Below are 57,472 nucleotides of genomic sequence, written 5' to 3' on the forward strand. Positions count from 1 at the left end.
CAGGCCAACCGCGCCTTCATGCGCCGCGCCGTCCGGTACGCCGTGGGCACCGGCATCGACCAGTTCCTGGACATCGGCTCCGGCATCCCCACCTTCGGCAACGTCCACGAGGTCGCCCAGACCGCGCACCCCGGCGCCCGCGTGGTGTACGTCGACCACGACCCGGTGGCCGTGGCGCACAGCGAGGCCGTGCTCACGGGCAACGAGGACGCGGACGTGGTCGCCGCGGACCTCCGCAAGCCCCAGGAGATCCTGTCGAGCCCTCAGGTGGAGCGTCTCATCGACCTGAATCGGCCAGTCGCCCTGCTCCTCGTTGCCATACTGCACTTCGTGGAAGACGCGGACGACCCGTACGAAGCAGTGGCACAGCTGCGCGACGCACTCGCGCCCGGCAGCCTGCTTGTTCTCACCCATGCCTCGTACGAGGGAATCCCGCTGTCGGCCGAGCGGGCCGAGGGCGCGGTGGACGTATACAAGGACATTCGCAACCCGCTCATCATGCGCTCGCGCGCCGAGATCGCAAGGTTCTTCGAGGGGTACGACATGGTGGAACCCGGACTGGTGCCGATGCCGCACTGGCGGCCGGAGTCGGCACCGGAGGACGAGGATCCGTATGCCTTCTCCGGATTCGCCGGCGTGGGGATCGCGGCGTGAGCGCGGAGCCGGACGGGCCGGAGGACAGACTGCGCCGGTTCGCGACGATCTGGAGCCGGGCGGTGTTCCCGGTGACCTCGACGTCCCTGACCCGGCCGGAGTTCGAGGAGCAGCTCCTGCCGCTCGCCCGCAGGCTCAGCGAGGTGCTGCTTGCGCACGGCTTCGACGCCGACGAGGCCCGACAGGTGGGCGCGGCGCTGATCGACGCGCACTGCACCGACCCGGAGGCGCTCACCCGCACCCTCGACTGCGTCGACGCGTACCTGGCGCTGTACTGCGGCGAGGACGGCCCCCAGGAGGAGCTGCGGATGCGCTCCTCGCGGATCCAGCACGCGATGGCCGCCGGGTTCGCCCAGGCACTGCGGGAGCGCACGCTGGCCGAGCAGGAGGCCATCGCCCAGGCCGCGTTGCGCGCCCAGGGGGTGGTCGCGCAGGCGCTGCACGCGAGCGAGGCCCGCTTCCGGGCCGTCTTCGAGGGCGCGGCGATAGGGATCGGCATCGCCGACCTGGAGGGCAACGTCCTCCAGGTGAACGGCGCGCTGCTGCGCATGTTCGGCGGCTCCGAGCAGACCCTGCGCAGCCGCAACGTCCTGGAGTGGGCGCACCCCGAGGACGCGCCCCAGACCTGGCGGCTCTACGAGGAGCTGGTGCGCGGCGACCGCGAGCACTACCACGTGGAGAAGGCGTTCAACCGCTCCGACGGCACGGTCCTGTGGACCAACCTGACCGTCTCCCTGCTCCGGGACGCCGACGGCGAGCCGCAGTACCAGCTGGCCCTCATGGAGGACACCACCGAGCGGCGGCTCCTCAACCTCCGGCTGCGCTACGAGGCCACCCACGACGCGCTCACCGGCCTGCCCAACCGGACGCTGTTCTTCGAGCGCCTGGAGAAGGCCCTGTCGGCGGGCGAGGACCAGCGGTTCGGGCTGTGCTACCTCGACCTGGACGGCTTCAAGACCGTCAACGACAGCCTCGGCCACTCGGCCGGCGACCGGCTCCTGGTGGAGGTCGCCGACCGGCTGCAGTCCTGCGCGACCGCGCCCGGCGAGATGGTCGCCCGGCTCGGCGGCGACGAGTTCGTGGCGCTGACCACCGGCCCGGCCACCCAGCGCGAGGTCGACGACCTGGCCGACCGGATCATGAACGCGCTCGTCACCCCGATCAGCATCGACGGCCGCGACCTCATGGTCCGCGGCTCCATCGGCATCGTCGAGGGCCCGGCCGGCGAGCGCACCCCGGCCGAGGTGCTGCGCAGCGCCGACATCACGATGTACCGGGCCAAGTCGGCGGGCGGCAACCGCTCCGAGCTGGCCGACCCGGAGGCCGACGCCCGCGCCATCACCCGGCACGGCCTCACCACCGCGCTGCCCGCGGCCCTGGACCGGGGCGAGTTCTTCATCGAGTACCAGCCGCTGGTCCACCTCGGCGACGGCAGCGTCCGCGGCGCCGAGGCCCTGGTCCGCTGGCTGCACCCGCAGCACGGCGTGCTCGGCCCCGACCGGTTCATCCCGCTCGCCGAACACACCGGTCTCATCGTCCCGTTGGGCCGCTGGGTCCTGGAGGAGTCGATCCGCCAGGCCCGCGAGTGGCGAGAACGCTACGGCGAGCAGGCCGGCGCCGGCCCGCTGCGCATCAACGTGAACCTCTCCCCGTGCCAGCTCACCCACCCCGGCCTGGTCCAGGACACGGTGGAGATCCTGGAGCGCTCCGGAGTGGCCCCCGACGCCCTGTGCCTGGAGGTCACCGAGTCGGCCCTGATCGGCGCCGACGACGACCTCCTCAAACCGTTGCGGCGCCTCGCCGAGATGGGCGTCGACATCGCCCTGGACGACTTCGGCACCGGTTACTCCAACCTCGCCAACCTCCGCCGGCTCCCGGTGAGCATCCTCAAACTGGACCGCTCCTTCACCCAGAGCATGCAGCAGTTCCCGGCGGACCCGGTCGACCTCAAGATCGTCGAGGGGATCGTCTCGCTGGCCCACAGCCTCGACCTCGCGGTCACGGTGGAGGGCGTGGAGACCGGCGCCCAGGCCGAGCAGCTCCGCATACTGGGCTGCGACACGGCCCAGGGCTGGTACTACGCCCGCCCTGGCCCGCCGGAGAGGCTGCACGACCTCGCATTGGTGGATGCGACGGGTTGAGCGCCCCAAAGGGGCGCTGGGGTCCCCCCGGCCGAAGGCTGGGGGAGGAACTGCGCGACCAGCCACGCACAACCCCCGCGCCCCGCACGGCGATCCACCACAACGGCGCGGCCGGGCACAGTCACCTCTCCAACAGCATCCTCTGCAACTCCCGAGCAGCCCGAGGCGGCGCCACATCACTCCGGTGCGCCAACGCGATCGTCCGATGCAACCCCGGCCGAGCCAACGGAGTGACCCTCAACCCCCGCCCCGACCGAGCCGCCACCATCCGAGGCACCACGGCCACCCCCAGCCCCGCCCGCACAAACCCCAGCACCGCGTCCATCTCACCCCCCTCGACAGCAAAACTCGGCTCGAACCCGGCGGAGCGACACGCGGCGACGGTCAGCTCCCGCAGGTCGTACCCGTGCCGGAACATCACCAGCCGCTCCCCCTCCAGGTCGGCGATGTGCACCCCGCCCCGCCCCCGCCCGGGCACCGTCGCCTCGGGAGACGACACCACCACCAGGTCCTCCCGCAGCAGCTCCACGGTCGTGAGCGCGGGCGACGCCGGCGGCAGCGGCAGCACGATCAGCGCCAGGTCCAGCGCCCCGCGCGCCAGCTCCCGCACGAGATCGTGCGAGCCGCTCTCCTCGATCAGCAGCTGGATCCCGGGGTACCGGTCGTGGAAGGCCCGCAGCACGTCCGGCAGCAGCCCGGTGCACAGACTGGGCGTCGCCCCCAGCCGCACCCGCCCGCTGCGCAGCTGCACCAGTTCCTGCACCTCGTGCCGGGCGGTGTCGGCGTCCGCGAGGATCCGCCGGGCCAGCGGCAGCAGCGCCTCGCCCGCGTCGGTCAGCGTGATGTTCCCGCGCGCCCGCAGGAACAGATCCGCCCCGAGCTCCCGCTCCAGCGCCTTGATCTGCTGGGACAGCGAGGGCTGGGCGACATGGACCAGCTCGGCGGCCCGGGTGAAGTGCCGGGTCTCGGCCACGGCGACAAAGTACTGAAGCTGCTGGAACTGCATGGTGACACGATAGCTTCCGGCTATGGAATCCAGCCGGACCATGTCTTGGACCGATCGGGTCACGGGGCCCTACCGTCCTGGACATGGCTCTGGCAACGCGGACGGACCGACGGCCGTCCATGGCGCGCACGATGTGGGACAGCTCCGTCGGCAAGAAGACGGTGATGGCCGTCAGCGGCCTGATCATGCTGCTCTACCTGGTCGTGCACATGATCGGGAACCTGAAGATCTACTTCGGGGCCGGCGAGTTCAACCACTACGCCCACTGGCTGCGCACCATCGGCGAACCCTTCATGCACTACGAGTGGACGCTCTGGCTCATCCGGATCGTCCTGGTCGTCGCCGTGGTCGCCCACGCCACGTCCGCCTACCAGCTCAGCCGCCGTGACATCAAGGCACGCCCCAGCAAGTACGTGCACAAGAAGGCCCGGGCGTCCTACGCGACCCGCACCATGCGCTGGGGCGGGATCATCCTCGCCCTGTTCATCGTCTGGCACATCCTCGACCTGACCACCGGCACCGTGCACTCCGGCGGCTTCCAGGAGGGCCACCCGTACCAGAACGTCGTGGACACCTTCTCCACCTGGTACGGCAACGTCATCTACATCGTCGCGATGCTCGCGCTCGGCCTGCACGTGCGGCACGGCTTCTGGAGCGCCGCCCAGACCCTCGGCGTCGGCAGCCGCACCCGCGACCGCGCCCTCAAGACCGTCGCGAACGTTCTCGCGCTGCTGCTCACGGCCGGTTTCATCGCCGTCCCCGTGGGCGTCATGACCGGAGTGGTGAGCTGACATGACCGACTACGCGAACTACACGACCGGCGAGGCCGTCACCGACGGCAAAGCCCCCTCAGGACCCGTCGCGGAACGCTGGGACAAGCGCCGTTTCGAGGCCAAGCTGGTCAACCCCGCCAACCGGCGCAAGCACACCGTGATCGTCGTCGGCACCGGCCTGGCCGGCGGTTCCGCCGGGGCCACCCTCGCCGAACAGGGCTACCACGTCGTCCAGTTCTGCTACCAGGACTCCCCGCGCCGCGCCCACTCCATCGCCGCCCAGGGCGGGATCAACGCGGCGAAGAACTACCGCAACGACGGCGACTCCATCCACCGGCTCTTCTACGACACCGTCAAGGGCGGCGACTTCCGGGCCCGCGAGTCCAACGTCCACCGCCTCGCCCAGATCTCCGTCGAGATCATCGACCAGTGCGTGGCGCAGGGCGTGCCGTTCGCCCGTGAGTACGGCGGACTGCTCGACACCCGATCGTTCGGCGGCGTGCAGGTCTCCCGGACCTTCTACGCCCGCGGCCAGACGGGGCAGCAGCTGCTGCTCGGCGCCTACCAGGCACTGAGCCGGCAGATCGCCGCCGGGAACGTGGAGATGCACCCGCGCACCGAGATGCTCGACGTGATCGTCGTCGACGGGCGGGCGCGGGGGATCGTGGCCCGGGATCTGATCACGGGTCGTATCGACACGTACTTCGCCGACGCCGTCGTACTGGCGAGCGGTGGTTACGGCAACGTCTTCTACCTGTCGACGAACGCCATGAACTCCAACGCCACCGCCGTGTGGCGGGCGCACCGGCGCGGCGCCTATTTCGCCAACCCGTGCTTCACCCAGATCCACCCCACCTGCATCCCGCGCACCGGCGACCACCAGTCCAAGCTCACCCTGATGAGCGAGTCGCTGCGCAACGACGGCCGGATCTGGGTGCCCAAGGCCAAGGGCGACACCCGGCCCGCGAACCAGATCCCCGAGGACGAGCGCGACTACTACCTGGAGCGCATCTACCCGTCCTTCGGCAACCTGGTCCCGCGTGACATCGCCTCCCGCGCCGCGAAGAACGTCTGCGACGAGGGACGGGGCGTCGGCCCGGGCGGGCAGGGTGTCTATCTGGACTTCGCCGACGCGATCGAGCGGATGGGGCGCAAGGCCGTCGAGGCCAAGTACGGCAACCTCTTCGACATGTACCAGCGGATCACGGACGAGGATCCGTACGAGGTGCCGATGCGGATCTATCCCGCCGTGCACTACACGATGGGCGGACTGTGGGTCGACTACGACCTCCAGACCACCGTCCCCGGCCTGTTCGCGGTCGGCGAGGCCAACTTCTCCGACCACGGGGCGAACCGGCTGGGCGCGAGCGCGCTGATGCAGGGCCTGGCCGACGGCTACTTCGTCCTGCCGGCCACCATCAACGACTACCTCGCCCGCAACCCCCACCAGGAGGCGGTGACGGCCGAACACCCCGTCGTCCAGGAGGTGCTGGCCGAGACCGAGGACCGGCTGAACCTGCTGCTGTCCGTCGACGGCGACCGTACGCCGGACTCCTTCCACCGCGAACTCGGCGAGCTGATGTGGGAGTTCTGCGGCATGGCCCGCACGGACGCGGGACTGCGCAAGGCACTGGAGCGCATCCCGCAGATCCGTGAGGAGTTCTGGCGTCGGATCAAGGTGCCGGGGACCGGCGAGGAGTTCAACCAGTCCCTGGAGAAGGCGAACCGGATCGTCGACTACCTGGAGCTCGCCGAGCTGATGTGCCTCGACGCGCTGCACCGCGCCGAGTCCTGCGGCGGCCACTTCCGGGAGGAGTCCCAGACGCCCGACGGCGAGGCCGCCCGCCGGGACGACGAGTACGCCTACGCGGCGGCCTGGGAGTTCACCGGTACCGGGGACGCCCCGGTGCTGCACAAGGAAGACCTGGTCTTCGAGTACGTCCACCCCACCCAGCGGAGCTACGCATGAAGCTCACCCTGCGCGTCTGGCGGCAGAAGAACGCCGACGCCGACGGAGCGATGTCCACGTACGAGGTGGACGGCATCTCCACCGACATGTCGTTCCTGGAGATGCTCGACACCCTCAACGAGGAACTCATCCTGCGCGGTGAGGATCCCGTCGCCTTCGACCACGACTGCCGCGAGGGCATCTGCGGCGCGTGCTCCCTGGTGATCAACGGGGACGCGCACGGGCCGGAGCGGACGACGACGTGCCAGCTGCACATGCGGTCCTTCCAGGACGGCGACACGATCGACATCGAGCCGTGGCGGGCGTCCGCGTTCCCGGTGATCAAGGACCTGGTGGTGGACCGGTCGGCGTTCGACCGGATCATCCAGGCGGGTGGGTACGTCACCGCGCCGACCGGGGCGGCGCCGGAGGCCCACGCCACGGCGGTGCCGAAGGCCGACGCCGACTTCGCCTTCGAGCACGCGGAGTGCATCGGGTGCGGGGCGTGTGTCGCGGCCTGTCCCAACGGGGCGGCGATGCTGTTCACGTCCGCCAAGGTGAATCACCTGAACGTGCTGCCGCAGGGGGCGCCCGAGCGGGAGACGCGGGTGCTGGACATGGTGGCGCAGATGGATGAGGAGGGGTTCGGGGGGTGCACGCTGGCGGGGGAGTGCGCGACGGCCTGCCCGAAGGGGATTCCGTTGGTGTCCATTACGAGCATGAACAGGGAGTGGCTGCGGGCTACCCGGAAGGCGGGGAAGCGGTAGCGCCGTTGCGGGGTGCGGCGCCGTCGTGGCCGGTCGCGCAGTTCCCCGCGTGAACGTTCGCCGGAAGGTGCGGACGGGCGGGGTCGGGGTTGGTGCTCTCCGGCCCCGTCTCGCGTTCTTTACGGCCGTTTGATCACGGTAGGGTTACTCTCGGGCGTCTGTGAGTGACCGGAAAGGCTCCGACGCCCGGCATTCAGCAGTCTCACATCCACGGGTCCCGCGCATGTCACGCCGAGTCCAGCCTGCCACGGAAGAAAGCAGGTGCAGATTTCCTCAGCTTCCGCTCGGCGCAGGAGACCTCCATGACCGCCATGCCCGCCTCACCCCCCGCTCTCGCCGCCCCGCCCGGGGACTCCGGCTATCTGGTGCAGCTCGCCCGTGACGAGGACGACGTCCGGGCCGCACAGCGGCTGCGTCACCAGGTGTTCGCCGGAGAGATGGGCGCCCGGCTCGACGGGCCGGAGCCGGGTCTGGACGTGGACGCGTTCGACGCGTACTGCGACCACCTGCTCATCCGCGAGGCCCTCACCGGCGAGGTCGTCGGCACCTACCGGCTCCTGCCGCCGGAGCGCGCCGCGGTCGCCGGCCGCCTCTACTCCGAGGGCGAGTTCGACCTGAGCACGCTCGCACCCATCCGCTCCGGCCTGGTCGAGGTCGGCCGGTCCTGTGTGCACCCCGCCCACCGCGACGGCGCCGTCATCGGTCTGATCTGGGCCGGGATAGCGCGGTACATGGTGGACCGCGGCCACGAGTGGCTGGCGGGCTGCTGCTCCGTCCCGCTCGCCGACGGCGGCGCCCTCGCCGCCGCCACCTGGGACAAGGTCCAGGCCAAGCACCTCGCCCCGGAGGAGTTCCGGGTACGGCCCCTGAATCCCTGGGTGCCCACCGGACCCGCCCCCGAGGGACGCACCGAGCTGCCCGCCCTGCTGCGCGGCTACCTCCGCCTCGGCGCCTGGGTGTGCGGGGAGCCCGCGCACGACCCGGACTTCGGGGTGGCCGACATGTACGTGCTGCTGTCGATGCGCCGGGTCAACGCGCGCTATCTGCGGCACTTCCTCTCGCTCGTCCCGGCCTGATGAGCGTCTGGCTGCCCAGCGCGCCCTGCACCCCGGGCGCCTGCGTGGAGCGCGCGGGGACCCTCACGGCCCTGCCCCGGGCCGTGCTGCGGTTCACCGCGGTGGTGTTCCTGATGCTCGTCGCGATCTCGCTGCTCCCGCTCGGCGGGAGGATTCCGGCCGCGTGGGTGCGGTGGTTCTCCCGGACCCTCGTGCGGGCCGCCGGGGTCCGGATCCGGATCACCGGCAGCGCGCCGGGCACCGGCGGGGTCCTCCTTGTCGCCAACCACATCTCCTGGATGGACATCCCGCTGCTGGCCGCCGTACGGCCCGCGCGGATGCTCGCCAAGAAGGAGATCCGCGCGTGGCCGGTGGCCGGCGCGCTGGTGGCCGGGGCCGGGGCGCTGTTCATCGACCGGGACCGGCTGCGGGCGCTGCCGGACACGGTCGGCCGGATCGCCGGAGCGCTGCGGGAGGGGGCCGCGGTGGTCGCCTTCCCGGAGGGCAGCACCTGGTGCGGCCGCGCCCAGGGCCGGTTCCGCCGGGCCGTGTTCCAGGCCGCGCTGGACGCCGGCGCGCCCGTGCAGCCGGTGCGGCTGCAGTACCGGCTGGCAGCGGGAGAGGCCAGCACCGTGCCCGCCTACGTCGGCGAGGACACGCTGCTGGCCTCCCTGTGGCGAGTGGTGACGACCCGCGGCCTGGTGGCCGAGGTGGACATACGGCCGCTGATACCGGCCGGGAGCCACCCGGACCGTCGTAGCCTCGCCGGCGCCGCCCAGCCGGTGACCCACGAGCCGGCCTGGACGCACGCTGCTCTGGTGAACCCCGGGCGGGGCTCTCAGTGGTCGGTCTCCAAGTGGAGCCTGAGCAGGTCGACGCCGTAGTCGCCGCCGTTGGGCGTGCGGATGATGGTGTGGATGTGCTGCTGGGTCGGCGTACCGCCCGGACCGCCCATCCCACCGCCGCCGCCCGGCCGGCCGGTGGGCATACCGCCGGTCGGCTGCCCGGTGGGCTGCCCCGAGGGCTGGCCGCCGCCGGTGCCGGTCTTCGTGCCGTAGGCGAGCGGCGACTGGGCGTCGTACTCGATGAGGACGACGGGGCTGTGCACCCGGTAGTAGAAGGCCGAGGTGTCCTTGGTCTTGCCGAGCCAGTAGAAGTACGTCTGGTCCAGGTCCTTCTCCACCTCCGTCATCTTCACCCCGGCGTGGCCGTCGTCCATGTATCCGACGTAGACGCGGACCAGGTCGAGGAGCTTGTCCCGCTGGGCCGAGGTGAGTTCGGAGCCGGGCAGGCCCTGGTAGGCGAGCTTCAGGTTGTCGGAGCCCGCGCCCGCCTTCATGTCGGTGCCGGACTTGCTCACCTTGGAGTCGATCACCTTGGCGCGCTGGGCCGAGGTGAGGGAGCGGATCAGGGCCAGACCGGCCTTGGTCTCCGGCTTGAAGAGGGTGATCCTCTCGCCCTCGTAGGTGGCCGAGGTCGGCTCGGAGCCCATGAAGGTCGGGGTCATCACGACCTGGTCGCCGAGCACGAAGTAGTTGATGGCGACGTGGTGGCCCTCGTACTGGAAGCCCCAGGGCTTGCTGGTCGACGGGGTGCCCATGAAGGTGAAGAAGTAGGCGCCCTCGGTGAGGGTGTCCCGGTTGCCGCCGTTGTAGTCGCCCAGGAACTGGTTGAGCTTCATGATGTTGCGGGTCTGGGTGAGACCCTTCGCGGACAGCGCGGTACCGAGCAGGGCGAAGCCCAAGTCCCGCTTCTTGTCCGTGATGTCGCCCATCCGGACGCCCTTGCGCTCGTAGCCGTCGACGTTGCTCCAGGCCGGCCACTCGTCGTCGTCCACGTCGAAGGTGCAGGAGGTGCGCTCCTGCTGGCTGAGGCCGTCCAGGAAGGCCTGCGCGGCTTTGACGACCTTGTCCGTGGAGACGTCGGTGGAGTGGATCGCGTACAGGTCGTCGACGACCTTGCCGTCCGTGGTGAGGCCCACGAAGTCCTTGTACTCGACCTCGCTCTGGCCGGGGCCCATGCCGCCGGCTCCGCCGGGGCCGCCCGAGGGCATGCCGCCGCTCGGGGCGCCGGAGGGCGAACCGGACGCGTTCGAGGAGCCGTCGGAGCAGCCGGTCATGGTCGCCAGCGCGGCGATGCCGCCGGTGAGAAGCGCCTTGTTCATGAACCAGCGGCGGGAGCGCTCGGCTCCGGGGGTGCGGGGGTGGTGTCCGTGCATACCCCCAAACTTCCGAAGCAACCTGAAGCGATCCTGAAGATCGTCAGGGCAGTGAACGGGCCGCCAGATAGGGCGCCGTGACGCTGTCCGCCGCCCGTGCCACCTCGGCCGGCAGGCCCGCCGCCACGATCCGGCCGCCCCGGTCCCCGCCGCCCGGACCCAGGTCGATCACCCAGTCCGCGCCCGCCACCACGGTCATGTCGTGCTCGACGACGACGACCGTGTGCCCGGCGTCCACCAGCCCGTGCAGCTGCCGCATCAGCACCTCGACGTCGGCGGGATGCAGTCCCGTCGTCGGCTCGTCCAGGACGTAGAGGGTGTGGCCGCGCCGGCCGCGCTGCAACTCGCTGGCCAGCTTGATCCGTTGGGCCTCACCGCCGGACAACTCCGTGGCGGGCTGGCCCAGTCGCAGATAGCCGAGGCCCACGTCCAGCAGGGTGCCCAGGCTGCGCGCCGCGGCCGGGGTGTCCGCGAAGAAGGCCGCCGCGCTCTCCACGGTCAGGTCCAGCACCTCGGCGATGTTCCGTCCCCGGTACGGCACGTCGAGCGTCTCCGGGTTGTAGCGGGCCCCGCCGCAGTCCGGGCAGGGCGCGTAGGTGCTGGGCAGGAACAGCAGCTCCACGCTGACGAACCCCTCGCCCTGGCAGGTCTCGCAGCGTCCGCCGGCCACGTTGAAGGAGAAGCGCCCGACGCCGTACCCCCGCTCCCGCGCCTCGCCGGTGGCCGCGAACACCTTCCGGACGACGTCGAACAGGCCGGTGTAGGTGGCCAGGTTGGAGCGCGGCGTGCGGCCGATCGGCTTCTGGTCGACCGACACCAGGCGGCCGACTCCGTCGAGCTCCTCGGTGATCGCGCCGATCAGCGTCGACTTGCCGGACCCGGACACGCCGGTCACGGCGGTGAGCACGCCCAGCGGGAACTCGGCGGTGACCGCGCGCAGGTTGTGCCGGGTGACCGGGCCGATCTTCAACGATCCCTTGGTGGACCGGAGTTCGCGCGGGGGTGCGGGTTCCGGTGCGAACAGGCAGCGGGCCGTCGCCGACTCCGCGACCCCGGCCAGCTCCGCCACCGGTCCGCTGTGCAGCACCTCCCCGCCGTGCTCGCCGGCCCCAGGACCCACGTCCACCAGCCAGTCGGCGCCGCGCACCACGTCCAGGTGGTGCTCCACCACGAACACCGAGTTCCCGGCCGCCTTCAGCCGGTCCAGGACCGTGAGCAGCGCCTCGGTGTCCGCCGGGTGCAGCCCGGCCGACGGCTCGTCCAGGACGTAGACGACACCGAACAGCCCGGAGCGCAACTGGGTGGCCAGGCGCAGGCGTTGCAGCTCGCCCGCAGAGAGGGTGGGCGTGGCCCGGTCGAGGCTGAGATAGCCGAGGCCCAGCTCGACGACCGGTGCGATCCGCGAGGTGAGGTCTTCGATGAGGACCCGCGCGGTCTCCGAGGCGGGGCCGCCGTCGAGCAGTGCGGCCAGCCCGGTCAGCGGCAGCGCGGCCAGCTCGGCGATCGTACGGCCCCCGAAGGTCACCGCGAGGGCCTCCGGACGCAGCCGGCCACCGCCGCACACCGGGCAGGGCGCGCTGGTCAGGAACCGCTCCGCCCTCGCCCTCAGAGCCGGGCTCTTGGAGTCCGAGAAGGTCTTCAGCACATACCGGCGAGCGCTCATGTACGTGCCCTGGTACGGCCGTTGGATGCGGTCGGCGTCCCGGACCGGGTGCACGGTGACCACCGGCTGCTCGTCGGTGAAGAGGATCCACTCGCGCTGCTCGGCGGGGAGCTCGCGCCAGGGGCGGTCGACGTCGTGGCCGAGCGCGTCCAGGATGTCCCGGAGGTTCTTGCCCTGCCAGGCCCCCGGCCAGGCGGCGATCGCGCCGTCGCGGACGGACAGCGACGGGTCGGGGACCAGGGACTCCTCGGTCGCCCGGTGCACCCGGCCCAGACCGTGGCACTCGGGGCAGGCTCCCGCCGCCGTGTTGGGGGAGAACGCGTCGGAGTCGAGCCGCTCGGCCCCCGGCGGGTAGTCGCCCGCCCGCGAGAACAGCATGCGCAGCGAGTTGGACAGGTTGGTGACCGTGCCGACCGAGGAGCGGGAGGTGGGAGCGGAGCGCCGCTGCTGCAGCGACACCGCCGGCGGCAGCCCGCTGATCTCCCCGACCTTGGGCGCCCCGACCTGGTGGATCAGCCTGCGCGCGTACGGCGCGACCGACTCGAAGTAGCGCCGCTGGGCCTCGGCGTAGATCGTGCCGAAGGCCAGCGACGACTTCCCCGAGCCGGACACACCGGTGAAGACGGCCAGCACGTCCCGGGGAATGTCCACATCGACGCCCTTGAGATTGTGCTCACGGGCGCCCCGGACACGGACGTACGGGTCATGGGGGCTGTGCATCGGACGGAACTCCGTGACGGGCGGCTCGCGGGGCAGGGACAAACCCCGCGATCCTAGCCCGCGCCCCGTGATCCGCCGCCGCTACTGCGGAGGGTTGCCCTGGTTGCGGGAGCGGTCGATGTAGTCGTCGGCCTGCTTCTGGGCCATGTCGACCTGGGACTGGTACTTGTTGCCGGTCCGTTGGTCCATGGTGTCGCCGGCCTTCTCGACGCCCTTCTTGGCCTGGTCCTCGTGGCCTTTGAGCATCCCCTTGAGCTTGTCCAGCATGGACATGGCAGCCCTCCTCGTTGGTTGAGGCTTCCGCTCCCAGCGTCACCGCCCCCGGCCCGGTCCGCATCTCGGCGGCGGTCCCCGTGCGGGCCCGGCGTGCCTGTGCGAGCTTGGAAGACGCGGATTCCCGCCGACCGCAGAGCCGACCGCAGCGCAGTCCGCAGAAAGGCCCGGCCCCATGAGCACTCCCGGTTTCGGATTCGGACGCAGTCCCTTCGAGGAGTTCGACGAGCTGATGTCCCGCTTCTTCGGCGGATCCGGACCGGGCACCCCGGCCCGCCGCCCGCAGCGCGTCGACATCGGCAGCCTGCTCTCCGAGCGGGCCCGGGAGCTGGTCGCCGAGGCCCGCGACCTGGCGGCCGTCGAGGGCAGCGAGGAACTGGACGCCCGGCATCTGCTGGCCGCCGCCACCACCCATGACTCCACCCGGCGGCTGCTCACCGAGGCGGGCGCGGACCCCGACCAGCTCCGCGAGCGGCTCGCCGCCGGCCACGGCGGCGGCGAGAAGACCGAGCCCACCGCCCTCACCCCGGCCGCCAAGCGGACCCTGCTCGACGCCTACCAGATCTCCCGCGCCGAGGGCGCCTCCTACATCGGCCCCGAGCACCTGCTGCGCGCGCTCGCCGCGAACCCGGAGTCGGCGGCCGGGCGGGTGCTCGGCGACAGCGGCTGGGAACCGGCCCGGATGCCGGCCGAGGGCGCGCCGGAGCGCAAGAAGCCCAGCACCACGCCGACCGTCGACGAGTACGGCCGTGACCTCACCGAGGACGCCCGGGCCGGCCGCCTGGACCCGGTGATCGGCCGGGACGAGGAGGTCGAGCAGACCATCGAGGTGCTCTCCCGGCGCAGCAAGAACAACCCGGTGCTGATCGGCGACCCCGGCGTCGGCAAGACGGCCATCGTGGAGGGGATCGCCCAGCGGATCGTCGCCGGGGACGTGCCCAGGACCCTGGAGGGCAAGCGGCTGGTCTCCCTGGACCTGGCCGGGATGGTGGCCGGCACCAAGTACCGGGGCGAGTTCGAGGAACGGCTGAAGAAGCTGCTCGACGAGGTCAAGGAACACGGCGACGAACTGGTGCTGTTCCTCGACGAGTTGCACACCGTGGTCGGGGCCGGCGGGGGCGGCGACGGATCGCTGGACGCCGGCAACATCCTCAAACCCGCCCTCGCCCGCGGCGAGTTGCACCTGATCGGCGCGACCACCGTCGGCGAGTACCGCAAGCACATCGAGAAGGACGCGGCCCTGGAGCGCCGGTTCGCGCCCATCCTGGTCGGTGAGCCCACCGTCGACGACACCATCGAGATCCTGCGCGGACTGCGTGACCGCTACGAGGCCCACCACCAGGTCCGGATCACCGACGAGGCGGTAGTGGCGGCCGCCGAGCTGTCCGACCGGTACATCACCTCCCGGTTCCTGCCCGACAAGGCGATCGACCTGATGGACCAGGCGGCGGCGCGGGTCCGGCTGCGGTCCAAGACCCCGCCGGCCGACACCCGGGACGTGGAGGACCGGCTCGCCGCCCTGAACCGGGAGAAGGACCAGGCCGTCGCCGACGAGGAGTACGAGCGCGCCAAGGAGCTCCGCGACCGCATCAAGGCGGCCGAGGGCGAGCTGGAGCAGGCGGGCAAGGCCGAGGAACAGGCGCCGAAGGTGACCGCCGAGGACATCGCCGAGGTCGTCTCCCGCACCACCGGCATCCCGGTCGCCGAGCTCACCGAGGAGGAGCGGGAGCGGCTGATGAAGCTGGAGGAGCACCTCCACGAGCGGGTCGTCGGCCAGGACGAGGCGATCACCGCCGTCGCCCGCGCGGTCCGCCGCGCCCGCGCCGGCATGAGCGACCCCAACCGGCCCGTCGGCAGCTTCCTCTTCCTCGGCCCGACCGGCGTCGGCAAGACCGAACTGGCCCGCGCCCTGGCCGCCGCCCTGTTCGGCGACGAGACCCGGATGATCCGCCTGGACATGAGCGAGTTCCAGGAGCGGCACACCGTCTCCCGGCTGATCGGCGCCCCGCCCGGATACGTCGGCCACGAGGAGGCCGGCCAGCTCACCGAGGCGGTGCGCAGACAGCCGTACGCCGTACTGCTCCTCGACGAGGTGGAGAAGGCGCACCCGGACGTCTTCAACACCCTGCTCCAGCTCCTCGACGACGGCCGCCTCACCGACTCCCAGGGCCGTACCGTCGACTTCAAGAACACGGTCGTCATCATGACGTCGAACATCGGCGCCGACCGGATCCTGGCCGCCGGCACGGAGGACTACGCCAAGGTCCGCGAGGCGGTCATGCCGGCCCTGCAGCAGCACTTCCGCCCCGAGTTCCTCAACCGCATCGACGAGATCATCGTCTTCCGCGGCCTGGACCGCACCCAACTGCGGGAGATCGTCGACCTGTTGCTGGAACACACCCGGCGCCGGCTGCACGCCCAGGACGTGAGCCTCGAAGTCACCGACACGGCCGCCGCGCTGCTCGCCAACCTCGGCCACGAGCCCGACTTCGGCGCCCGCCCACTGCGCCGCACGATCCAGCGCGAGGTCGACGACCGCCTCGCCGACCTCCTGCTCTCCGGCCAGCTCGTCGCGGGCGACCGCGCGGTGGTGGACGCGGCCGACGGCCAGATCGTGATCCGCTCGGACAAGCCCGCGACGGTCTAGCCGGCCTGGGGGCGCATGATCGAGGCCAGCCGCCGGTAGGAGTCCAGCAGGGCCGTCCGGTCGTAGGTGCTGGTGGTGACCAGCACCTCGTCGGCGGCCGTCTCCTTCAGGAGCGTCTCCAGCTCGTCGGCCACCTGGTCCTCGGTGCCGGCGAGGTGGCCGGTGAGGCCGGACTCGTAGAAGCCGCGTTCCTTCGCGGTCATCGGCCGGGTCCCGACGGACTCGGCCGGGGGGAGGGGCGGGAAGGAGCCGTGGGTGCGGGAGTACGCCATCGACCAGGCCTCCGGGACGAGCAGCCGACGGGCCGCCTCGGGGGTGCCGGCGACGGCGATCGTCCCCGAGATCACGACATACGGCTCGGCCGCCCACGGGGAGGGGCGGAAGCGGTCGCGGTAGTGGTCGATGCCGCGCCGCATCTTCTCCCGGTTGCGCAGGTCGCCGATGACCATCGGCAGCCCGGCGCGGGCCGCGATGTCGGCGCCCTCGCCCATCGCCAGCACGAACGGCTGTACGCGCAGTCCCTCCGCCGGACGGGCCCGCACCCCGGTCGGCGAGGTCCCCTCGAACCAGCCGAGGAGCTCGCCGAGCTGTGCCGCGAAGTCCTCGGCGTCGTCCCGGTCGCGGCCCAGGGCCTTGCGCACCCCGCCGGTGAAACCCACCGACCGGCCAAGCCCCATGTCGATCCGCCCCGGGTACAGCGACTCCAGCACGCCGAACTGTTCGGCCACGACGAGGGGCTGGTGGTTCGGCAGCATCACGCCGCCGGTCCCGACCCGGATGGTCCGGGTCGCGGCGGCCACGGCGGCGGCCAGCACGGTCGGCGCGGAACCGGCGACCCCGGGCACACCGTGGTGCTCCGACACCCAGAAGCGGTGATAGCCCAGCGCCTCCACCTCCCGCGCCAGCGCCACGGTGTCCCGCAGCGCCTCGGCGGGCGGGTGGCCCTCCCGGGTGCGGGAGCGGTCGAGGACGGAGAACCGGGTCCGGGCGGTCAGTGCGTTCACAGAGGGTTCAACAGCGGGGCGGCCACAGGATTCCCGCCGGCGCTCAGCGCCCGGGGCGCAGCACTCCGCGCTCGTAGGCCCTGACCAGGTGCTGCGGGACCAGGTGCCGGACGCCGTCGACCGTCACCGGTACGAGCGGCGGGGTGCTCGCCTTCCACCGGGCGCGGCGGTGGCGGGTGTTGCTGCGGGACATCCTGTGCTTGGGGACGGCCATGGAGCTTCTCCTCGGTGCTGGGATGGACGGGCAGGCACCGGGACGCTATATGAAAATGGATCCCATTAGCAATTGGTAGGGTGGCCGGGTGACAGAGAGCAGCAGACGTCCGATCGCCGTGTTCGACATCGACAACACCCTCGCCGACACCGCGCACCGGCAGCGCTTCCTGGAGCGCCAGCCCCGGGACTGGGACGCGTTCTTCGCGGCGGCGCCGCACGACCCGCCGATCGCCGAGGGGGTCGCGCTGGCCGTGGCGAGCGCGCAGGAGTGCGAGATCGTCTACCTCACCGGACGGCCCGAGCGCTGCCGGCGCGACACGGTGGAGTGGCTCGAACAGCACGGGCTGCCCGAGGGGCGCGTGCACATGCGGCGCAACGCGGACCGCAGGCCCGCCCGGCACACCAAGCTGCAGATCCTGCGCCGCCTCGCCGAACGGCGCGAGGTGCGCGTCCTCGTCGATGACGACGAGCTCGTGTGCGACGACGCGGAGCGGGCCGGGTTCACCGTCGTACGGGCCCGCTGGGCCGACCGCTCGGCCGCGCTGGAGCAGGCCCAGGAGGGTGAGGGGCGGACCTGAGAGCCGTCTCGGTCCTCGTCAGTCCTCGTCCTCGATGCGGAAGCCCACCTTCAGGCCCACCTGGTAGTGCTCGATCTGCCCGTTCTCGATCTGGCCCCTGACCTGCGTCACCTCGAACCAGTCCAGGTTGCGCAGGGTCTGGCTCGCGCGGGTGACACCGTTGCGGATGGCCTGGTCGATGCCCTCGTGCGAGGTGCCGACGATCTCGGTGACCCGGTAGGTGTGGTTCGTCATCGGGAGTGCTCCTCTCGTCGTCACTCCACGGTGCCGCATCCGGAAGCGGAGCGCGAGGCGTCGGTTCCGGTCCGCCGGTACCCCTTGACCCTCCGCATTGGTCCATACCAAAATCCCGTACACCCGTATGAGCCCCGGTGCTCGTTCCCCCACGTCGGGCCCTTCCCTGTGCGTCGGCCAGAACAGGAACCCCTCGTGAGACGTCGTCCGCTCGCTCTCCTCTGTGTGTCCGCCGCTCTGCTGAGCGCCTGCAGCGTCCTGCCGGGCGGAGACGGCGGGCGGCACACGGTCACGGTCTGGCTGATGCAGAACAGTGCGTCCAAGGAGTTCCTGCGCCGGTTCACCGAGGACTTCGAGCGCACCCACAAGGACATCCGGCTCGACATCCGCATCCAGCAGTGGACCGGGATCGTGGACAAGGTCCAGGCCGCGCTCAAGGGCGACTCCGACGACGGCCCCGATGTCATCGAGGTCGGCAACACCCAGGTCCCGCAGTACGTCGAGGACGGCCGGCTCACCGACCTCACCCTGGAGTCGATGCGCGACTGGGGCAAGGAGCACTGGCTGCCGGGTCTCGCCGAACCCGGCCGGGACGACTCCCGCCAGTACGGCATCCCCTGGTACGCCGCCAACCGGGTCGTCATCTACCGCAAGGACCTCTTCGAGAAGGCCGGTATCACCTCCCCGCCGAAGACCCGCGAGCAGTGGCTGGCCGACACCGAGAAGCTCAACTCGGGCGGTAACCAAGGGATCTACCTCGCCGGACAGGACTGGTACACCCTCTCCGGGTTCATCTGGGACGAGGGCGGTGACCTCGCCGAGCAGACGGACGCCGCCTGGAAGGGCACCCTGGACAGCCCGGCCGCGCTGCGCGGCATGGACTTCTACCGGCAGCTCCAGGCCCTCGGCAAGGGGCCCGCGGACGCGGACGAGGAACACCCGCCCCAGGCCGGGGTGTTCGCGGGCGGCGACGTCGCGCAGATCATCGCGGTGCCCGGCCTCGCCCAGTCCGTCGTCCAGCAGAACCCCCGGCTCAAGGACGAGATCGGGTACTTCCCGGTGCCGGGTCTCACCGCCGCGCACCCCGGCGCCGTCTTCACCGGCGGCTCCGACCTCGTCGTACCGCAGAACACCGACCGGCCCTACGACGCGACCGCCGTCGTCGGCGCCCTCATCGGCGCCAAGTGGGACACCGAACTGGCCCGCACCATGAACTACGTGCCCAACAAGACCACGCTGGCGGGCGCGGTCGCCGGGGAGCAGGGGGTCGCCGCCATGGCGGCCGGAGCCGCGCGGGGACGGGCGACCCCCCACACCCCGGACTGGCCGGCCGTCGAGGCGGAGAACCCGATCAAGGGCTACATGACCGCGGTGCTCGGCGGAGCGGACCCCGCGACCGAGGCCCGCCGCGCCTCCCGGCGCATCACCGAACTCCTCGCACCGAACTTCGGGTGACCCGGCCGGCCCGGGTGACTCAGCGCGCCATGCTCAGCGACAGCGCGAAGCGGCCCTCCGTGTCGGTCCACCAGTGCGTCAGTTCCAGCCCCGCCGACGCCAGTTCGGCGGTCACGCCCGCCCGCCGGAACTTCGCCGACACCTCGGTGCGCAGCTCCTCGCCCGCCGCGAAGTCCACGGCGAGGTCCAGCGCGGGCACCTTGACGGTCTGCGCGACCCGCGAGCGCAGCCGCATCTCGATCCACTCCTGCTCCGGGTCCCACAGGGCGACGTGGTCGAAGGCGTCCGGGTCGAAGTCGGCGTCCAGTTCACGGTCGACGACGGCCAGGACGTTCTTGTTGAACTCGGCGGTCACCCCGGCCGCGTCGTCGTACGCCCGGACCAGGACCTCCGAGTCCTTGACCAGGTCGGTGCCGAGCAGCAGCGCGTCGCCGGGGGCGAGCAGCCGGCGCATCCGGGCCAGGAACACGGCCCGCTCGGCGGGCAGCAGATTGCCGATCGTGCCGCCGAGGAACGCCAGCAGCCGGGGCCCCGGGGTCTCGGGCAGCTCCATCCGGCCGGTGAAGTCGGCGATCAGGGCGTGCACGGACAGCCCGGGCCGTTCCTCGATGAGCGCCTCCCCGGCCTGGGTGAGCGCGCTCTCGCTGACGTCGACCGGCACGTACACCTCAAGGCCGGTGAGCGCGCCGATGAGCAGCCGGGTCTTCTCGGACGAGCCCGAACCCAGCTCCACCAGGGTGCGGGCACCGCTCGCGGCGGCGATCTCGCCGGACCGGGCGAGCAGGATCTCCCGCTCGGCCCGGGTCGGGTAGTACTCGGGCAGTTCGGTGATCTCCTCGAAGAGCTCGCTGCCCCGGGCGTCGTAGAACCACTTCGGCGGCAGCGTCTTGGGGGAGGCGGTGAGGCCGTTCAGGACATCGGCGCGCAGCGCGGCGTCCGTGGCGTCCTCGGGGAGGGTGCGGGTGACACGGAGGGGACTCACGTACAGGGCTCCTTCGGGGATGCGGATGCCGGGTCCTCGACGGGGGTGAGTTCGATCGGGGCGAGCTCGACGCCCGCGCGGCTCGCGATGAGCAGCGTGCGGTCGGGGACCTCCCGCCAGCGCGGGTCGTCGTCGTACGGCTCGGAGGCGACGACGGTGCGGCCGGGTTCCGAGAGGTGGAAGAGGCTGTCGCCCCAGGCGGTGGCGGCGATGGTCTCGCCGTCGGTGAGGAGGAGGTTGAGGCGCGCGGCGGGGGCGGCCTCGGCCACCTGGAGAACCGTTTCGGCAAGGGCCGGGCCCGGTTCCGCGCCCGACCGCAGCCGGTGCAGGACCAGCGCCCAGACGAACGCCGAGTCGGTGCGCGCCTCCATGGACAGCAGGTCGGCCGGGGGCAGGAGGGGGACCAGGGCGGCCATGGAGCGCGGCCAGCCGGGGACCGCCCCGTTGTGGCTGAACAGCCAGCGGCCCGCGGCGAACGGCGCCGCCGCGGCCTCCCCGTCCGCGCCCGCCAGCGTCGCGTCCCGTACGGCGGCGAGCAGCGCGCCGGTGCGGACGACCCGGGCGAGGTCCGCGAAGGACGGGTCGCCCCAGATCGGCACCGCCCGCCGGTAGCGGGCCGGCTGCGGATCCTCCGGGGCGTACCAGCCCACCCCGAAGCCGTCGGCGTTGACCGTCCCGTAACGCTGCCGGCGGGGGGCCCACGACTGCCGGTACAGGGAGTGCTCGGGGTCCACGAGGAGCCGGCCGAGCGGCTCCTCGGGCCCCAGACAGGCCAGATGACGGCACATCAGGCGGTCTCCGCGTCACGGGCGGTGCGGAAGCCGGAGAAGATCTGCCGCCGGATCGGGTAGTCCCAGTTGCGGAACGTGCCCCGGCAGGCGACCGGGTCCACGGCGAACGAACCGCCGCGCAGCACCTTGTACTCGGGGCCGAAGAACACCTCCGAGTACTCCTTGTACGGGAAGGCGCTGAAGCCGGGGTACGGGAGCAGGTCGCTGGACGTCCACTCCCACACGTCGCCGATCAACTGCCGCACGCCCAGCGGCGACTCACCCTCGGGATAGCTGCCCGCCGGGACCGGGCGCAGATGCCGCTGGCCGAGGTTGGCGTGGGCCGGAGCCGGGTCGGCGTCGCCCCAGGGGTAGCGGCGCGAGCGGTTCTCGACCGGGTCGTGCCGGGCCGCCTTCTCCCACTCGGCCTCGGTGGGCAGCCGCCGCCCGGCCCAGCGGGCGTAGGCGTCCGCCTCGTACCAGCACACGTGCAGCACCGGCTCCTCGGGCGGCACGACCTCCGTGACCCCGAACCGGCGGCGCAGCCACTGACCGCCCTCCCGGTGCCAGAACTGCGGCGCCGAGATGGCGTGCCGCCGGATGTGCGCCCAGCCCTCCGGGGTCCACCAGCGCTCCTGCTCGTAGCCGCCGTCCTCGATGAACGCCAGGTACTGGCCGTTGGTGACCGGGGTGGTGTCGATCCAGTAGGCGGCCACCTCCCGCCGGTGCGCGGGGCGTTCGTTGTCCAGCGCCCACGGCTCGGTGGAGGTGCCCATGGTGAACGGGCCGCCGGGGACCAGGACTTCGGCCGGGCCGGTGAACGGCGGCGCCGGGTCCGGGTCGGGGGCGGTCAGGGCCTGCGGGCCCGTGCGGAGCTGGTGGGTGATCAGCATCGTCTCGTCGTGCTGCTGTTCGTGCTGCGCGATCATCCCGAAGGCGAAACCCGCCTCGGTCAGCCGGGTGCCGCCGAACGCCGCGCTCTCCAGCAGGTCCAGCGCCCGGCCGCGCACCTCCGCCGCGTACTGCCGTGCCTCGGCGGGCGGCAGCAGCGGCAGCGAGGGGCGCTCGGAACGCGGATGCTCGAAGGCGTCGTAGAGCGTGTCGATCTCGGGGCGCATCGGCTCCCGGCCGCCGACGTTGCGCAGCAGCCAGAGCTCCTCCTGGTTGCCGATGTGCGCGAGGTCCCAGACCAGCGGGGACATCAGCGGGGAGTGCTGGGCGGTGAGATCGGGCTCCTCGACGCAGCTGGTCAGCAGCGTGGTGCGGTCGCGTGCGGTGGTGAGGGACTTCAGCGCCCGGTCACGCAGCGTCTCGATATCGATGTCGGTCTCGGTCTCGGTCATGCGCTGATTTCCTTCCCGTGGGCGCGACCGGCCGTGCCGCGCAGTCGGTCCAGCAGGTCGTCGGCCGGGCAGCGGCCCTGCAGGACGTACCGGTCCCGGTACGCCCGTACGGCGGCCACGACCTCGGGGGTCGCGCCGAGCCGGGGCAGGGCTTCCAGCGCCGCCGCGAAACAGGCGACGGCCGCCTCGTGCAACTCCGGGTCGCCGAGCCCGGACCGGGCCGCGTCGATCCACAGCGGGTTGTGCGGGGCGGGCAGCGACATGGCGCGCTCGGCCAGCGGCTTCACCGTCCGGTAGGCGGTCTCGGCGGCCACCGGGTCGTCGAACAGCGCCGCCGTCACCGCCAGCGGCACGATCCACCCGTCGTCGCCGGGCTGCGCGTCGATCATCCGCAGCTCCAGGTGGCCGCGCGGCCGGACCGGCGGGAACAGCGTGGTGACGTGATAGTCGAGATCCGCCCTGGTGGGCGCCCCCGACCGGGTCCACTCCCGGAAGGTCAGGCCCTCGGGCACCTCCCAGGGGCCGTTGTCCCGCCGTACGCACATCACCGGGGAGTCCAGGACGTGCCGGGCCCAGGCGGTCCGGGGGTCGCCGTCCAGCGGGGGCGCGCCCGCGCGGCCCGCGCCGATCTCCAGCCACAGCAGCTGCCGGGTGGAGAGCCAGCCGGTGGGACGCCGGCCGACCATCGGGGAGTTGGCGAACGCGGCCACCAGCACCGGGCCCAGCTGATGGGCCAGCCACCAGCGGCGGGTGTGCCCCAGTGTGCCGGGCTCCTCGTGACCGGCGTCCAGGCAGACCTGCACGGAGGCCGAGGCGCACATCATGTGACGGCCCGCCGGGCCGGTGCGGTCCAGGCAGGTCTCCATCGCGTCGTAGCGCGGCTCGCGCAGGAAGCGGCGGGGGGTGTGCCAGGGATCGTGACCGACGCCCATGAGCCCGAGGCCCTGTTCGGCGAGGACCGTACGGACGGCGTCCAGGTCGGCGGAGACGGTGCCGATGCACTCCGTGAGGGAGGCGGCGGGCGGCGAGCTGAGCTCCAGCTGGCCGCCGGGTTCGACGGTGAGCGCCGACTCCAGGGGCACCGTGCGCAGTGCGGCGTAGGCCGCTTCGAGTCGTTCGGATGTGACGGGGAGCTGCGGCTGACGCAGCTCGTGGACCAGCCATTCCACTTCGACCCCGAGGGTGCGGGGCGGCCCGGTCTTGAAGCAGATGCCCTTGACCAGGGCCTCCACCTCGGCCTCGGTGACGGCGGTGCGGTCGTCCGAGAAGTCGGTTTTCACCGACCCGCCGGTACAGTCGCCGCTGTCGGATATCGAGTCGGACATGTCGGGATCCTCCTGAGATTCCACCATGTCGCCGGCCCGGCCATGGATCCGTCCGGGGCGGCATCGTCCGTCCCAGCCAAGACCTTCGCGTCGATTCGCACAAGGGTGCCCATGGGGACGTTCTAGATCGGTAACCTCTGCTTCCTTGTGTGTTTCCGACCGTTTTGGGCGCAGGAAACTCCGTTGCACGGCATCACCAGCATCGCTCAGGATGCAGGTATGAGCACGACGGGGGAGGCCGCGCGGGCCGCGGTCATGGCGTCCACGGGGGTGGCGCCATGAGTGCGCGCCTGCGCGGTATCGCCCAGCAGAACGAACAGATCGTGGCGGCCGGGTCCTATCCCGCGCCCGACGGCCGGGAGGTCGTCCTGGCGGCCGACAACGCGGCCGCGCGGGCGGGGACGCGGATGTACGGCCCGGAACCGGTGTCCGTACCGGAACCGCCCACCGCTCCCGTGGAGCCGGTCGTCGAGGTCACCGGCGAGAGCAGCCTGGAGGCCGCCCGCCGACTGGCCGGCGCCCCGGTGGCCGTCCTGAACTTCGCCTCGGCCCTCCCCCAGCTCTCAACTGCGTTCGAGCCGGGGGGAGCCCCATCCCGGGCGGCGGATACCTCAACGGCGCCCAGGCGCAGGAGGAGGCCCTGTGCCGCGCCTCCGCGCTCTACACCTGCCTGCGCGAGGCCGTCGAGTACTACGACCGTCACCGCGCCCACCGCGACCCCTTCTACACGGACCGCGTGATCCACTCCCCGGCCGTCCCGGTCTTCCGTGACGACCGCGGCCGGCTCCTCGCCGACCCCTACCGCGCGGGCTTCCTGACGGCCGCCGCGCCCAACGCGGGCGTGATCCGCCGTACGACTCCGCAGCGCACCGCCGCACCGCCGGGAGCCCTCGCCGTACGCGCCGAACGGGTCCTGGAGGTGGCCGCCGCGCACGGCTACCGGCGGCTGGTCCTCCGGGCTTGGGGCTGCGGGGTGTTCCAGAACGACCCCGCGCAGGTCGCGGGGGCCTTGTGGGGGCTGATCGCCCCCGGCGGACGGTTCGCGGGGACCTTCGAGCACGTGGTGTTCGGGGTCCTGGACCGTACGCCGGGATCGGCGGTCCGGGCGGCCTTCGCCGACGCGTTTGAGGCCCTGGCGGCGGGCTGACGCCTCACTTCCAGCCGTAGCGTTCGTGCAGCCGGTTGCGTACGAGGTTGAAGCGGCCCCGGTCGAGCGCGCAGGCCTCCCGGCGCATCCCGTCCTCGTGCAGCCGCAGCACGCGGTCCACGTCCACCCAGGAATCGCGGCCGGAGCGGTCCCACGGTCCGCTGCCGATCGCCACCCACTCACGGTCGTGGTCGTGCCGCTTGCTGGACAGCTGCACGGCCAGCAGGGTGCCGGCCGCCTCGCGGGCGACGACAAGGACCGGACGGTCCTTCCCGCGTCCGTCGTTCTCCTCGAAGGGCACCCAGGTCCACACGATCTCACCGGGGTCGGGGTCGCCGTCGTGGGCGGGGGAGTACTCGGTGCGCACCCTGCCGACCTCGTGCGGGTCGGCCTCGGTGGTCGCGGTGGGGCCGTAACGGCCGGGGACGCTCTCGTCGTCGGTAAACGCAGTCACGAGGGCACCCTAAGGGGCCTCAGCCTGCGAGAACAGGCGGGGTACCGGTACGGCGCAGCTCGGTCTCGATCAACTCGGCGGTGACCTCGGGGCGTTCGATGTGCGGCAGATGACCGGCCTCCGGTATCGGCGCGAACCGGCCCTGCGGGAAGGCCTTCGCGTACGCGGCCCCGTAGGCGGGGGTGACGACACGGTCGCTCTCGCCCCAGATCACCAGCGCGGGCTGCCGCGCCCGGCCCAGCCGGGGGAGCAGCTTCGGGTCGGTCATCCGGCCGCCGTCGGTGAGCAGCCGCATGGTCGCCATGTTGGCCTGGCGGCGGGCGAGTTCGGTGGCGGGAAGGGTGGCCGGGTCGACGTAGAAGCGGTCCGGGTCGTGCCAGGAGTGCTCGGCCTGGGCGCGCGGATCCAGCGCGAAGAAGTCGGTGACCTGTTCGCCGTCGATGTCCGCGCCGACCGCGTTGATGAGGACCAGGTCGGTGATGAGTCCAGCCGTGTCGCGTATCGCCATCTCGGCGGCGAGTTGGCCGCCCAGCGAGGAGCCGATGACCAGGACGTCGCTCAACTCGCGGTCCTGCAGCAGGTGCAGATAGGCGAGGGCGAGATCGTCGATGCTCGTGAGCCAGTCGGGACGGGGTGCGCCGTCCCAGCCGGGGTGGACCGGGGTGAGGGTGTGCGCGGACTCGGCGAGGCGGGCCGCGAGACCGGCGACCGTGGCGGGGCCGCCGCCTCCGTGCAGTACGAGCACGGGGCGGCCGGAACCGGCCTCGGTCAGGGAGACGGGGAGGTCGGGGTACACCTGGGCGATGCGGTTCGTCGTCATGCCGGTCACTCTAACTAAGGATGTTTATATAAACAAGCTTAGTTGTCGGGTACAGTGGACCCATGCACGATGACCTGCAGGTTCTCGGAAGAGCGGTGAAACAGGCCCAGTACCGGCAGCACCGGGCGATGGACAGCGCGCTCGCGGCCGTCGGCACCACCCTCGCGCAGTGGGACGCGCTGCGCGCCATCGACCGGTCGCCGGGCGCCGCCGCGCGCGAGCTGGCCACGGCCACCTTCCAGAGCGAGCAGGCCTTCGGCACGCTGGTGGGGCGGCTGGTCGCACAGGGGCTGGTGGAACGGCGGCCGGGCCACGGGCGGCGGATCCAGCACCACCTCACCGCCGACGGGGAGCGGACACTGGCGGCCGGGCACGGGGTGGCCGGCGAGGTGCTCGCCGACTGCTTCGCCGGCCTGTCGGCGGCGGAGCGAGCGACACTGCTGGAGCTGCTGCGACGGCTCAACGCGCGGGAGTGAGAACGGGGGTGCCCCCGGCCGCGGCCGGGGGCACCCCTGCGCTTCGGTTGTTCTCCAGCTGCTACTCGCCGCCCTCCTCCACCTGCACCTTCTGCGACGGCGGGGCCGCGACCCCGTTGAGGGCCGGTGAAGTCCCGCTCGGCGTCCGCCCGTTCTGGTTCATCGACGCGAGGAGCTGGCGGGCGAGGCCGAGCCCCGTGCCGCCCATGGTGAGGGCCTTGGCGAACATCTCGGCCATGCCGTCGGCGCCGTTGAGCAACACCATGTTGTCGACGTTGCCGAAGGCGGACGCGCCGGCCTTGACGATCTCCGGCCAGTTCTCGGCGAGTTGCTGGGCGACGACCGCCTCCTGGTTCTCGGCGAGGGCGGCGGCACGGGCCTTGATGGCCTCCGCCTCGGCGAGACCCTTGGCCTTGGCCGCCTCGGCGTCCGCGAGGCCCCTGGCCTGCGCCGCGGCCGCCTCGGCCTCACCGGTGGCCCGGGTCGCCGCCGCGGTGGCCGTACCCCGGGACTTGGTCGCCTCGGCCTCGGCGCCCGCGGCCGCCTTGACCCGGGTCGCCTCGGCCGCCGCGGCCAGTTCCGTCTCCTTCGCCTTGGCCTGGGCTGCCGAGATGCGCGCGTCACGCTCGGCCTCGGCCAGCGTCCGCTTCTCGTAGGCCTTGGCGTCGGCCGGCTTGCGGACGTCCGCCTGGAGCTGCTGCTCCCGCCGGTGCGCCTCCAGTTCGGCGACCCGGGTCTCCTGGACCACGACCTCCTGCCGGGCGGCCGCGTCGGCGAGCGGACCGGCCTGGCGGGCCTGGGCCGCCGCCTTGTCCCGCTCGGCCTGGTAGCCGGCCTGGAGGATCTCGCTGTCCCGGGTGGCCTCCGCCATCCGGGCGAACGACTGCTGCTCCGCCTCGGTGGCGAGACGGTTCGCCTCCGCCTGCGCGATCCGCGCGTCCCGCTGCACGGCCGCCGCGTGCGGCATCGCCAGGTTCTGGATGTACCCGGTCGGGTCCTCGATCTCATGGATCTGCAGGGAGTCCACGATGAGCCCCAGCTTCTCCATCTCCGTGCCGCAGGCGGCCCGGGTCTGCCCGGTGAGCTTGTCCCGGTCGCGGATCATGTCCTCGACCGTCAACCCGCCCACGATGGACCGCAGATGACCGGCGAACACGTTGTGCACCCGCTCGGACATCATCTTCTGCTGGTCCAGGAATCGGCGGCCCGCGTTGGCGATCGACACGAAGTCGTCGCCCACCTTGAAGATGACCACACCCCGCACCTTCAGCGGGATGCCCTGCTGGGTCACGCAGTCCACCGACAACTCGGTCTCGTTCAGGTCGAGGGACATCTTGCGCACCGCCTGCACGCCCGGCAGCACGAGCGTGCCGCGCCCCGTGACGATGCGGAACCCCATCCCCTCTTCGAGGCCCTCGGTCCGATGCTTCGAACCGGAGATGATGAGCGCCTCGTTCGGCTCGGCCACCCGCCACATCATCTTGAACAGACCGATCAACACGAGAACGGCGAGAACCGCCGCCCCCGCAACGACGCCGACAACCATCGGCATACGCCCCCTTTGCATGGTGCCCTTTCGGCACCGAACGAAGGGAGTGTGCGCCCGCGTGAGCGCCGGGTGAAGACGCCGGCGAATCCTTGTTGCAGTCTTAACGCATACGCCCCTCACCTGGGGCTACACGCGCTCAACTGTCGTATGCGGGAGTGACGTAGACCGTCCTCGGCGGCAGGTACTCGACCACCATCACCACCGTGCCCCGCTCGAACCGGCCGGTGCCGTCGGCGGCGTACGCGAGGAAGTGCTCGGCGCCCCCACGTACCCTGACGATCACCTCGCCGACGAGTCCGGGCCCGACCGTTCCGGTGACCCGCCCCATGAGCCCGACCATCGACGCATCGTCCATGGTCAGAGGGTACGGGCAGGTCAACCGGCAGGAAAGCCGCCCGCCCTCACGCGGCCGGGGAGTCCACGGGCACGGCCTGCGGCGGCCAGTGCTCGTGCCAGCGCAGCGCGGCCTCCAGCTGGGCGGCGACGGAGACGAGCAGCGGCTCGCTGTCCGCCGGTCCGAGCAGCTGGGCGCCCACCGGCAGACCGTCCCCGACGAATCCGGCGGGCACGTTGACCCCCGGCCAGCCCAGCACGTTCCACGGCCAGGCGTACGGACAGGCGGCGATCATCGCCCGGTCGGTGGCGAACTGGCCGAGGCCCAGCAGCGCGCCGATCCGGGGCGGGGGAGCGGCGGTGGTCGGCGCGAGGACCACGTCGTACGACGCGAAGAAGCCGCCGATCCTGCGTTGCAGCCCGGCCTCCGCGCGCCGGGCCGCCCGCAGTGGGACCCCGCCGAGCAGCCGGCCCAGGCGGGCCGCCTCCAGGGTGCGCCTGTCGAGGAGTCGGGGGTGCGGTGCCTCGCGGACGCGCTCGGCGATCCCGACGGTGGCGCGCGGCATGAAGGAGAGCCCGATCTGGCCGTAGGGCGGGTCGGCCTCCTCCACCGTGTGGCCCAACGCGGCGAGCCTCTCGGCGAGTTCGAGAACCCGGGCGCGTACGTCCGGCTGCAGGCGGGCGGGCAGCGCCGTGAACGGCGGCTTCAGGGAGAGCGCGATGCGCAGCCGCCCGGGGTCGCGGCCCACCGCGTCGGCGAGGGTCAACCGGGTCGGCTGATGCGGGTCCTGGGGGTGGTTCCCGCTCGCCGCGTCGAGCAGCAGTACGGCGTCGGCGACCGTCCGGGCAAGGGTGCCGTTGACCGTGATGCCCTGGAAGGACTCGCCGCGCGGCCAGGTGGAGATACGGCCGCGCTGCGGTTTGATGCCGATGAGGTGCGTCCAGGAGGCCGGGATGCGCACGGATCCGGCGCCGTCCGAGCCGAGCGCGGCCGGCACGAGCCCCGCCGCGACGGCGGCCGCGGACCCGCCCGAGGACCCGCCCGGGGTGTGCTGCGGCTGCCACGGATTACGAGTGTCGCCGAAGGCCGGCCCCTCCGTGAACGGCCACTGCCCCAGCTCACAGGTGTTGGTCTTCCCGATGATGACCGCCCCGGCCGCGCGCAGCCGTCGTACGGCTTCCCCGTCCTGAGCCACCGGCGGGAAGTCGCCCCGGCAGCCGAAGGCGGTCGGCTCGCCGGCCACGTCCATGTCGTCCTTCACCGCGACCGGCACTCCGAGCAGCGGACGGCGCGCGCCGTCGGCCAACTCCCGGTCGGCGGCGTCCGCTTCGGCGAGCGCGGCCGAAGTGCGCACGATCCGGAAGGCGTTGAGGGAACCCTGGGTGGCCTCGATCCGCGCCAGGCACGCCTCGACCAGCTGACGTGACGTCACCTCACCGGCTGCCAGGGCGCGTACGGACTCGGCGAGGCCTGCGGAACGGTCGTACGGCATAGGGCGAACCCACCTCCGGCGGTACGGGATTTACCGGAGAGTAACGTCGATCCGGCCTCCGCAGTACAGGTTTCGCACAGCCGACGTCCAGCTGCGCCCCAGTCCTGCTCAAAGCATTGACGTGAACCTGTCGCTCCTCTTACTTTCTGCGCGACTTATCGAACCCAGTTCGACATACCGGACGCGCCGCACTGTGTCCGCGTCTGCACGAGCCCCCGGGAGAGCCGCCGTGACCACACGTCCCCCCGCCCCGTCCCGCCCCACGCCGTCCCGCCGCACCCTGCTCCGCGCGCTGGCCGCCCTGCCGGCCACCGCCCTGGTCCTCGGCGAACTGCCCGGACTGCTCGGCACGGCCGAGGCCGCCGCCCCCGCCAGCGGCTACGCCACCCGCTACACCATCGTCCCGTTCCTCGACAGCGACGACGGCACGGTGAACGTCTACCAGTCCGACGACGCGACGGACTTCCGCCTCCTCCAGTCCTCGGCCTACACCCCGCCCGGCAACCGCATCCGCGACGCCAGTGTCTTCAAGCACGCGGACGGCTACTACTACATCACCTACACCACCCACACCTGGGAGGACGAGAGCACCACCATCGGCTTCGCCCGCAGCGCCGACCGCGTCAACTGGACGTTCCTGTACGACTACACGGTCCCGATCACCGACCTGTCCCGGGCCTGGGCGCCCGAGTGGTTCGTGGACAGCGACGGCAGCGTCAACATCATCGTGTCCTGCTCCACCACCGACGACGAGTGGATCTTCACCCCGTACCTCCTGACGGCCACCAGCTCGGCCCTCACGGCCTGGACGTCACCGGTCGCCCTCTCCGGCATCGGCTCGAACCACATCGACACGTACATCGTGAAGGTGGGCTCGACCTACCACGCGTTCACGAAGAACGAGACCGCGAAGTACATCGAGTACGGCACGGCATCGGCCCTCAAGGGTCCCTACACGATCTCCAGGACCGGCGACTGGGCGGGCTGGGGCAGCTACCGCGAGGGCCCGTCCGTCATCCAGCTCGACAACGGCGGCTGGCGCGTCTTCTTCGACGGCTACGGCGACGGCACCTACTACTACAGCGACAGCTACGACACCTTCGCCACCTGGAGCACCCCCACGGCCCTCCCGACGCTCTCCGGCACGGCCCGCCACTTCACGGTCATCAAGGAGACGGTGTCGGGCGGCCCGTCGGTGACGAAGAACGCGACCCGCTCCTTCCGGTCGGCCAACTACACCACGCGCTACTGGGAGGAACAGTCCTCCCTCCTCAACCTCCCCGTGGTGACCAGCTCCAGCGCCTCCGCAGACAAGACGGCCGCCACCTTCACGGTCGTCGCGGGCCTGGCCGACTCCAACGCGTACTCCCTCCGCGACTCCGCCGGCAACTACCTCCGCCACTACAACTTCCGCGCCCGCTTCGACACCGACGACGGCACGACCACCTTCGCCAAGGACGCCACCTTCATCGCCCGCACCGGCTCCACCAGCAGCTCGGTCCGCTTCGAGTCCTACAACTACCCCGGCTACTACCTGCGCCACTACAACTACCAACTCCGCGTGGACATCACGCCGGGCACGGATCTCTTCCGCCAGGACAGCTCGTTCGTACCGGCGGCTCCCTGGGCCTGACCTGCACTGCTGCTGACCTGGAGATGGTGTATGCCCCGGTGTGACCCGTCTGGCATGAGGTAACTGTGGGCCCTGGTTGAGTCGTTGCTGTGGGCCCAGAAGGCTCCCGGGCCGAAGCCGGTGGAGGCGAAGCCCAAGGCGGTGAGCTTGCCCACCAGTTGAGGTGACGCGGCGTTTGCCCGGCCGGGGGGCAGGGGTGGTGGCGTGCGGAGACTCCGATACGGCCGGTGGCAGCTGCCGGGCCGGCACCGCGTCCCGCCGGAGGCCGCACTCCCCGCAATGGCGCCGGCAGCGCAGGCGGCGAGAGGGCGGCAGTCGGGCAGGATCCCGTCTCTTCAGTCCCGCTTGGCCGGGATGGCGGCTTCGAGGGAATCCCGACGGTCTTGGCTGCAGAGCGGGCCACGGCGCCGGATTGTCCGGGCTTGGTCATGGACGTGTTGAGGGGGCGGCAGCCGATGGCCCGGGCAAGGTGCCGACGAGGCTGAGGAGTCCGTGCAGTGCCGGTGTGGCTTCTGCGGACGGGTGGGCCAGGGCGAGGTCCACGGTGGGCATGGGTGCGGTCACATGCTTGAGCCGGACTCCTGGTATGCGCAGTGCGCGGGCACGTCCCTCGGGTACCGGTGCGATGCCGGTGCCGGCGGCGACGCTGAGGAGGAGTTGTTCGTCGTCGGGTTCTTCCCGCACGATGCGCGGCCCGTGGGCGGGCCACAGCTGCCGGGTGATCAGGTCGTGCATGCCGGGGGCGTTCTCGCGCGGCCAGAGGATCACGGGTTCGGTGGCGATGTGGCTGCGGGTGATCCTGCGTTCGCGGGCGAGTGGATGGCCCGCGGGGACGGCCAGGAGGAGTTCCTCGCGGGCGATGTGCCGGCACTCCAGCCCCGCGTTGTCCAGCGGGGGACGGACGAAGGCGGCGTCCAGCCTCCCGGCGAGCAGTTCGGTGATGTTGTGTGCGGTCCACCCGGTCCGAACGACGAGATCCACGTCCGGATGGCGGGTACGGAACGCGGCGATGAGCGCGTCGACGGGACCGCCGCGGGCCGATCGCGTCAGGGCCAGGCGCAGCTGCCCCTGCCGCCCGCCGACGGCCGCCCGGATCCGTTCCCGCGACGCGTCCGCGTGAGCCAGCAGTTCACCGGCTTCGCGGGCCACGACCTCGCCGACGGCCGTCAACCGGCAGCCCCGGCTGCCGCGTTCGAGCAGCGGAGCGCCGATGTCCCGCTCCAGTGCCTTGATCTGCTGGCTCAGGGCGGGCTGGGCGATGTGCAGCCGATGCGCGGCCCGCGTGAAGTTCAACTCCTCCGCCAGCACCAGGAAGTACCGCAGCCGCCGCAAGTCCATCCCCCAACGATAAGTGTTTCTTATGGTGCTGGCCATGACTGGTCTTGGACAGTGCGCCAACGTGCCGCCGACAGTGGAACGCACACGGTTCGGCGAGCAAGGGGGAGGCATGGGCGACAGGTTCGACGCGGTCGTCGTCGGCGCCGGGATCATCGGGCTCACCACCGCGCTGCGCCTGCAGCAGGCCGGTGCCCGCGTCGCCGTGCTCACGGCCGAGCCGCCGGGCGAGACGACGTCCTCCGTCGCCGCGGCCGTCTGGTATCCAACCCGCACCCGGTTCGAGCCGCGCGTACTGGACTGGGCCACCCGCACCTACGACGAGTTCGCCCGCCAGGCGGCGGACGGGGTGCCCGGCGTGGTCATGCGCCCCACCCGGATGCTGCTGCGCGGCGAGAGTCACGACGTCCCCTGGTGGGCCGGGGCCATCCCTGGCCTGCGCACCCTGTGCGGGGACGAGGTGCAGGGCCCGTTCACCGGCGGCTGGGCGTTCACCGTTCCGACCGTGGAGATGTCCCCCTACCTGCGCTGGCTCCAGCGGACCTTCACCGCGGCGGGCGGCACGCTGATCCGTCGCCGCATCGACGCCCTGGAACAGGCGGGCGTATGGGCTCCCACGGTGGTGAACGCCTCCGGGCTGGCCGCCCGCGCCCTGTGCGGCGACACCGAAGTACACCCGGCACGAGGTCAGTTGGTCCTCGTCGCCAACCCGGGGCTGCACACCTCCCTGCGCGACGAGGACAACGCCGACGGCCACACCTACGTCCACCCCCGCAGCACGGACATCGTCCTCGGCGGCACCTTCGAGGTCGGCGAATGGGACACCACGCCGTCCCCGGCCACCGCGGCCGCGATCCTGCGCCGCTGCACCGACCTGCTGCCGGAACTGGCCGGCGCCCCGGTCCTCGGCCACCGGGTGGGCCTACGGCCCTGGCGAGACGGCGGCGTCCGCCTGGAGACCGACCCGCACCCGCACGGCCGGGTGCGGCGACTGGTGCACAACTACGGCCACGGAGGCGCCGGAGTCACCCTGGCCTGGGGCTGCGCGGACGCCGCGACCGCCCTGGTCGCCTGGGCCGTTCGACCGGGCTGAGCCGCCTCCGCTCGCAACTCCCCTTCGTACGGCCCCACACGTGCCCCCCGCACCGCTCCTCCGCCCGCACTGATCCGCTCGTACTGCTCCTCCCCTTCTCAAGGACTGGGTGTGCGCCGATGGAATCCACCGAACCAGCAGAGATCACCACTCCCGCTACGGTGGCTGGTGGGATACGACCGAACCCCGGCCGGCGGCCGGTGAAGCGCCCGGCCACAGTGCGGCGCCGCACACTGCTGCTTGCCGCGCTCGGTGCGAGTGCCGTCGCCGTCCCGCTCGCGGTGATCGAGTCGAGAACCGACGACGCCGCACCCCGCAACGTCGTGTTCGCCCTTCCCGACGGCTACGCCACCTGCGTGGCGTTCAGCCCGGACGGAAAGACTCTGGCCGCCGGGCTGTCCGGACTTCAGGGCACACACAGCACGCTGCGGTTGTGGGACGTGGCCGAGGGCACCTCGACCGCACCCTGGCCCGACCAGATCGAAGACGTGGCGAAGTTGGCCTTCGGCCCGGACGGCAAGACCCTGGCCACGACCGGCGAGACCCTTGAGGTGTCCCTCTGGAACCGGGCAGATCGCACCCGTATCGCCCTGCCCCATCCCCAGCTCACCCTGGACCTGGCATTCGCCCCGGACGGCCGGACCCTGGCCACCGGCTGCCGCGACGGCGCGGCCCGGCTGTGGGACCTGCCCACCCGCACCGTCACCGCCACGCTGACGACTCAGGGCATGGCAGTGGTCAACGCGGTGGCCTTCAGCCCGGACGGCCAGACCCTGGCCACCGGCAGCGCGGACCTCACCGAAAGCCCGGTGCGACTGTGGGACCTGCGCACCCGCACGGTCGCGGCCACCCTCGTCGCCCCGCTCTGGCACGGTTTCAAGCCCGTCGCGTTCGGGCCGACCGGCCACATCGTGGCCACCGGCAGCGCCGACAACATCGTGCGCCTGTGGAACTCGGTGACCGGCACTGTCCTCACCGAACTCACAGGCCATACCGGCCCCGTGACGACAGTGGCGTTCAGCCCCGACGGAGACATCCTGGCCACCGGCGGCGAGGACAGGACCGTGCGGTTGTGGGACACGAGCACACTCGACGCCGTCCCCATCGACACCCTCACCGGCCACACCGACAAGGTGACATCGGTGGCCTTCAGCCCAGAGGGCAAGACCCTGGCCTCGGCCGGCCTCGACGGCACGGTGCGGCTGTGGCCGAATCGGTGATCCCGCCCCGGCCACGCACAACTCCCGCGGAAAACAACCCGATCGACCATGGAAGGTACCCGATCATGGCTGTCAGAGATGCGGTGCCCGGGCACGGAACCACGTTGCGTGGCAGAGGCGGAACCGCGCACCTGCGGCGCGACAGCGTCGCGCTCGACCGGGCGGGGATCCGACTGGTCGTCCCACTGGAGGCGATCGAGAGCGTCCATGTCACCAGGGACAGGCGCCCCACCGCCGCGATCCGGCTGAACTCGACGGCCACCAAGGCCCCGGCAACCACCCTCTGCACGATCGGCTCCCGCAACACCGAGGAGATGGAGGCCTTCGCACGCGCCGTCAACGCGGCGCTCCCGCAACGGGACGAGACCGAACGGTGCGTCGACGGTGCGGCCCTGGTGAAGGCGGAGGAGCGCCCCTACACATCCGTGACAACATTCCGGCCGATCATGTCTCCGGCCCAGGCACGGGCCTGTGGCGTGTTCGCCTGCCTCTTCGCCCTCGGCCTGCTGCCCGCCGTGCTGGCGGGCGACGGGCGCCTCACCCAGTTGTGGATCGGCGGCTTCCTGGCGACCGCGTGGGGCTGCGTCATCGCCCACGGCACCTGGCGCGCCACGGTGACGTGGTGGCTGCTGCACCGCTACGGCGTGACGACCATGGCCAGCGCGAGCTACTACCCCGGCTCCGACGTGAACGGCCCGGATGCATAGTGTTCTCGTTCACCGACACCAGCGGCACCAATCACACATTCGAACGCACGGGCTGGACCACAGGGCGCGACAAGAGGATCGCCTACGACCCGGCCGGACCCGACTTCGCCAGGGGGCCGGCAAAACCATGGGCCAGAACCCTGCTCCTGCTGATCCACCTCCTGCTCGGCGTGCCGGTCACACTCGCCGTGGCGGCCTTCCTGGTGTGGTACTTCACCACCGCGATGCACACGTAGAACAGGCCCAGGCCCCTCCGCCACCGACCGGCCCGGGCCTTGGGCAGCCGGCCATCGGGCCGGACCCCCGCTCCCATCGGACGGCGAGTCGCTTGAAGTGGTGCGGCAGCGCGAAAGTCTGCTCGACCACGTAGCGAAGCTTGCCCATGCCCTGAATGTTCGGGGTGCCCTTGCGGGAGATGACTGGCAGGATTCGACGCTTGCGGAGTTCGTCGCGGTTGCGGTGGGATGCCGTCGACCAGGGCGAGGGTCTGGGTGACGTCGTTGACGTTGGCCGCAGTAGTGATGACCTTGAGCGGAGTCGGCACCCCCCTTTTTTTTTCGCACGGATGTGGGAGCCGTCCACACAGGGTCAAGCTGTGCCGACGGCGCCGGCCACTACGAGATGTACGACGAACCCGAATACGTCGACGTTGCCGTCGAACGACTCACCAGCTTCTAGGTGAACAACCTGTAAGGCATCCGAACCGGCGAATCGGGTCACTGGGTCACTGTCATGTCCCTGCACGGCGGTTCGGACTCGCCCCGGACCCACCGCCCCTGGACTCGTCCCGGATCCGTCCCAGGGCCGCCCGAGTGGCCGGGCCCACCCGCGGATGCCAGCCTGGGGAGCCGGGGGCCCGGAAACCGGCCCGGGGTTCCGATCGTCGGAGGGACGGAAGCGGATGGCCTCTGACCTGTCCGGCCCGGCCGTCTCCCGGCAGGAGTTCGACGCGCTGTTCGCCTCGCTGCGTACCTGGGGGCGCTGGCGGCCGGCCGACCGCGGGGCCTTCAACCGGGTGACCGCCGGGCACGCGCGCCGGGCCGCCGCGCTGGTGCGGTCCGGGACGGTCGTACCGACGGCCCTGCCCTGGAACACCCGCCCCGGCCCGGACAACCCCAAGCCCGCCCTGCACCACATGACCGACCTCGGTGACGTGGAGAGCCCGGAACCGGCCACCCACAAGGACTTCCTCGCCGTCGACTACCACGGCAAGGGCGTCTCCCACCTCGACGCGCTCAGCCACGTCGCCTACCGGGGAGAGCTGTACGACGGCCGCCGCGCGCGCGACCACATCGATGCCGGGGGTGCCCGCTTCGGCGCGGTGTCGGCGCTCGGGCCGCTGGTCACGACAGGTGTGCTGCTCGACCTCCCCGCCGTCCTCGGCATCGACTGGCTGGAGCCGGGGCGGGCGGTACGCGCGGCGGACGTGCTCGCCGCCGAACGGGCGCTCGGCGTGACCATCGGCGAAGGCGACGCCGTGCTGCTGCGCTCCGGGCACGCCCGGCGCCGGCGGGAACGCGGCGCCTGGGACTCGGGGGCGTCGAGCGCGGGCTTCCACGTGGACGCCCTGCCGCTGCTGGCCGACCGCGGTATCGCGCTGCTCGGCGGGGACGGCGACAGCGACGTACGGCCCTCGCCCGTGCCCGGGGTGCACTCCCCGGTGCACGCCCTGGCCGTGGCCGCGATGGGGGTGCCGCTGCTGGACAACCTCGACCTGGAGGCGCTGTCCGCCGCGACCGCCGAGGCGGGCCGCTACACGTTCATGCTGGTCGTGGCGCCCCTCGACATCCCGGGCGGGACGGGATCGCCGGTCAATCCGGTGGCGGTGCTGTGACGGCCGACCATGACTCTCGCCGTCAATGTCCGTATTCTCTTTTATATCGGTTTCTTTACGAAATGATGATGATTCGACCGTGAGTGAGGCAGGGCGTGATGCGGTCCGGCAGGCAACTGGTGCCTGTGTGGCATCGGGAGGTTGACACGGGTCCCGCTCGTTTCCGCGAGCGGTTCCTGCAGGGTGAGCCGGTGGAGAGCGGCGTACGGGCGCCGATCAAGGACTCCTGGCTGCGCTGCCGGTCCCTCGGTCTCTCGCCGGACCGGTCCGACCTGCCCTTCCGCGACGACTTCGATCCAGGCGGGCGGATCGTGCGGGCGGCGGCGCCGGTGCTCGACCGGCTGCAGGTCCGGTTCGCGGGCAGCCAGATCAACATCTCCCTCGCGGACGCGAGCGGCATCGTCCTGCTGCGCCGCTTCGGCGACCCGTCGATGCCCCGCAGCCTGCCCGCGATCCAGGTGGAGCCCGGCTTCGTCTTCGCCGAGCGGTTCGCCGGCACCAACGGCATCGGGCTCGCCCTCGCCGAGCGCGGCCTGGTCCGCGTCTACGGTGCCGAGCACTTCGCGGAACGCGCCCAGGGCAACGCCTGCATCGCCCTGCCCGTCCGGGACCCGCTCAGCGGGCGGATGGAGGGCGTGCTCTGTTTCGGCTACCAGCGCAGCGCCGAGTCCCCGGTGCTCGGTGACATCATCCGCCGGGCCGCACGGGCCGTGGAACGCCGGCTGCTGCGGCAGAGCTCCGCACGTGAGCGCGTCCTGTTCAGGGCGTACGAGTCCGCCGCCGGCCTCGGCCGCGGAGTCGCCCTGGACGAACCGGCCCTGGACCTCCGTCCCGACGACCGGGCGATCCTCATGGAGAAGGCCGCCGAACTCATCTCCCGCGCCCAGCACGCCGCCGTGGGCGTCTCCCTGTCCGACGGCCGCCGGGTCACGCTCGTCAGCCGCCCGGTGGCCAGTCCCTCCGGTGTGCAGGGCCTCGCGGTCGAGATGCTGATGCCGGGGGCGGAGACGGGGGTGGGAGCGGGGGCGTCCGTGCTCGTCTCGCAGCATCGGCTCCGGCTGGGCGAGGTGCTCGGCCCTGCCGCGGGGGAGTGGCTCGAGTCTGCGGGGCGTGCGGCGCAGGGCGGCCTGCTCGGGGCCCCCACCGGCCGGGCGGCGGGGGCCGGGGGGCCAGTGGGCACGCCCGGCCTTCTCGTGGGCTGCGGCGCCCCGAGATCGTCAGCGCCCGGTGCTCCCGGCGGCGAACCGGCTGTCGCCGCCCCGCCGATGTGGTCGTCCCACCACGCCGCGACCCCACCGCTGCGACCGGGGCCGGACACCGAAGCCCCCGTCGGCACCGGAACCGATACCGACGCCGATGCCGAAGCCGGGAGTACCGACGCCGGGAGGGTCGAAGCCGGGAGCGCCGACGCCCCCCGCCGTCTGGTCCTCTTCGGTGAGCCCGGGGTGGGCGCCTACGCCCTTGCCGCGCGGCGCAGGCTGGAGCTGCTGTCCGAGGCCAGCACGCTGATCGGCACCACGCTCGACGTCCGGCGCACCGCCGAGGAGCTGGCGCAGACGGCCGTGCCGAAGCTGGCCGACTTCGTGACCGTCGACCTGCCCGACGCCGTGCTGCGCGGTGAGGAGGCCGACGACCCGCTGAGCGACCTGCGCCGGACGGTGGTGCACGGGGTCCGGGACGGGCTGCCCTTCACCCCGGTCGGCAAACGGATCGAGTTCGGCCCCGCCACCCCGCAGCTGCGCTGCCTGACCAACGGCCGGGCGGAGCTGGAGCCGGATCTGCAGGTCGCCGCGGGCTGGCTGGCCCAGGATCCCGAGCACACCGAGCGGCTGCTGGCCCATGTGCAGTCGCTGATCGCCGTACCGCTGGTGGCCCGGGGCGTCGCCCTGGGCATCGCCAGCTTCTACCGGGCGCTGGACTCCGCCCCCTTCGGCGACGACGACCGGTCGCTGGCCCAGGAGCTGGCCACCCGTGCCGCCCTCTCCATCGACAACGCCCGCCGCTACACCCACGAACGGTCGATGGTCCTGGCCCTCCAGCGCCGGCTGCTGCCGCACGGGCTGCCCGACCAGGACGCCGTGGACATCGCCCACCGGTATCTGCCCGCGGAGTCGGACGTCGGCGGCGACTGGTACGACGTCATCCCGCTCCCGGGCGCCCGGATCGGGCTGCTGGTCGGCGATGTCGTGGGGCACGGGATGCTCTCCGCCGCCACCATGGGCCGGCTGCGCACCGCCGCCCGCAGCTTCGCCGAGCTGGACTTCGCGCCGGACGAGGTGCTCAGCCATCTCGACGACCTGGTCGGCCGGCTGGACCGCGACGACCCCGACGGCGAGGGCTCCGGCATCATCGGAGCGACCTGCCTGTACGTCATCTACGACCCGACCGCGCAGCGTTGTGTCATGGCCCGGGCCGGCCACCCGCCGCCCGCGCTGGTCCGCCCCGACGGCGTGGTCTCCTACCCCGACCTGCCCGCCGGACCTCCGCTCGGGCTCGGCGGACTGCCCTTCGACGCCGTCGAGGTCGACCTGCCGGAGGACAGCCGGCTGGTCCTCTACACCGACGGCCTCATCGAGGACCGCAACCGGGACGTGGACGACGTACTCGAACGGCTGCGCGCCGCCCTGGCCCACCGCCCGGAACGCACGCCCGAGGAGACCTGCCAGGCGATCCTGGAGGGCGTGGCGCCCGACCACCCGTGCGACGACATCGCCCTGCTCGTCGTCCGCACCCACGCCCTGGCCCCCGACCGGATCGCCACCTGGGAACTGCCCGCCGACCCGGCCCTGGTCGGCGAGGTCCGCGCCGCCGCCCTCGGCAAGCTCGCCGAATGGGGCCTGGACGAGCCCGCGTTCGCGATGGAGCTGATCCTGAGCGAGCTGGTCACCAACGCCATCCGGCACGGGACCGGGCCGGTCCGGGTACGGCTGCTGCACCACCGGACCCTGATCTGCGAGGTCACCGACACCAGCAACACCGCCCCGCACCTGCGCCGGGCGGCCAGCACCGACGAGGGCGGCCGCGGCCTGTTCCTGGTCGCCCAGCTCTCCCGGGCCTGGGGCACCCGGCATCTGCCCGAGGGCAAGGTCATCTGGGCCGAATGCGGACTCGACGGCGCGTGAGACGGCGTGTGGGACCGCCTGCGGGACGGCGCGTGAGGCGTCGTCGGGTGCGCCATATCGTATGGATCGTACGGATTGATGTAATTTCTTACCGTGCGTGACGGCCAGGATGCGGCTTCCCCCTCCGCGGCGGACCCCGTGGTCGGCATCCGCGGGCTCGTCAAACGGTTCGGCGGGACCGTCGCCCTGGACGGCGTCGACCTCGATGTCCCGGCCGGCAGCGTCCTCGCGCTCCTCGGGCCCAACGGCGCCGGGAAGTCCACGCTCATCAAGGTGCTCGCCGGTGTCCACCGCCCCGACGCCGGACGGATCACCGTCGTCGGACACCCGCTCGGCAGCCATGCCGCCACCCGCGCCATGTCCTTCATCCACCAGGACCTGGGACTCGTGGACTGGATGACGGTCGCCGAGAACATCGCCCTGAGCACCGGCTACAGCCGCCGGGCCGGACTGATCTCCTGGCGCCGCACCCGGGAGCGCTGCGCCGCCGCGCTCCGGACCGTCGCCGCGCACCTCGACCCCGACGCGCCGGTCGCCCGGCTCGCCCCCGCCGAACGCTCCCTGGTCGCCATCGCCCGGGCCCTCGCGGCCGACGCGCGCCTCATCGTCCTCGACGAGCCCACCGCCCGCCTCCCGGCCGCCGACTGCGCCCGGCTCTTCCACGTCCTGCACGACCTGCGCGACCGCGGCCACGCGATCCTCTACGTCAGCCACCGCATCGACGAGGTCCACCAGGTCGCCGACACCTTCGCCGTCCTGCGCGACGGACGGCTGGTCAGCCGGGGCTCCCTCGCCGGGTACAGCGCCGCCCGCCTCGTCCACGACATCGTCGGCGCGCAGCCCCCCGCCCGCCGCCCCGCCGCCCGGGCCCCCGCCGAGGGACCGGTCGTCCTCACCCTCGACGGCCTGCGCACCATCGGCACCGGGCCGGTGAGCCTGACGCTGCGGGCCGGTGAGGCCCTCGGTCTGGTCGGCCTCTCCGGGGCCGGGCACGTCGAGCTGGGCCGGGCCCTTGCCGGCGCCCTGCCCGTCCTCGGCGGCACCGCCACGCTCGCCGGCCGGCCCTACCGCCCCCGCACGGTCGCCGACGCCGTCGCCCAGGGGGTCGGCCTGGTCCCCGGCGACCGGCTGCGGGAGGGCTGCCTCCCCCGGCTCACCGTGCGCGAGAACCTCCTCGCCAACCCCCGCGCCGACGGTGTCCCGGCCCTGCGCCCGATCCGCCCGCGCCGGGAACGGGCCGAGGCCGCCGGGCTGGTCGACCGGCTCGCCGTGCGCCCGCGCGACACCGAGGCGCCCGTCGCCACGCTCTCCGGCGGCAACCAGCAGAAGGTCATGATCGGCCGCCGGCTGCGCGCGGGCCCCCGCCTGCTGATCCTGGAGGAGCCCACCGCGAGCGTCGACATCGGTGCCCGGGGCGCGATCCACCGGCTGCTCGACGAGGCGCTCGCCGAGGGTCTCGCGGTGCTGCTCGTCTCCACCGACTTCGAGGAGGTCGCGGAGGTGTGCCGGCGGGCCGTCGTCCTCGTCCGCGGGTCGGTGACGGCCGAGCCGAGCGGCGCCGCCCTCACGGCGGCGGAACTCACCCGGGCGGCATCGGCCGTGCCCCCGCCCGGAACCGGCGGCCGGCCATGACCGGCCGTACGCCCCGCCCGGGCGGCCATCTGATCGGCTCCTACGGCCTGCCGGCCCTCACCCTCCTCCTCGTCCTGGTCTTCTCGCTCGCGCTGCCCCGGACTTTCCCCACCCTCGACACCGCCGACTCGATCCTGTCCACCCAGTCCATCCCGGCCGTCCTCGCGCTCGCCGCCACCGTCCCCGTCGTCACCGGCTCCTTCGACCTCTCCCTCGGTTACGGCCTCGGTCTCGCCCACGTCATGGTGATGAAGCTGATCGTCGAGGAGGGCTGGCCCTGGCCGCTCGCCTGTGCCGCCGTGGTCGTCGGCGGCGGTCTCGCCGGGGTCCTCAACGGGATCGTCGTGGAGTTCGGGCGGATCGACTCCTTCATCGCCACCCTCGGCACCGGCAGCATGATGTACGCGATCACCGGCTGGGTCACCGGCGGCGGCCGGATCGTGCCCGGACCTCAGGGCCTCCCAGCCGCCTTCACCGACCTCTACGACTCCCGGTTCCTAGGCCTGCCACTCCCCGCCTTCTACGTCCTCGCACTGGCCGCCGTCCTCTGGCTGGTGCTGGAGCGGCTGCCGCTCGGCCGGTACCTGTACGTCGTCGGCTCCAACCCGCGCGCGGCCGAGCTGGTCGGCATCCGGACCCGCCGCTGCACGGTGTACGCGTTCACCGCGTCGGGGCTGATCGTCGGTCTGGCCGGGGTGCTGCTCGCCGCCCAGCAGCAGCTCGGCAACCCCAGTGTCGGCCTCGACTACCTGCTGCCCGCCTTCGCCGCCGCCCTCCTCGGCTCGACGGCGATCAGGCCCGGCCGCCCCAACGTCCTCGGCACGGTCGTCGCCGTCGCCGTCCTCGCCGTGGGCCTCACCGGCATCGGCCAACTGGGCGCCGACTTCTGGACCGTCCCCCTCTTCTACGGCGGCACCCTCCTGATCGCCGTCGGTCTCGCGGGCTACGCCTCCCGCCGCCGCCTCCGCACCGACACCGGCCTCCCACCCGATCCCCCGAAACCGGCGGAGGGGGGTGCCGAATGACCCCCCGCCCGCGGAGCGTCCGGCGCCTCGCAGGGCGCGCTGTCCGGCCGGGTCGGTTCGTCCGCCGAGTTGCCGTTCTGCTGGTGACGGCGGTGGTGCTGGCCGGCTGTGAACACGGCTCGTCGTCGGGCGGGCCGGGGGAGTCGACCACCGGTCCGAACGGTTGCCCCGCCGTCTATGACACCGCCCGTGCCGCCGTCGCGCGGGCGGAGCGCACCGATGCGCCCTGGCGGGGGCCGACCACCGGGCCGCGTGCGGTGTCGGGCAAGTCCCTGGTGTACGTGGCCCAGACCATGACCAACCCGGGTGTCGCGGGTGTCGCGCAGGGTGTGCGGGAGGCCGCGCGGGTCGTCGGCTGGAATGTCCGGGTGATCGACGGCGGGGGCACCCCGGCCGGGATCCAGGCGGCGATGGGTCAGGCGGTCGCGCTCAAGCCCTCGGGGATCGTCATCGGCGGCTTCGACCCCAACTCCACCTCGCAGCAGGTGTCCCGGGCCGGCGCCGAGCACATCCCGCTGGTCGGCTGGCACGCGGTCGCCGCGCCGGGCCCCAGCCGGCGGCCCCCGCTGTTCAGCAACGTCACCACGCGCGTCCAGGACGTGGCCCGGATCAGCGCCCAGTGGATCATCGGGCACTCGCGCGGCCGGGCCGGGGCGGTGGTCTTCACCGACGCGTCGATCCCGTTCGCCCGCACCAAGTCCGACCTGATCAGGAAGGAACTCGCCACCTGCCGGGGGGTACGCGTCCTGGCGTACGAGAACATCCCGATCCCGGACGCGAGCAGCCGTACCCCGCGCGAGGTCGCCTCCCTCCTGTCCCGGTTCGGCGACCGGTGGACCCACTCCGTCGCCATCAACGACCTGTACTTCGCCGACGCCGCCCCCGCCTTCCGCGCGGCCGGCGCACCGGGTTCGGGGCCGCCGTACAACATCGGCGCGGGGGACGGCGACCCGTCCGCCTTCCAGCGGGTCAACAGCGTTCAGTACCAGTCCGCCACCGTCCCCGAGCCACTGACCCAGCAGGGCTGGCAGATCGTCGACGAGTTCAACCGCGCCTTCGCCGGCGGCGCGGCCAGCGGCTACGCGGCACCGGTGCATGTCTCGACCGCCGACAACACCGACGGCGCCACCTCCTGGGACCCGACGGGCTACCGGGAGGCGTACCGGAAGGTCTGGGGCAGGTGACGGACCGTCACGGAGGAGTCCGTCGGACGGTCAGGGCAGTACCACGATCTTGCGGCCCTGACCGGCGGCGAACCGCTCCAGCGCCTGCGGGTACTCCGTGAGCGGCAGCCGGTGGCTGATGAAGACCTGGGGATCGAGGACACCGGTGGCGAAGAGTTCCGCCGCGCGTTCGTAGCTGTGGAGCACGGCCATGGAGCCGGTGATGGTGATCTCCTGGTTGTAGATGCGGTACGGGTCGATGGTCACCCGGGTCGCGTAGTCGGCGACGCCGAACTGCAGGAACGTGCCGGCCTTGGCCACCCGCTCCAGGCCGTCCTGGATCGCCGCCGCGTTGCCGGTGGCGTCGACCACCACGTCCCAGCCGCCCGGCCGGTCCAGCTCGTCGGCCGAGGGAGCCGTCTGCGAGGAGCCCAACTTCGCGGCCGTGGCGAGCCGTTCCGGGTTGATGTCGACGACGTCGACCGAGGCGGCGCCGGTGCGCTTGGCCAGCTCCAGCATCATCAGGCCCATGGTGCCGCTGCCGTAGATCAGCACGTGGGAGCCGAGCCTGCTGCTCAGCACGTCGTAGCCGCGCACGGCGCAGGACAGCGGCTCGACGAGGGCCGCGTCCTGGACGTCCACGTGGTCCGGCAGCCGTACGCAGTTGGCCACGGGGGCTGTGGCGTACTGCGCGGCGCCGCCCGCCACGGTCACCCCGATCGCCTGCCAGCGGTCGCAGAGGTTGTTGCGTCCGGCCCGGCAGTAGCGGCACTCGTTGCAGTACAGCGAGGGGTCCACGGCGACCCGGTCGCCGATCGCGAGTTCGGTGACCTCGCGGCCGCGTTCCACGACCCGCCCGGCGAACTCGTGGCCCGGCACGACCGGCAGGGTCGGGGCGAACTCGCCCTGCAGGATGTGCAGATCGGTCCCGCACAGTCCGCAGGCCGCCACCTCGACCACGACCTGGCGCGGCCCGGGGGTGGGATCGGGCACCGTGGTGACGGTGACCTTGCCGGGGGCTTCGATGACGGCGGCTCTCACTTGACTGCTCCTAGGGACAGGCCGCGGACCAGTTTGTCCTGGGCGGCGAAACCGGCGATCAGGACCGGCAGGGAAACCAGGGTGGCGGCGGCGCAGAGCCGGGCGAGGAAGAGACCCTCGCTGGTGATGAAGCCGACCAGGAAGACCGGCGCCGTCGACGCGTTGGTCGCGGTGAGGTTCACCGCGAACATGAACTCGTTCCAGCTGAAGATGAAGCAGATCAGCGAGGTGGCGGCCAGCCCCGGCGCCGCGACCGGGGCGACGATCCGCCACAGCACGGTCAGCAGGCCGGCGCCGTCGACCTCGGCGGCCTCCAGGATCTCCCTGGGTACCTCGGCGAGGAACGAGCGCATCATCCACACCGCGATCGGCAGGTTCATCGCGGTGTAGAGGACGATCAGCGTCCACACGTTGTCCAGCATCCCGGCGTCCTTGACGATCAGGTACACCGGCAACAGGGCGGCGATGGCCGGCAGGAACTTCGTGGACAGGAAGAAGAACATCACGTCGGTCCACTTCCGGACCGGCTTGATGGACAGCGCGTAGGCCGTCGGCACCGCGAGGGCCAGCACCAGCAGTGTCGAAAGGACACTGGCCATGGCCGAGTTGAGCAGGAACGGGGTGATGTCCCGGCTGAACAGCAGCCGGTACTGGTCGAAGGTGAGCGGTGCGAAGGGCGTCGGCGGGTTGGTCGCCGCGTCCGCCTCCTGGTGGAAGGAGGTGAGCACCATCCACGCCACCGGCGCGAAGAACGCCAGCGTGGCGAGCCAGGCGACGAAGGTCCACAGGGGCGACAGCTTCGGCGTACCACTGTGATCGTCGCTCCGGCGGACCAGCTTCCTCAGCCGCGCGCCGGGCGCGGCGACCGCCGTGTGTGCGGTCATCGGGACACCTCCTCGCGGAACAGCGACGCGATGGTGCGCAGCGCGAACGTGGCGATCACGATCGAGCCGAGCACGACGACCACTCCGGCGGCGGCGGCCTGGCCGTACTCGTACTTGCGGAACATGGTCAGGTAGATCTCGTAGGGCAGGTTCGTCGTCTGCGAGCCGGGGCCGCCCTGGGTGATCGTGTAGACCGCGTCGAAGGTCTGCACGACGTAGATCGTGCCGAGCAGGATGCCCAGTTCGATGTACTGGCGCAGATGCGGCAGGGTGATGTGCCGGAAGGTCGCCGCCGCCGACGCCCCGTCCACCCGGGCCGCCTCCAGCACGTCACCTGGCTGCGCCTGCAGACCGGCCAGCAGGATCAGCATCATGAACGGCGTCCACTGCCACACCAGCGAGACGACGACGGCGGGCATCGGATACGACGAGACCCAGTCGACCGTCGGGCCGTTGGCGGCGCCGAACAGCCGGTAGACGGCGTTGAGGGTGCCGTTGAGCAGGCCGTAGTCGGGGTTGTAGATGGCGTGCTTCCACAGCAGCGCCGCCGCGACCGGCATCACCAGAAACGGCGCGATCAGCATCGTCCGCGCCAGGCCCCGGCCGACGAACCTGCGGTCGAGGAGCATGGCCAGACCGAGGCCGAGGACCACACTGATCAGCACCACCGACGCGGTGAGCACGATCGTGTTGAGGACCGCGGTGCGCAGTCGCTCGTCGGTGAAGACGAACTTGAAGTTGGACAGGCCGACGAAGTGCCGTTCGCCCGGCTTGAGGATGTTCCACTGGAGCGTGGAGATCACGATGGTGGCCACGAAGGGCAACTGCGTGACGACGATGGTGAAGACGAGCGCCGGGAGCAGCGGGAGGCGGCGCTTCCACTTGCCGGAGCCCGTGGACGTGCGCGCCCGGCTGGGCGGTGGTGCTGTCTGGGGTGGAGCGGTGAGCGTGGTCATGGAGAGTTCCTCTGCCGGTGACAGCCGGGGTGGGGGAGGGGCGCCCGGCCGGCCGTCGGGGCCGGCCGGGCGGTGACGGTCACCGGTAGTTCTTGGCGACGTCCTCGGCCTGCTTCTGGCCGTCGTCGAGCGCCTTGTCCACGCTGGTCTTGCCGGCGATGGCGGCGGAGATCTCCTGGGTGACCTTGGTGCCCAGGTCCTGGAACTCGGGGATGGCCACGTACTGGACGCCCACGGTCGGCCTCGGCTGGACGCCCGGGTCGGCCGGGTCCGCCTGCTCGATGGACTTCAGGGTGATGTCACCGAACGACCCGGCGGCCTTCTGGTACGCGGGGATCGCGTAGGTGCTGGCCCGCTTGCCGGCCGGGACCCGCGACCAGCCGAGCTTCTCGCCGACCAGGTTCTCGTACTTCTTGCTGGACGCCCACAGCATGAACTTCGAGGCCGCGTCGGCGTTCTTGGTGGTCTTGGGCATCGCCCACGCCCAACTCCACAGCCAGCCACTGCTCTTGGTCTCGGCCGTCGGCGCGTAGGCGTACCCGACATGGCCGGCGATCTTGCTGGTGCTGGGGTCCTCCAGCGACCCGGCCGCGCTGGTGGCGTCGTACCACATCGCGACCTTCTTCTGGCTCATGGCGTTCAGGCACTCGGTGAAGCCGGACTGCGCGGCACCCGCCTCGCCGTGCTTCCTGACCAGGTCGACGTAGAAGTTCGTCGCCTTCTTGAAGGCCGGGCTGTTCACCTGGGCCTGCCAGTCCTTGGTGAACCAGGTGCCGCCGTAGGTGTTGACCACGGTCGTCAGGGTCGCCCCGAGCTCGCCCCAGCCGGCCAGGCCGCGCAGACAGATGCCCCGCATCCCGGGCTCCGCGTTGTCGACCTTGGCCGCGATGTCGGCGATCTGCTGCCAGGTCGGGTGTTCGGGCACCGTGACGCCCTTCGCCTTCATGACGTCCTTGTTGTACATGAGGAAGGACGACTCGCCGTAGAACGGCAGGGCGTAGAGCTTGCCGTCCGAGCCGGACAGCGAGGTGACCATCGGCTTGAGCAGGTCGGCCGTGTCGAAGGCGGTGTCCTTGTCGGCGTAGGAGCCGAGCTCGTGCAGCCAGCCGTTCTTCTGCCAGATCGGTACCTCGTAGGCGCCGATGGTGGCGACGTCGTACTGGCCGGCCTGGGTGGCGATGTCCTGGGTGACCTTGTCGCGCAGCTCGTTCTCGGGAAGGATCGTGAAGTTGACCTTGATGCCCGTGTCCTTGGTGAACGTGCTCTTGGTCAGCTTGGCGATGTCCTCCATCTGCGGGTTGCCGACCATCAGCACGTTGATGCTCTTGCCGCCGCCCCCGGAGGCGGAGGTGCCGCCCGCTCCGCTGCAGGCGACCAGCAGCGAGCCCGCGGCCGTGGCCGTGAGCAGGACATGGACCATTCTTCGTGTGCGCATGACTGACTCCAACGAGAGTGTTCGAGGGCGTGCGGAACCAGGGCCCCGGCCTTGCGGGGCGGAAGGGGGAGGGGAACGGCGGCTCAGGCCTGGATGACCTGGGGACCCAGCAGGGCGTAGCGGCGGGCCTCGGAGGAATGCAGCCCGGTGTCGGTGACGATGACCTCGAAGTCCGTGACGTTCGCGAACCGGCAGAAGCTCACGGACCCGAACTTGGTGTGGACGCCGGAGAACACCCGGCGTTTGGCGATCCGCATGACCTCGGCCTTCACCTCGCCGACCCCGGGGTCGGGGGTGGTGAGCCCCCACTGGCGGGAGATGCCGTTGGCGCCGACGTACGCCAGGTCGATGACGAAGTCGGACAGCATGCGCCGCGCCCAGTGGTCGACCGTGGCCAGCGTCCCGCCCCGCACCCGGCCGCCGAGCAGCAGCACGGTGATGTTCTCGGCCGAGGCCAGGTCACCCGCCGTGGCCAGCGAGGAGGTGACCACGGTCAGCGGCCGGTCGCGGGGGAGGGCGGCGGCGATGAGCTGCGGGGTGTAGCCCTCGTCGATGTAGACGGTCTCGGCGTCCCCGACCAGCGCGGCCGCGGCGGTCGCGATCCGGGACTTCTCGGGGATGTGCTCGGTGGTGCGGAAGGCGAGCGTGGTCTCGAAGCCCGCGCTCTCGACCGGGTGGGCACCGCCGTGGGTGCGGCGGACCAGCCCATGGTTCTCCAGGAGGTTCAGATCGCGCCGTACGGTCTCCTTCGAGACCCCGAGATCGGCGGCGAGCTTCCCGACGTCGACGGAACCCGAACGGCGCGCCGTCGCCAGGATCCCGCGTCTTCGTTCCTCGGCGTCCACGTCGACACCTCCGTTCCCCGGCTCCGCGCAGGATGCCCGCGCCGGCTCAGCACCCGGAGTCCGGCCCGCCCGGGCTCCGGTGGCCAAATTTGTACAAGGCGAGCGCGGGCGTTGACCAGGTGCGCCGTAGGCCGGTTGATGACCGAATGTGCCCGCTTTACGAAGCACGGAGGCGCTGCGTGCCGGGGTACAGGGCCCCGCGACTCGGGGGTCGGATGCCCGCTCCGCCGCGGACGGGTGCCCGTTCGTCGCCCGCATGTCCCGGCGGGACCGGCGGGACCGGCGGATGCGGCGGATCCGGCGGATCCGGTCGGGACATGCGGGCGGTGGGGCGCGGGCCGGGCAGGAGTCGGCCCCAGAGGCGAAAGAGTTTCTGGCCGCCTTCTCGATCGTCCGCCACACCAACCGCTGGTCCCGCCTCAGCTTCCGTCTCTACCTCCTGGGCCTGGCGATCCCGCTCCAGGCGGTGATCATTCCGGTCTACCTGCTGATCATCCGGATGCACCTGTACGACAGCCTGCTCGCGATCGTGCTGCCCTCGGCGGCGTTCGCGCTGCCGGTCACCGTGATGATCCTGGTCAGCTTCCTGCGGGACGTGCCGCGTTCGCTGTTCGAGGCGATGGTCGTGGACGGCGCCGACGACCGGCGGATGCTGTTCTCGCTCGCCGCGCCGATGGCCAGGCCCGCGCTGGTGACGGTCGCTCGAATTCCCGCCGCAAGCCAACGGCACCGGGCGCCGGCAGACAAGACCGCGGCGCCCGGTGCTGTGCGACTATGCCCTGCTCCAGACCTGGTTCGTGTTGCCCAGGCCGGTCCACGGCTCGACCTTCGAGCCGTTCGCGGTGCCCGCGTTCGTGACGTCGAGCACGAGACCGTCGGAACGGTTCACCACGGTCCCGTCGACCCGGAACGCCCACTGCTGGCTGGTCTTGCCGTTGCAGGCCCACAGGATGACCTGGGTCCCGGCCGTGGTGCCGTCGCCGTTCGCGGCCAGGCACTTGCCGGAGACCCGCAGCTCGCCCGCGGTGGTCCGGGTGATCGTCTGGTTGGCGTTCCCGGAGCAGGTGTAGATCTGCACCTGGACGCCCGTCGCGCCGTTCGGCACGTCCAGGCACTTGCCGGAGCCGCTGCCCTTCAGCGTGAACGTGGCGTCGGTCGGCAGCGGGTCCTGGACGAGCTGCCACTCCTGGGAACCGTCGCTGGTGGCCGCCTTGTCGGTGCCGCCGTCGTCGACCCACTGGGCCGGCTGCTGCCCGGCCGTGGCCGTGCCGGTCCAGATGCCGGCCGCGCGCCCGCCGGTCTTGTTCAGCAGCGTGACGTTGCTGCCCTTGGCGGTGACGTGCCAGCGCTGGGAGGCGTCCGTGGAGCTCACGGCGCTGGTCACGATGTCGGCGACGTTGCCCGTGAGGTTCGCGTCCTGCGTCTTGCCGCTACCGGGGCTCAGCGCCTGCCCGGTCAGCCGGTTGACGAGGCTGCAGTAGGCGCCGTCGGACTGCCCGAGGTCGACCTCGGCGTACTTCACCGGAGCGACGCTCGTCCCGCTCCAGGACGCCTGGAGGATCAGGACGCGTCCGGTGCCGTCGACGTACTGGAGGCCGCGGCTGTACCCGGAGGCGATCGACGTCTGGTACTGCTTCCAGGTGCCGGTGCTCCTGCCGGACTCGTTCACCCAGACGCTGCCGCTGCCGGCCGCGTTGTAGACGATCCGCCCGTCGGGCAGCGAGGTCAGCACCGGGCTGCCGCCGGTCGCGAGCGTGGCCCCGCCGGACGGCACGGGCAGTGCGGTGACCGCCCCGTCGGTGCCCGCGTAGAACTTCGTCGGGTCGTCGGCGATCCGGTACCGGGTGTTGGTGCCACCGCCCCGGTACTCGTACGTCATCAGCCACTTGCCGTCGGTGGTCGGGACGACGGTCGTCATGCCCGGCCGGCCGCCGCCGATCTCCGTCTTCCCGCTGCCCATGCTCACGGCGGAGCCGGGGACGTCGACGACCGGGCTGCTCCAGGACGTGCTGGTGCCGACCCAGGTTTGGTGCATCAGGACCTGGCCGCCGGAGTCCGTCGCCGTGGCGTTGTCCGGGTCGAGGGCCGGGGCACCGGTGGCGGTGTCGTAGCCGGTGTAGTCGTTCTCGTCGGAGTAGTAGGCGATCAACTGCCCGTTGTGGGCGAGCAGATGGGGTTCCCGGACCGGGTCGACCTGCTTGTTCGTGTTGGCGGTCGAAGTGCGGCCGATGCTGCCCGCGCTGCCGCCCTGCCAGCTGCCGGCGGCGATGATGTTCTTGAAGCTCCAGCTCGCGCCGTCATCGGTGCTCGCACACAGGGCCAGCGCCACGTCCTTGCGGTCGCCGTCGCTGGTCGGCGTCCAGCCGGAGTTCGCCGCCCGAGACGATGCTCGCGAGCAGCAGCGTGCCGGCGCTGAGTCCGCCGACGGCCTGCGGGAGCACATAGAGTTACGGGTTCGTCCAGTTGCTCGTGTACTTCGCGTACTGGGAGTCGCTCGACAGATAGGCCGGTGCCTTCACGTCGGCGAGTTTCGCCCAGGTCGTGCCGTCGTCGTCGCTCTTGTACACGGGCATCGTCTGCCCCACCCGAGCGGACTCGCTGTCCTCGAAGGTGGCCACGATGCGCCCGCTCGGCAGCTGTGCCGACTTCGGGTAGAGCACGCACGGGCTCTTGTTGCAGGCGGCGGTGTTGGCCGCCGTGGGCGATGGCCAACGCCACGCCCATGGCTGTGGCGGTCGCCGCAGCGAGAGCCTTTCTCGCCCATGTCTTCATGAATACCGAAACTCTTTCGCATTCGGCCGTCACCGGGTGTTGACGCCGGGGGGCGGTGGTGCGGCGGCGGCCCTGCCGCCGTCGGGGCGCCTGAGCCCCCACTCTAACCGGCAAAGTTGGATTGACAGGTTAGTTGCGGTGTGCTCGACTGGATGGGTAACCAGTGAAGCGCGACAGAAGGGTTAGGGGTATGACTCCCGTAGTCCACCACCGCACTGCCACCGTCGACGGCCTGGACGTCTTCTACCGGGAGGCCGGCGACCCGGAGGCGCCCGTCGTGGTACTCCTGCACGGTTTCCCGACCAGTTCGCACATGTTCCGCAACCTGATCCCGGCGCTCGCCGACCGGTACCACGTGATCGCCCCCGACCACATCGGGTTCGGTCAGTCCGCGATGCCGAGCCCCGAGGACTTCCCGTACACCTTCGACGCCCTCACCGACGTCACCGCAGGCCTGCTCGACCGGCTGGGCGTCGACCGGTTCGCGATGTACGTGCAGGACTACGGCGCCCCCATCGGCTGGCGCCTCGCGCTGCGCACCCCGGACCGCGTCAGGGCGATCATCACCCAGAACGGCAACGCCTACGAGGAGGGCTTCGCCAAGCCCTTCTGGGACGGCGTCTTCGCCTACACCGACAACCCCGGGCCGGACACCGAGGCGGCCATGCGCGAGGGCCTCACCCTGGAGGCGACCCGCTGGCAGTACGTGAACGGCGTCGCCGACCCCAGTCTGGTCAGCCCGGACAACTGGGTGCACGACCAGGCGCTGCTGGACCGCCCCGGCAACGCCGAGATCCAGCTCAGGCTCTTCCGCGACTACCCGACCAACGTCGAGCTCTATCCGCGGGTCCACCAGTACTTCAAGGACTCCCAGGTGCCGCTGCTGGCGGTCTGGGGCGCGAACGACGAGATCTTCGGCCCCGACGGCGCCCGGGCGTTCGCGCAGGACCTGCCCGACGCCGAGATCCACCTCGTCGACTCGGGGCACTTCGCCCTGGAGAGCCACCTGGAGGTCATCGCCGCGCACATCCGCGGCTTCCTCGCCGAAACTGAAATTCTTTGACGTCCGCCACAGCAAACCATAGGTGAGTCCGAGTACCGCTCGATGGCATCCATAGCGGCGGCTGGTGGGATTTATCTCGTCCACACAACGGGCGGGACAACCCGGGAACAGAGTCGTTCCCGGAATTCCCGCAATTCTCTCTCGGAGGGACCGTCAAGGTGCCTGAGAACAACACTCACCGCAGGTTAAAGAGCAAGTGGAGGCGCGCCGGCGTGGCCTTTGCCGCGGGCACGGCCCTGCTGTTCGGGGCGGTGTACGTCAACGCGAACGCCGCGACCGTCCCGGGCGACGCCGCGACCGGCGATGCGACGGCGACGGTGACGGCCACGACCGCGGCCTCGTCCGGTGTCTCGGACGTGGTCGACGCGGCCGACGCCTTCCTGGACACCCTCGACAGCGACCAGCAGGCGGACGCGCTCCTCGACTTCACGGAGGCGAACGCCACCGCCTGGTCGAACCTCCCGTGCGGTGCGACCTGCCGGGTCGGTATCGAGTTCAGCTCTCTCAGCGACACCCAGCTGACCGCGGCCAAGGCGGTGATCGAGGCCGCGACCGGCACCGGCAGCGACACCGGGTACGACCAGATCTCCCAGATCCTCAAGGCCGACGACTACCTCGGTGAGACCGCCAGCGGCTACGGCAGCGGCAACTACTACCTGGCCTTCCTCGGCACCCCGAGCACCAGCGGCACCTGGCAGCTGCACTTCGGCGGCCACCACCTCGCGCTCAACCTGACCTACAAGGACGGCGCGGTCGAGGGCACCACCCCGTACTTCGTCGGAGTGGAGCCGACCACCTGGACCGACGACGACGGCACCTCGTACGCACCGCTGTCCGGGATGTACGACGGGATGAAGGCCATGGTCGACAGCCTGACCACCGACGAGCTGACGGAGGCGAAGCTCTCCGAGTCCTTCAGCGACGTGCTGCTCGGCCCGGACGACGACGGCGGCTTCCCGTCGACCAAGGAAGGGATCTCGGTCGGCGAACTCACCGACGACCAGCAGGAACTGGTCCTCGCCGCGATGAAGCCCTGGGTCGACGTGGCGGACGACGACACCGCCGCGTCCGTGCTGAGCACCTACGAGTCGGAGCTCGACGACACCTACATCGCGTACTCCGGCAGCACCGACCTGAGCGCCCAGGGCGACTACGTGCGCATCGACGGGCCGGGCGTGTGGATCGAGTTCGTCTGCCAGGACGGCGTGGTCTATTCGAGCCAGATCCACTACCACACCGTCTACCGCGACCACAGCACCGACTACGGGGGAGAGTTCTCGTTCTGATGAACCGCCTGCCGATCTCACTGTCACATGCGCTGCGCATGCTGGCCGCGATCGCGACGGCGGTGACGGCGGCGCTGCTCCTGGCAGCGCCGCCCGCGGTCGCGCATCCCATGCCGCACTCCGTGCTCCTGCTCGATGTGCACGAGACGTCGGTCACCGCCGAACTGGAGCTGCCGCTCAGCGACTTCTCCCGGGCGAGCGGTATCGACCTGGACGACGACACCACGGCCCGGCAGCTGTCGGCGCGCAAGGCCGAGGTCCGCCGCTACCTGGCCGCCCATGTGCACCCCACCACCCGCGGGGGCAGGGCCTGGACCGTCACGTTCGGCGCCATGGCGCTGGGCCGGACCGAGCAGACCTCCACCGGTCGCTACCGCGAACTGACCGTGCGGGCCACCCTCACCCCGCCCGCCGGCGGGGATCCGCGCCGGTTCGTCCTCGACTACGACGCCATCGTCCACCAGGTCGTCACCCACACCGTCCTGGTCTCCGTCCGCCAGGACTGGGCCACCGGAAAGGTGGCGAGCTCGGACGACGCGACCCAGGTCGGCGTCATCCGCACCGACACCCGGACCATGACCGTCGCCCCGCTCGACGTCGACCTGGAGAGCGGAAGCATCTGGAGCGGGACCTACGCCATGTTCCGGCTCGGCGCCCACCACATCCTCGAGGGCACCGACCATCTGCTGTTCCTGCTCGTCCTGCTGCTGCCCGCGCCCCTGCGGGCGGCCGGAAAACGCTGGAGCGGGCTGACGGACACCCGGACCGCCGTCGGGCGGATCGGCCGTACCACGCTCGCTTTCACCGTCGGGCATTCCGTCGCCCTCGCCGTGAGCGCCTTCGGCCGTCTGGACATTCCGGCGCAACCGGTCGAGGTTTTCATCGCCTTCAGTATTCTCGTCGGAGCCGTCCACGCGATACGTCCGCTCTTTCCCGGGCGGGAGGCCGTGGTCGCCGGTGTGTTCGGTCTCGGACACGGGCTCGCCTTTTCCCTCACGCTCGCCGAGATGCACCTTTCCACCGGTCAATTGGCCCTCAGCCTCGCGGGATTCAATCTCGGCATCGAATGTGTGCAACTGCTGCTGGTGCTGCTCGCCCTGCCGGGCCTGATCTGCCTCACCCGGCTGCCCGGGCACTCCGCCCTGCGCACGGCCTGCGCGGCGCTGACCGCCGTCGCCGCCCTCGGCTGGCTGCTGGACCGTGTCGGCCTGCCCAACCCCGTGGCCCGCGCGGCGGACAGCGCGGGGAGCCACACGTCGGGGCTCCTCCTGGTGCTCGTCACCACCGCCCTCCTTGCCGGCGCCAGGCCGGCCACCACCGGCCGGCCGCGGCGATCTTGGCGGTTCGCCCACCGTTCATAACCCCCTCACCTGGGCGAAGGCGGGAGTTCGGGGCGCGCCGGAAAGGTCCTCGCGGCCTGTCAGAACGCATCCCCAGGGACGGATTTCGTGACCGATTCACGCGCTCGCCGGTGGCGCCGCAGCCTCCGTCTGTTCCTTGTCGCCGTCGCCGGACCGACGCTCGCCGTCGGTGCCCTGACGGCGTCCCCCGCCCACGCGGCGGCGGCCGACGACATCCGGATCAACGAGGTGGTGACCACCGGCAGCGTCAACGACTCGGTGGAGCTCTACAACAAGGGCACCGCCACGGTGGACCTCTCCGGCTGGATCCTCAAGGACGACAACAACAGCTCGAAGTACGCGATAGCCTCCGGGACCACGCTCGCCCCCGGCGGCTTCGTGGCCTTCGACGTGCACAACGCCTTCGGTCTGGGCTCCTCCGACGAGGCGCGTCTCTACCTCGCGGACGGCACCACCCTGGTCGACAGCTTCAGCTGGACCCAGCACTCCGACCCCTCCTGGTCGCGCTGCCCCGACGGCACCGGCTCCTTCGGCTCGGCCGCCCTGACCCTCGGCGCCGCCAACGACTGCGGCAGCGGCGGCATCTCGGCGACGGCGTGGCCCGGCAGCAGCTCGATCACCACCGCCGACACCAAGAACGCCTTCGGCTCCGACATGAGCGGCCTCTACCAGGAGGGGAGCGTGCTGTGGGCGGCACAGAACAGCGGCAAGCTGTGGCGGCTGGTCCCCAACGGCACCACCGCCTGGAAGGCCGACACCGCCAACGGCTGGACCTCCGGCAAGTCCCTGAAGTTCCCCAGCGGTTCGGGTACACCGGACGACGAGGGCGTCACGCTGACCGGCTCCGGCTCCGCCGGGGGCGTGTACGTGGCGAGTGAGCGCAACGCGGACTCCTCCGGCACCAGCCGCCTGTCCGTCCTCAAGTACGACGTGAGCGGCACCGGCACCACGATCAACGCCACCACCGAGTGGAACCTGACTTCCGACCTGCCGTCCGTGGGCTCCAACCTCGGCCTGGAGG

The 57,472-nt window shown here is 71.6% G+C and carries 49 protein-coding genes and 2 pseudogenes (2 of these 51 running past the window's edge); 27 read left to right on the plus strand and 24 right to left on the minus strand.

Going from position 1 to position 57,472, the window contains the following annotated elements; translation table 11 throughout:
* Positions 1-654: the 3' portion of an SAM-dependent methyltransferase gene (locus ACFZDK_RS21415; protein ID WP_390974566.1), read on the plus strand. It extends 159 nt beyond the left edge of the window; only the last 654 of its 813 coding nucleotides appear in the window; its start codon lies off the left edge, out of view; its stop codon occupies positions 652-654.
* Complete coding sequence (locus ACFZDK_RS21420) at positions 651-2,795, plus strand: EAL domain-containing protein (RefSeq protein WP_390974567.1); 2,145 nt, start codon at positions 651-653, stop codon at positions 2,793-2,795. Before ACFZDK_RS21415 ends, ACFZDK_RS21420 begins: the two co-directional genes overlap by 4 nt.
* A gap of 121 nt (positions 2,796-2,916) precedes the next feature.
* Here the strand turns inward: ACFZDK_RS21420 and ACFZDK_RS21425 are convergent, their stop codons facing one another.
* Positions 2,917-3,801, minus strand: a complete 885-nt coding sequence (locus ACFZDK_RS21425) for a LysR substrate-binding domain-containing protein (protein WP_390974568.1) — start codon at positions 3,799-3,801, stop codon at positions 2,917-2,919.
* Positions 3,802-3,920: 119 nt separating this feature from the next.
* Here ACFZDK_RS21425 and ACFZDK_RS21430 point away from each other — a divergent pair, with 119 nt between their 5' ends.
* From ACFZDK_RS21430 to ACFZDK_RS21450, 5 genes are all read left to right on the plus strand, one after another.
* Positions 3,921-4,592 (plus strand): succinate dehydrogenase, encoded by a 672-nt coding sequence (locus ACFZDK_RS21430; RefSeq protein ID WP_390975037.1) that lies wholly within the window; start codon positions 3,921-3,923, stop codon positions 4,590-4,592.
* 1 nt (position 4,593) lies between these two features.
* Entirely contained in the window at positions 4,594-6,543 is a 1,950-nt protein-coding gene (locus ACFZDK_RS21435; RefSeq protein ID WP_390974570.1) for a fumarate reductase/succinate dehydrogenase flavoprotein subunit, read from the plus strand.
* Positions 6,540-7,289 (plus strand): succinate dehydrogenase/fumarate reductase iron-sulfur subunit, encoded by a 750-nt coding sequence (locus ACFZDK_RS21440; protein WP_390974572.1) that lies wholly within the window; start codon positions 6,540-6,542, stop codon positions 7,287-7,289. The genes ACFZDK_RS21435 and ACFZDK_RS21440 overlap by 4 nt, the downstream gene beginning before the upstream one ends.
* A 311-nt stretch (positions 7,290-7,600) precedes the next feature.
* Positions 7,601-8,365 (plus strand): GNAT family N-acyltransferase, encoded by a 765-nt coding sequence (locus ACFZDK_RS21445; RefSeq protein ID WP_390975039.1) that lies wholly within the window; start codon positions 7,601-7,603, stop codon positions 8,363-8,365.
* Positions 8,365-9,228 (plus strand): 1-acyl-sn-glycerol-3-phosphate acyltransferase, encoded by an 864-nt coding sequence (locus ACFZDK_RS21450; protein WP_390974573.1) that lies wholly within the window; start codon positions 8,365-8,367, stop codon positions 9,226-9,228. Before ACFZDK_RS21445 ends, ACFZDK_RS21450 begins: the two co-directional genes overlap by 1 nt.
* On the opposite strand, the gene ACFZDK_RS21455 is transcribed toward ACFZDK_RS21450, so the two are convergent.
* From ACFZDK_RS21455 to ACFZDK_RS21465, 3 genes are all read right to left on the minus strand, one after another.
* The gene (locus tag ACFZDK_RS21455) at positions 9,183-10,562 is read right to left on the minus strand and encodes a DUF3500 domain-containing protein (RefSeq protein WP_390974575.1); all 1,380 of its coding nucleotides are present in this window, start codon (positions 10,560-10,562) and stop codon (positions 9,183-9,185) included. The two genes, ACFZDK_RS21450 and ACFZDK_RS21455, sit on opposite strands and share 46 nt — an antisense overlap.
* 43 nt (positions 10,563-10,605) lie before the next feature.
* On the minus strand, positions 10,606-12,945 hold the full coding sequence (locus ACFZDK_RS21460; protein ID WP_390974577.1) for an ATP-binding cassette domain-containing protein: 2,340 nt from the start codon (positions 12,943-12,945) through the stop codon (positions 10,606-10,608).
* Between the two features lie 81 nt (positions 12,946-13,026).
* Positions 13,027-13,218 (minus strand): Rv0909 family putative TA system antitoxin, encoded by a 192-nt coding sequence (locus ACFZDK_RS21465; protein ID WP_390974579.1) that lies wholly within the window; start codon positions 13,216-13,218, stop codon positions 13,027-13,029.
* A gap of 175 nt (positions 13,219-13,393) precedes the next feature.
* Between ACFZDK_RS21465 and ACFZDK_RS21470 the strand changes: the two genes are divergently transcribed.
* Complete coding sequence (locus ACFZDK_RS21470; protein ID WP_390974581.1) at positions 13,394-15,865, plus strand: AAA family ATPase; 2,472 nt, start codon at positions 13,394-13,396, stop codon at positions 15,863-15,865.
* Here the strand turns inward: ACFZDK_RS21470 and ACFZDK_RS21475 are convergent.
* Together ACFZDK_RS21475 and rpmF are read right to left on the minus strand one after the other, a co-directional pair.
* Positions 15,862-16,869: an MsnO8 family LLM class oxidoreductase gene (locus tag ACFZDK_RS21475; protein ID WP_390974582.1), complete on the minus strand. Its 1,008-nt coding sequence runs from the start codon at positions 16,867-16,869 to the stop codon at positions 15,862-15,864. The two genes, ACFZDK_RS21470 and ACFZDK_RS21475, sit on opposite strands and share 4 nt — an antisense overlap.
* Positions 16,870-16,912: 43 nt before the next feature.
* Complete coding sequence (gene rpmF, locus ACFZDK_RS21480; RefSeq protein WP_390974585.1) at positions 16,913-17,083, minus strand: 50S ribosomal protein L32; 171 nt, start codon at positions 17,081-17,083, stop codon at positions 16,913-16,915.
* Positions 17,084-17,171: 88 nt separating this feature from the next.
* Here rpmF and ACFZDK_RS21485 point away from each other — a divergent pair, with 88 nt between their 5' ends.
* Entirely contained in the window at positions 17,172-17,663 is a 492-nt protein-coding gene (locus tag ACFZDK_RS21485) for an HAD family acid phosphatase (protein WP_390974586.1), read from the plus strand.
* Positions 17,664-17,681: 18 nt separating this feature from the next.
* Here ACFZDK_RS21485 and ACFZDK_RS21490 read toward each other — a convergent pair whose 3' ends face one another.
* Complete coding sequence (locus ACFZDK_RS21490) at positions 17,682-17,897, minus strand: dodecin (protein WP_355711072.1); 216 nt, start codon at positions 17,895-17,897, stop codon at positions 17,682-17,684.
* Positions 17,898-18,092: 195 nt separating this feature from the next.
* Here ACFZDK_RS21490 and ACFZDK_RS21495 point away from each other — a divergent pair, with 195 nt between their 5' ends.
* Entirely contained in the window at positions 18,093-19,352 is a 1,260-nt protein-coding gene (locus ACFZDK_RS21495; RefSeq protein WP_390974588.1) for an extracellular solute-binding protein, read from the plus strand.
* 19 nt (positions 19,353-19,371) lie between these two features.
* On the opposite strand, the gene egtD is transcribed toward ACFZDK_RS21495, so the two are convergent.
* From egtD to egtA, 4 genes are read right to left on the minus strand one after another with little or no spacing between them, the layout of a single operon-like run.
* Positions 19,372-20,334 carry an L-histidine N(alpha)-methyltransferase gene (gene egtD / locus ACFZDK_RS21500; RefSeq protein ID WP_390974590.1) on the minus strand — a complete coding sequence of 321 codons (963 nt, stop codon included), beginning with the start codon at positions 20,332-20,334 and terminating at the stop codon, positions 19,372-19,374.
* Positions 20,331-21,122, minus strand: a complete 792-nt coding sequence (gene egtC / locus ACFZDK_RS21505; RefSeq protein ID WP_390974592.1) for an ergothioneine biosynthesis protein EgtC — start codon at positions 21,120-21,122, stop codon at positions 20,331-20,333. Before egtC ends, egtD begins: the two co-directional genes overlap by 4 nt.
* Positions 21,122-22,447, minus strand: a complete 1,326-nt coding sequence (gene egtB, locus ACFZDK_RS21510; protein ID WP_390974593.1) for an ergothioneine biosynthesis protein EgtB — start codon at positions 22,445-22,447, stop codon at positions 21,122-21,124. The genes egtC and egtB overlap by 1 nt, the downstream gene beginning before the upstream one ends.
* Entirely contained in the window at positions 22,444-23,772 is a 1,329-nt protein-coding gene (gene egtA, locus ACFZDK_RS21515) for an ergothioneine biosynthesis glutamate--cysteine ligase EgtA (protein WP_390974595.1), read from the minus strand. The genes egtB and egtA overlap by 4 nt, the downstream gene beginning before the upstream one ends.
* Before the next feature lie 278 nt (positions 23,773-24,050).
* Here egtA and ACFZDK_RS21520 point away from each other — a divergent pair.
* A pseudogene (locus ACFZDK_RS21520) lies at positions 24,051-24,919 on the plus strand (TIGR02452 family protein).
* Positions 24,920-24,923: 4 nt separating this feature from the next.
* On the opposite strand, the gene ACFZDK_RS21525 reads toward ACFZDK_RS21520, so the two are convergent.
* Together ACFZDK_RS21525 and ACFZDK_RS21530 are read right to left on the minus strand one after the other, a co-directional pair.
* Positions 24,924-25,373, minus strand: a complete 450-nt coding sequence (locus ACFZDK_RS21525) for a type II toxin-antitoxin system PemK/MazF family toxin (protein ID WP_390974597.1) — start codon at positions 25,371-25,373, stop codon at positions 24,924-24,926.
* A gap of 19 nt (positions 25,374-25,392) precedes the next feature.
* Complete coding sequence (locus tag ACFZDK_RS21530; protein WP_390974598.1) at positions 25,393-26,193, minus strand: alpha/beta fold hydrolase; 801 nt, start codon at positions 26,191-26,193, stop codon at positions 25,393-25,395.
* Positions 26,194-26,255: 62 nt separating this feature from the next.
* Between ACFZDK_RS21530 and ACFZDK_RS21535 the strand changes: the two genes are divergently transcribed.
* A complete protein-coding gene (locus tag ACFZDK_RS21535) occupies positions 26,256-26,669 on the plus strand; it encodes a MarR family transcriptional regulator (protein WP_390974601.1) in 414 nt (137 codons plus the stop codon).
* Between the two features lie 61 nt (positions 26,670-26,730).
* On the opposite strand, the gene ACFZDK_RS21540 is transcribed toward ACFZDK_RS21535, so the two are convergent.
* From ACFZDK_RS21540 to ACFZDK_RS21550, 3 genes are all read right to left on the minus strand, one after another.
* Positions 26,731-28,221 (minus strand): SPFH domain-containing protein, encoded by a 1,491-nt coding sequence (locus ACFZDK_RS21540; protein ID WP_390974603.1) that lies wholly within the window; start codon positions 28,219-28,221, stop codon positions 26,731-26,733.
* 133 nt (positions 28,222-28,354) lie between these two features.
* Positions 28,355-28,573: a hypothetical protein gene (locus tag ACFZDK_RS21545; RefSeq protein ID WP_206306337.1), complete on the minus strand. Its 219-nt coding sequence runs from the start codon at positions 28,571-28,573 to the stop codon at positions 28,355-28,357.
* A gap of 46 nt (positions 28,574-28,619) precedes the next feature.
* Positions 28,620-30,044 (minus strand): amidase, encoded by a 1,425-nt coding sequence (locus ACFZDK_RS21550; RefSeq protein WP_390974606.1) that lies wholly within the window; start codon positions 30,042-30,044, stop codon positions 28,620-28,622.
* A gap of 229 nt (positions 30,045-30,273) precedes the next feature.
* Between ACFZDK_RS21550 and ACFZDK_RS21555 the strand changes: the two genes are divergently transcribed.
* Positions 30,274-31,677, plus strand: a complete 1,404-nt coding sequence (locus tag ACFZDK_RS21555; protein ID WP_390974607.1) for an AbfB domain-containing protein — start codon at positions 30,274-30,276, stop codon at positions 31,675-31,677.
* A 426-nt stretch (positions 31,678-32,103) separates the two neighbouring features.
* On the opposite strand, the gene ACFZDK_RS21560 is transcribed toward ACFZDK_RS21555, so the two are convergent.
* Complete coding sequence (locus ACFZDK_RS21560) at positions 32,104-33,015, minus strand: LysR substrate-binding domain-containing protein (protein ID WP_390974609.1); 912 nt, start codon at positions 33,013-33,015, stop codon at positions 32,104-32,106.
* Positions 33,016-33,124: 109 nt separating this feature from the next.
* Between ACFZDK_RS21560 and ACFZDK_RS21565 the strand changes: the two genes are divergently transcribed.
* The 9 genes from ACFZDK_RS21565 to ACFZDK_RS21605 all read left to right on the plus strand — a co-directional run bounded on the left by ACFZDK_RS21565 (position 33,125) and on the right by ACFZDK_RS21605 (position 44,829).
* On the plus strand, positions 33,125-34,105 hold the full coding sequence (locus ACFZDK_RS21565) for an FAD-dependent oxidoreductase (RefSeq protein ID WP_390974610.1): 981 nt from the start codon (positions 33,125-33,127) through the stop codon (positions 34,103-34,105).
* Positions 34,106-34,323: 218 nt separating this feature from the next.
* Entirely contained in the window at positions 34,324-35,325 is a 1,002-nt protein-coding gene (locus ACFZDK_RS21570; protein WP_390974611.1) for a WD40 repeat domain-containing protein, read from the plus strand.
* A gap of 65 nt (positions 35,326-35,390) precedes the next feature.
* Positions 35,391-36,032 carry a hypothetical protein gene (locus ACFZDK_RS21575; RefSeq protein WP_390974613.1) on the plus strand — a complete coding sequence of 214 codons (642 nt, stop codon included), beginning with the start codon at positions 35,391-35,393 and terminating at the stop codon, positions 36,030-36,032.
* Entirely contained in the window at positions 36,032-36,268 is a 237-nt protein-coding gene (locus ACFZDK_RS21580; protein WP_390974614.1) for a hypothetical protein, read from the plus strand. Before ACFZDK_RS21575 ends, ACFZDK_RS21580 begins: the two co-directional genes overlap by 1 nt.
* A 665-nt stretch (positions 36,269-36,933) precedes the next feature.
* Positions 36,934-37,866, plus strand: a complete 933-nt coding sequence (locus ACFZDK_RS21585) for a cyclase family protein (protein ID WP_390974615.1) — start codon at positions 36,934-36,936, stop codon at positions 37,864-37,866.
* Between the two features lie 98 nt (positions 37,867-37,964).
* Positions 37,965-40,988: a SpoIIE family protein phosphatase gene (locus ACFZDK_RS21590; protein WP_390974617.1), complete on the plus strand. Its 3,024-nt coding sequence runs from the start codon at positions 37,965-37,967 to the stop codon at positions 40,986-40,988.
* A gap of 93 nt (positions 40,989-41,081) precedes the next feature.
* Entirely contained in the window at positions 41,082-42,620 is a 1,539-nt protein-coding gene (locus ACFZDK_RS21595; RefSeq protein ID WP_390974618.1) for an ATP-binding cassette domain-containing protein, read from the plus strand.
* Complete coding sequence (locus ACFZDK_RS21600) at positions 42,617-43,645, plus strand: ABC transporter permease (protein ID WP_390974620.1); 1,029 nt, start codon at positions 42,617-42,619, stop codon at positions 43,643-43,645. Before ACFZDK_RS21595 ends, ACFZDK_RS21600 begins: the two co-directional genes overlap by 4 nt.
* Before the next feature lie 83 nt (positions 43,646-43,728).
* Positions 43,729-44,829: a substrate-binding domain-containing protein gene (locus ACFZDK_RS21605; RefSeq protein ID WP_390974622.1), complete on the plus strand. Its 1,101-nt coding sequence runs from the start codon at positions 43,729-43,731 to the stop codon at positions 44,827-44,829.
* A gap of 30 nt (positions 44,830-44,859) precedes the next feature.
* On the opposite strand, the gene ACFZDK_RS21610 is transcribed toward ACFZDK_RS21605, so the two are convergent.
* The 5 genes from ACFZDK_RS21610 to ACFZDK_RS21630 form a co-directional block, all read right to left on the minus strand.
* On the minus strand, positions 44,860-45,849 hold the full coding sequence (locus ACFZDK_RS21610; protein WP_390974623.1) for an alcohol dehydrogenase catalytic domain-containing protein: 990 nt from the start codon (positions 45,847-45,849) through the stop codon (positions 44,860-44,862).
* Positions 45,846-46,733: an ABC transporter permease subunit gene (locus ACFZDK_RS21615; RefSeq protein ID WP_390974625.1), complete on the minus strand. Its 888-nt coding sequence runs from the start codon at positions 46,731-46,733 to the stop codon at positions 45,846-45,848. Before ACFZDK_RS21615 ends, ACFZDK_RS21610 begins: the two co-directional genes overlap by 4 nt.
* The gene (locus ACFZDK_RS21620) at positions 46,730-47,689 is read right to left on the minus strand and encodes an ABC transporter permease subunit (protein ID WP_390974627.1); all 960 of its coding nucleotides are present in this window, start codon (positions 47,687-47,689) and stop codon (positions 46,730-46,732) included. The genes ACFZDK_RS21615 and ACFZDK_RS21620 overlap by 4 nt, the downstream gene beginning before the upstream one ends.
* Positions 47,690-47,768: 79 nt before the next feature.
* On the minus strand, positions 47,769-49,124 hold the full coding sequence (locus tag ACFZDK_RS21625) for an extracellular solute-binding protein (RefSeq protein ID WP_390974628.1): 1,356 nt from the start codon (positions 49,122-49,124) through the stop codon (positions 47,769-47,771).
* An 83-nt stretch (positions 49,125-49,207) separates the two neighbouring features.
* On the minus strand, positions 49,208-49,969 hold the full coding sequence (locus tag ACFZDK_RS21630; RefSeq protein WP_390974630.1) for a DeoR family transcriptional regulator: 762 nt from the start codon (positions 49,967-49,969) through the stop codon (positions 49,208-49,210).
* A gap of 286 nt (positions 49,970-50,255) precedes the next feature.
* On the opposite strand from ACFZDK_RS21630, the pseudogene ACFZDK_RS21635 reads away from it, so the two are divergent.
* Positions 50,256-50,618, plus strand: a pseudogene (locus ACFZDK_RS21635) (ABC transporter permease subunit); the annotation flags it as partial.
* Between the two features lie 123 nt (positions 50,619-50,741).
* Here ACFZDK_RS21635 and ACFZDK_RS21640 read toward each other — a convergent pair.
* Positions 50,742-52,298 carry a ricin-type beta-trefoil lectin domain protein gene (locus tag ACFZDK_RS21640; protein WP_390974632.1) on the minus strand — a complete coding sequence of 519 codons (1,557 nt, stop codon included), beginning with the start codon at positions 52,296-52,298 and terminating at the stop codon, positions 50,742-50,744.
* A gap of 118 nt (positions 52,299-52,416) precedes the next feature.
* Positions 52,417-52,629 (minus strand): hypothetical protein, encoded by a 213-nt coding sequence (locus ACFZDK_RS21645; RefSeq protein ID WP_390974634.1) that lies wholly within the window; start codon positions 52,627-52,629, stop codon positions 52,417-52,419.
* A 302-nt stretch (positions 52,630-52,931) separates the two neighbouring features.
* Here ACFZDK_RS21645 and ACFZDK_RS21650 point away from each other — a divergent pair, with 302 nt between their 5' ends.
* From ACFZDK_RS21650 to ACFZDK_RS21665, 4 genes are all read left to right on the plus strand, one after another.
* Positions 52,932-53,804 carry an alpha/beta fold hydrolase gene (locus tag ACFZDK_RS21650; RefSeq protein ID WP_390974636.1) on the plus strand — a complete coding sequence of 291 codons (873 nt, stop codon included), beginning with the start codon at positions 52,932-52,934 and terminating at the stop codon, positions 53,802-53,804.
* A 212-nt stretch (positions 53,805-54,016) separates the two neighbouring features.
* A complete protein-coding gene (locus ACFZDK_RS21655; protein WP_390974637.1) occupies positions 54,017-55,090 on the plus strand; it encodes a DUF3500 domain-containing protein in 1,074 nt (357 codons plus the stop codon).
* Positions 55,090-56,451, plus strand: a complete 1,362-nt coding sequence (locus tag ACFZDK_RS21660) for a HupE/UreJ family protein (RefSeq protein WP_390974639.1) — start codon at positions 55,090-55,092, stop codon at positions 56,449-56,451. The genes ACFZDK_RS21655 and ACFZDK_RS21660 overlap by 1 nt, the downstream gene beginning before the upstream one ends.
* Before the next feature lie 87 nt (positions 56,452-56,538).
* Positions 56,539-57,472, plus strand: partial view of a lamin tail domain-containing protein gene (locus ACFZDK_RS21665; RefSeq protein ID WP_390974640.1) — the 5' portion only. Its footprint extends 485 nt past the window's final position; the window shows 934 of its 1,419 coding nt (coding positions 1-934); it begins with the start codon at positions 56,539-56,541; its stop codon lies beyond the right edge, outside the window.

This window comes from Streptomyces sp. NPDC007901, assembly GCF_042959465.1.
Lineage (GTDB): Bacteria > Actinomycetota > Actinomycetes > Streptomycetales > Streptomycetaceae > Streptomyces.

Bases quoted from the DNA above. Each gene is read 5' to 3' on its own strand.
- ACFZDK_RS21425 (WP_390974568.1), bottom strand. From the start codon at position 3,801: ATGCAGTTCCAGCAGCTTCAGTACTTTGTCGCCGTGGCCGAGACCCGG.
- ACFZDK_RS21430 (WP_390975037.1), top strand. From the start codon at position 3,921: ATGGCGCGCACGATGTGGGACAGCTCCGTCGGCAAGAAGACGGTGATG.
- ACFZDK_RS21435 (WP_390974570.1), top strand. From the start codon at position 4,594: ATGACCGACTACGCGAACTACACGACCGGCGAGGCCGTCACCGACGGC.
- ACFZDK_RS21440 (WP_390974572.1), top strand. From the start codon at position 6,540: ATGAAGCTCACCCTGCGCGTCTGGCGGCAGAAGAACGCCGACGCCGAC.
- ACFZDK_RS21445 (WP_390975039.1), top strand. From the start codon at position 7,601: ATGCCCGCCTCACCCCCCGCTCTCGCCGCCCCGCCCGGGGACTCCGGC.
- ACFZDK_RS21450 (WP_390974573.1), top strand. From the start codon at position 8,365: ATGAGCGTCTGGCTGCCCAGCGCGCCCTGCACCCCGGGCGCCTGCGTG.
- ACFZDK_RS21455 (WP_390974575.1), bottom strand. From the start codon at position 10,562: ATGCACGGACACCACCCCCGCACCCCCGGAGCCGAGCGCTCCCGCCGC.
- ACFZDK_RS21460 (WP_390974577.1), bottom strand. From the start codon at position 12,945: ATGCACAGCCCCCATGACCCGTACGTCCGTGTCCGGGGCGCCCGTGAG.
- ACFZDK_RS21465 (WP_390974579.1), bottom strand. From the start codon at position 13,218: ATGTCCATGCTGGACAAGCTCAAGGGGATGCTCAAAGGCCACGAGGAC.
- ACFZDK_RS21470 (WP_390974581.1), top strand. From the start codon at position 13,394: ATGAGCACTCCCGGTTTCGGATTCGGACGCAGTCCCTTCGAGGAGTTC.
- rpmF (WP_390974585.1), bottom strand. From the start codon at position 17,083: ATGGCCGTCCCCAAGCACAGGATGTCCCGCAGCAACACCCGCCACCGC.
- ACFZDK_RS21490 (WP_355711072.1), bottom strand. From the start codon at position 17,897: ATGACGAACCACACCTACCGGGTCACCGAGATCGTCGGCACCTCGCAC.
- egtC (WP_390974592.1), bottom strand. From the start codon at position 21,122: ATGTGCCGTCATCTGGCCTGTCTGGGGCCCGAGGAGCCGCTCGGCCGG.
- egtB (WP_390974593.1), bottom strand. From the start codon at position 22,447: ATGACCGAGACCGAGACCGACATCGATATCGAGACGCTGCGTGACCGG.
- egtA (WP_390974595.1), bottom strand. From the start codon at position 23,772: ATGTCCGACTCGATATCCGACAGCGGCGACTGTACCGGCGGGTCGGTG.
- ACFZDK_RS21530 (WP_390974598.1), bottom strand. From the start codon at position 26,193: ATGACGACGAACCGCATCGCCCAGGTGTACCCCGACCTCCCCGTCTCC.
- ACFZDK_RS21535 (WP_390974601.1), top strand. From the start codon at position 26,256: ATGCACGATGACCTGCAGGTTCTCGGAAGAGCGGTGAAACAGGCCCAG.
- ACFZDK_RS21540 (WP_390974603.1), bottom strand. From the start codon at position 28,221: ATGCCGATGGTTGTCGGCGTCGTTGCGGGGGCGGCGGTTCTCGCCGTT.
- ACFZDK_RS21545 (WP_206306337.1), bottom strand. From the start codon at position 28,573: ATGGACGATGCGTCGATGGTCGGGCTCATGGGGCGGGTCACCGGAACG.
- ACFZDK_RS21550 (WP_390974606.1), bottom strand. From the start codon at position 30,044: ATGCCGTACGACCGTTCCGCAGGCCTCGCCGAGTCCGTACGCGCCCTG.
- ACFZDK_RS21560 (WP_390974609.1), bottom strand. From the start codon at position 33,015: ATGGACTTGCGGCGGCTGCGGTACTTCCTGGTGCTGGCGGAGGAGTTG.
- ACFZDK_RS21565 (WP_390974610.1), top strand. From the start codon at position 33,125: ATGGGCGACAGGTTCGACGCGGTCGTCGTCGGCGCCGGGATCATCGGG.
- ACFZDK_RS21575 (WP_390974613.1), top strand. From the start codon at position 35,391: ATGGCTGTCAGAGATGCGGTGCCCGGGCACGGAACCACGTTGCGTGGC.
- ACFZDK_RS21585 (WP_390974615.1), top strand. From the start codon at position 36,934: ATGGCCTCTGACCTGTCCGGCCCGGCCGTCTCCCGGCAGGAGTTCGAC.
- ACFZDK_RS21590 (WP_390974617.1), top strand. From the start codon at position 37,965: ATGCGGTCCGGCAGGCAACTGGTGCCTGTGTGGCATCGGGAGGTTGAC.
- ACFZDK_RS21600 (WP_390974620.1), top strand. From the start codon at position 42,617: ATGACCGGCCGTACGCCCCGCCCGGGCGGCCATCTGATCGGCTCCTAC.
- ACFZDK_RS21615 (WP_390974625.1), bottom strand. From the start codon at position 46,733: ATGACCGCACACACGGCGGTCGCCGCGCCCGGCGCGCGGCTGAGGAAG.
- ACFZDK_RS21620 (WP_390974627.1), bottom strand. From the start codon at position 47,689: ATGACCACGCTCACCGCTCCACCCCAGACAGCACCACCGCCCAGCCGG.
- ACFZDK_RS21625 (WP_390974628.1), bottom strand. From the start codon at position 49,124: ATGCGCACACGAAGAATGGTCCATGTCCTGCTCACGGCCACGGCCGCG.
- ACFZDK_RS21650 (WP_390974636.1), top strand. From the start codon at position 52,932: ATGACTCCCGTAGTCCACCACCGCACTGCCACCGTCGACGGCCTGGAC.
- ACFZDK_RS21660 (WP_390974639.1), top strand. From the start codon at position 55,090: ATGAACCGCCTGCCGATCTCACTGTCACATGCGCTGCGCATGCTGGCC.